This is a genomic window from Fulvimonas yonginensis, assembly GCF_037137055.1.
GTDB lineage: Bacteria > Pseudomonadota > Gammaproteobacteria > Xanthomonadales > Rhodanobacteraceae > Frateuria_A > Frateuria_A yonginensis.
On the sequence record NZ_JBBBNY010000011.1, the window covers coordinates 56,741 to 110,511 of the forward strand.

A 53,771-nucleotide genomic window follows, 5' to 3' on the forward strand; every position below is an offset into this window, starting at 1 on the left:
CCCACCGAGCCCCAGCCCGCGGCCGCCACCGAAGCGGAAACCCCCACCGCGGTCGACCTCGACATTCCTGCTGCGCTCGCCTTTTTGCCAGTCCATGCGGGACCCGGAACCTGCGCCGAAGCGCGACCGGCGCAGCATAGGCACTGCGCCGTCTCGCCGGCGTGCAGGTTGCCGCTACAGTAGAGGCCCGCTCACTGCCGCCGCCCCCCATGAGAGAACAGTTGCCCGCCCTGGTCACCCTGCTCGCCGTCCTGCTGATGTTCGGCACCGCCTTCGCGGTGGGCCGCGCGCGCGGACGCTACGGCATCGCTGCCCCGGCGACCGCCGGCCACCCGGCCTTCGAACGCGCCTTCCGTGTGCAGATGAACACGCTGGAGTCGGTAGCGCTGTTCCTGCCCACGTTGTGGCTGGCCGCCCATTACGGCTTCGGCTACTGGGCCGGCATCGCCGGACTGGTCTGGCTGGCCGGCCGCAGCTGGTACGCGCTGGCCTACCTCAGGGAGGCGGCCCGCCGCGGGGGTGGTTTCGCGCTGGGCATGCTGGGTTGGGCGGCGACCCTGGTGATGGCGGCGACGGGCGTCATCCGCGCGTTGCTGGCCGGCTGAACCGCGGGATTGCGCGCCACCGGCCGCACGGCTAGCGTGTGGCGTCGGGCTGCGCGTCCGCCCCCTCCACGCAGGCCCGCACCAGCCCCATGTCCCACCGTCCATTGCATCCCTCGTTGCACGACGCGCGCCTGCCGCACCTGGGCAGCGCCATCGGCATGATCGTGCTGTACTTCGCGCTGCAGTTCCTCGCCAGCGGGCTGGTGGGGCTGGGACTGGGCTTCGCCGTCGGCATGTCCGGCCAGCACGCCGGCCTGCCGGCGCGGGTCAAGGCGGTGCTGGCGCAGCCGGATACCAACGCACTGATGGTGATCCTGACCCTACTGCTGGCCGCGAGCGTCACCATCGCGCTGGTCCGCCGGCTGTGGCCGGCGGCGTGGTCGCACGGCGCGCCGCCGGGGCTCGGCCTGACCCGTCCCGGCCATCCGCTGTTCTACCTGGCGGCGGTGCTGGTCGGCCTGATCCTGCCGGTCGCCGGCGGCTGGCTGACCCAATGGATCGCGAACGGCCACGAGGTCACCCAGGACGTCAAGCAGATCGGCGGCGCCGCCTCGCTCGCGTTGCGCCTGCCGCTGGTGCTGGTGGTGGTGAGCCTGGGGCCGCTGGTGGAGGAACTGCTGTTCCGCGGCGCCCTGCTGTCGGCACTGCTGCGGCGCGTGGGGACGGTATGGGCGGTGGCGATCAGCTCGCTGCTGTTCGCCTGCGTCCACCTGCCCGATCTCGGCTTCCTGTGGTACGCGGTGCCCAACCTGGCCTTGCTTGCCGTGGCGCTGGCCTGGCTGCGGCTGGGCTCGGGCTCGCTGTGGCCGGCCGTGGTGGCCCACGGCGTGAACAACCTGCTGGCGGTGGTGGCCTGGTTCGTCGCGGTCAAGCCGGGCTGAGCGGATCGAGACCGAACTCGCGCAGCAGGCGCGCGGTCTCGAACAGCGGCAAGCCCATCACGCCGGAGTAGCTGCCGTCCAGGTGTTCCACCCAGGCTGCGCCGCGCCCCTGGATCGCGTAGGCGCCGGCCTTGCCGAACGGCTCGCCGCTGGCGACGTAGCGGGCGATGGCCTCTTCCTCCAGCCGTGCGAAGCGCACCCGCGACACGCACAGCGCGTGGCGCTCCTGTGTTGCGGATAACGCCCACACGGCCGAGATCACCCGGTGCGTGCGGCCGGAGAGCCGCCGCAGCATGGCCCCCGCCTGGCCGGCATCGGCGGGCTTGCCGAATACCTCGTCGTCCAGCACCACCTCGGTGTCCGAACCCAGCACCACGGCGCCGTCCCGCTCCCGCAGGGTCGCCAGGCCGGCGCGCGCCTTGTCGTGCGCCACGCGGCTGACGTAGCGCTCGGGCGACTCGTCGGCCGCGCGCTGCTCGGGCACATCCACCTCGAGGACGGCATGGTCGACGCCCAGCTGAAGCAACAGTTCACGGCGACGCGGCGATCGGGAGGCGAGATAGAGCATGGTGGAGGCATGGCGTGGCAAGGGCGACCCCATTGTCGCGGCCGTGACGCCCTAGGCAAACCATCCGTCGAAGCGTTGTACGGGTGCGGCAGGCTCCGCACAATCGGTGGCCAGGCGCCAACGCCGGCCCCGCCACCGGACCTTCGCGTGAGAGTTCAGAACTGGACCCCCAGGATCTATCCGCCCCTGCTCCTCGGCCATCTGGGGGTGCTGCTGTGGGTCGGCGAGCGCCGCATCCTCGCCTGCAGCTACGCCTTCGTGCTGGCCATACTGGGATTCACCGTGCTGCTCTGCTGGCGCCGGCTGCGCCTGAGCGTGCGCCACAACCGTCCCTTGTGGGGCCTGCTGCTGCTCTCGCTGGCCGCGCAGTGTGCGGCCTTCGGCCTGCTGCTCGACGACGCGCTGCGCCACCCGCAGGGCACGCTGGTGGCCTTCGACACGACCTTCTACTTCTGTCTGAGCGAGTTGGCTCTCCTCATCGCGGCTGCCTACAGTCCGCTCACGCGGGTGCGCCGCTGGACCACGGGTCTGGACAGCGTGCTCGCGTGTGCGATCGTCGCCCTGTTCTACGCCCTGCTGCGCCAATTGCTCGGTGGCGGCGCCACCGAGGCGACCGCACGCACCTTGATGTGGATGTTCGACGGCATCGCCCTGTTCGTGGCGCTGTTCGCCACGCTTCGCTTCGTGGCGGTCCAGCGCGCGGACGAGCGGCGCTTCTACTTCGTGCTGATGGCCTACGCCTGGGCCGAAGCGCTGCTGCCGGCGATCCACAACCGCTTCATCCTGTCGAGCGAGTCCTACCTGCCGGAACTGCTGCTGGGCCTGCCCTTCGTTCTGCTGGGATTGCTGCTCAGCCGTCGCCGCAAGGTCTGGCTGCGCCGTTACCGGCCTGGCCGGCGCACGCGTCGCATCACAGCCAGCCTGCGACCGCTGGTGCTCAGCCTGGCCTTGTGCCTGCTCAGCTTCGCCGAGCTGGGGCAGGACCGGCCGTTGGCGATCGCCGCGTTGATCCTGGCGGTGGTCACCTACGGTACGCGCACGACGGTGCTGCTGGCCTACCACCTGGCGGTGGAGGAAGAGCTGCGCAGGCTCCGGCGCGACCTGCACCACCGCAGCATCCACGACGAACTGACCGGCCTGCTGAACCGTACCGGCTTCCGCCAGGTGCTCAGGCGCACGGGGCAGGAGGCGGTGCGCACGCGCCGCGGCTTCGGCGTGGCGGTCGTGGACGTGGACAACTTCAAGGCGTTCAACGACACCTACGGGCACCTCGCCGGCGACGACTGCCTCTCGCTGGTGGCCCATGCCCTGCGTTCGGAGGCCGCCAGGCGGGCGGGGGTGGTGGCCGCACGCTACGGCGGCGAGGAGTTCGTGCTGCTGATGAGTGGCGCCGCCGCGGATGACGCCGAGGCATGGACGCAGCAGTTGCGCGAACACGTGCAGTCGCTGCAGATCCGCCATCTCAACGCACCGCTGGGCGTGGTCACCGTCAGCGCCGGACTCGCGCTGATGCCGGCCGGCGCCGCGCTGGCGAGCGAAAAGCTGCTGCGCGCGGCGGACGATGCGCTGTACGAAGCCAAGCGTGCCGGCCGCAACCAGGTCCGCGTGGCCGCGGTCCACGTGCTGCCGGCCAGGCTCACAGCATGAGGGTGTATTCGCAGAACTCGAGGTCGCGCTGCCAGCCCAGCGATTCGTAGAGCGCCTGCGCGGGCGCGTTGTCCAGCGCAGTGGAGAGCGAGAGGCTCGCCGCTCCCAATGCCCGTGCTTGCGCCGCCGCCTCGTGCAGCAGCGCCGCGGCGACCCCCTGGCGGCGCGCCGCCGCGGCCACGAACAGGTCGTTCAGCAGATAGGTACGCACCATCCGCACCGAGGAGAACAACGGGTAGAGCTGGGTGAAACCCAGCCCCGCGCCCTGCCCGTCGTGCGCCAGCAGGATCAGCGATTCGTGGTGGGCGAAGCGCGCCCTAAGGAAGTTCCGCGCCCCGTCCGGATCGGAGGGCTTGCCGTAGAACTGCCGGTACCCGTCGAACAGCGGCACCAGCGCGTCGAGGTCGTGGACCGTGGCCTGGCGGACCTGATGTGACATACGGGAGACACCGGCGTCGGGGAGGAGCGCCCAACGTAACGATCCGCCATGCATCCGCACAAGCGCCTTCTTTCCCGGCATCCGCGCCGCGTTGCTGATGAGAATAATTCTCGTTAAACTCCACGCGGCCTCGTGCCTGTCCGTCACACACAAGGAATGCCCATGCGTCTGCGCTCGAAGGCGGCGCTCCTCGCGCTCGCCCTGCTCCCCTTCGCTCCCGTCCACGCCGGCGAATCGCCGTTCGGCTGGATCTATACCGCCGACCTGCACCCGCAGGGCCGCTCGGAATTCGAGCACAAATCATGGCTGCAGCAGAGCCAGTCGCGTGGCGATTACAGCTACCTGCAGAACGCGGAGGAGTTCGAGTACGGCGTGACCGACCGCTTCCAGCTTTCCGGCTACTTCAACTGGAGCTACGTGAACGCCTACCGCAACGGCGTCGACGGCCGCACCGGCGGGCCGGGCGTGGACCTGGGCCCGCAGGCGGACCCGCTGGCGCACTATCGCAGGACGCGCTTCGACGCGGTGTCGGTGGAGGCGATCTACCAGGTGATGAACCCGCTGGTCGACCCGATCGGCCTGGCGCTCTACGTGGAGCCGGAGTGGGGACCGCACGAGCGCGCGCTGGAGTGGCGCCTCATCGTGCAGAAGAACCTGCTCGACGACCGCTTCGTGCTGGCCGCCAACCTGATGGGCGAGACCGAACACGAAAAGTACTACGGCGAAGTCGAACGCGCTTCCATGCTCGATTTCAGCGCCGGCTTCTCCTGGCGGTTCACCGACAACTGGAGCGTGGGCCTGGAAACCCGCAACCACCAGGAGTTCGAAGGCTACCGCTACGACTCGCGCGAACATTCGGCCTGGTTCCTCGGCCCCAACCTGCACTATGCCGCGCAGCGCTGGTGGCTCACCGCGGCCTGGCGGCACCAGTTGCCGATGGTGAAGGCGTTCAACGAGGAGCAGCGCGAAGTGGTGATCGGCGACCGCATCTACGGCGACGAGCACGCGCGCAACGAGTTCATGGTCAAGCTCGGTGTCCCGTTCTGAGGAAGAAGCACGCATGAAGTGGAGCGCACTCGTCCCGCCGCTGGCCGCGCTGGTCGCCGCCCCCGCCTACGCCGCCGACTACCTGACGGTCGCGCAGGTGCAGCAGGAGTTCTTCCCCGGCCAGGCGCTGGCCAAGGTGCCGCTGACGGTGGATGACGCACTGGCCGATGCCCTGCTCGACCGTTCCGGCGTGCACGAGCGGTTCGATCCCGGCCAGGTCTGGCGCGCCCCGCAGGGCGGCTTCCTGGTGGTCGACCACGTGGTGGGCAAGCACGAGACGATCGGCTTCGCGGTGGCGCTGGACGCCGGGGGCAAGGTCAAGGGCGTGGAGATCCTCAGCTACCACGAGACCTACGGCTACGAAGTGCGGGATGCGAGCTGGCGGCGGCAGTTCGTGGGCAAGACCGCGCACGATCCGGTCAAGCTCGGCGCCGACATCCGCAACATCAGCGGTGCCACGCTCTCGTGCAAGCACGTCACCCAGGGCGTCAGACGCGTGCTGGCCCTGTACGACCTGGTGCTGGCCAAGCTGTGATCCGTCGCGCGCGCCCGTTGCTCGGCACGTTCGTGGAGATCCGGGCGCGCGCGGACCAGGCGGTGCTGACGCACGCCTTCGAGGCCGTGGCACAGGCGCACGCATTGATGAGCTATCAGGACACGGCGAGCGAACTGTCGCGGCTGAACTCGGAGGCCTGGCGGCGCCCCGTGCCGGTGCATCCCTGGACCTGGCGCGTGCTGGCCGCCGCGCGCTGGCTGCACGTGCACAGCGCGGGGGCCTTCGATTGCACCGTGCCCGATGGGCCCGATGCAGGCATGGACGCGGTGGAACTGCTGCCAGGACGCACGGTGCGCTTCCGCCGCCGTGTGCGCCTGGACCTCAGCGGCATCGCCAAGGGCTTCGCCGTCGACCGCGCTATCGACCGGTTGCGCCGCGCCGGCAGCCAGGGCCTGGTCAACGCCGGCGGCGACCTGCGCGTGTTCGGTCCCTCCGCGGAGCCCATCCTCGTGCGTGACCCGGACCAGCCACAGCGCCTGCGTCCGCTCGGCACCCTGGCGGACGGCGCGCTCGCGACCAGCGCGCCCTACTTCAGCGAACAGGACGGCCGCTGGGCGGTGCGCGATCCGCGCGACGGCGGCAGCCCGAGCCGCTACCGCAGCGTCAGCGTGCTCGCGCCGACCTGCCTGCGCGCCGACGCCCTGACCAAGGTGGTCTGGGTGCGTGGTGCGGAAGCGGCCGGCCCCCTGCTGGCGCGCCTGCGCGCCGAGGCGATCGTGCTGTGAGAGCCCATCATCCGCGCCCTTCCCATGCCGGCTCGGGGATCCGCCTGCACCCGGTGCATTACCGGCTGTTGCTCGCCGTACTGCTGCTGGTGGGGCTCACCGGCATCGTCTGGGGCATCCTCTGGGACGTGCTGGAGCGCGAGCCGGACGAGCTGCTGCACTGGCTGACCCGGCTGCACGGCGCGGGCGCCTTCCTCGCCCTGCTGGGGCTGGGATCGCTGCTGGCGCAGCACGTGCGCTTCGGCTGGAACGCGCGCCGCAACCGCATCAGCGGCACCGTACTGGGCGCCTTCGCGGCCGCGATCGTACTGACCGGCTACGCGCTCTATTACGCCGGCGAGGACCTGCGCGCGTGGTCGGTGTGGATCCACCTGGTACTGGGCACGCTGGCCTTCATCGCATTGCCGCTGCACATCCGGCTGGGGCGGCGCACGCGGCAACGCCGTGGCGTACCGCGGCATCCACAGGCCTAGGATTTTTCCTTTCGGACCCGCCTGTCGGCCGTTGCGGGCTTGGCTCCCTTTCGCTCGGGGAGAGGGTTGGATGAAGGATGGCGCTCCCGGGGCCCTTGTTCCTTTCGCTCCGCTCGGGGTGGCTCGTGGGGCGTGTCGCTCTAGTGCGGCCTTGCCGCGACCGGGCTCGCCTGAGCGCGCAAATGCCACGCAAGAACGACGCGCCCCGCAAGCAGGCCTCCAGCGAAGCACAAAGAAGCGAGCACAAAGAAAAGAGCATCCCGAGCAAGCCCGCTGCTACCAGGCGCGGCGGCGAGAGGGGCCGGGCGAGCCCGGCCGTCCAACCGCCTCAACGGTGCGAGCACCCGCCACTCACCCAACGCCCGTCCCGGCGGGACGAGGGAGTCAGGATCGCGTAGAGGTGCCCCGTCGCCAATAAATACCTGAAGGAAAGCGCACCGCCACGCGTGACAGACAAGGCACGCCTAAAAAAACCGCCGGACCGGGCCGGCGGTTCGATCGAAGCCTCCCGTCACGACGCTCAACCGCGCGCGTCGAGCGCCTTGTTCCACTCCTTCACGCGCTCGGCCTGGGCCGCCAGCAGCGCGTCGACGTCGCCTTCCAGCGTGATCTTCTCGATGGTGTCGCCCTGGCGCACCGCGTTGACCACCTTCTGGTCGTCGCCGCTGACCACCTCGCCGAACACGCTGTGCTTGCCGTCCAGCCACGGCGTCGGGCCGTGGGTGATGAAGAACTGGCTGCCGTTGGTACGCGGACCGGCGTTGGCCATCGACAGCACGCCCGGCTTGTCGTGGCGCAGCGAGGGGTGGAACTCGTCCTCGAACTTGTAGCCCGGGCCGCCGGTGCCGGTACCCAGCGGGCAGCCGCCCTGGATCATGAAGTCGTTGATCACGCGGTGGAACGACAGCCCGTCGTAGTAGCCGCGGCGTGCCAGGTTGACGAAGCTGGCCACGGTCACCGGCGCCTTGTCCTCGTGCAAGCGCAGGTGGATCGGGCCGCGGTTGGTTTCGATGGTGGCCTGGATGGTCATGGGAGATCCTTGGGATGACGGGCGGAAGGCCGGCAAGGATAACGCAGCCGGCGGCCCCGCCCGTGAACCGCCGGCTCAGTGCCCCGCAGGCGCCTGCACGCTGCGCGAGGTCGCCGGCTGGGGCGCGCGCGCGCCCTGCAGCAACTGGTACAGCTTGAGGTACACCGCGTTGGTCCAGCCGAAGCCGATCACGTTGGTGGTGTAGCCGGCGGTGACTTTGACGTCGGCGTTGCCGAGCACCATGTTGTACTTCTCGCGGATGGTGCCGTCGTGGGCGAAGCCGGTCTCGACGGTGGCCATGAACTTGCGCGCCAGGCGGCGCGCATCGTCGTGGAAGCCGTACTCGTCCAGGCCGGAGATCGCCAGCCAGTGGGTCGGCGCCCAGCCGAACGGCTCGTCCCACTGCGCGCCGCTGCTGCGATCGTCCATCGCCAGGCCGCCCTTGCGCTCGAACACTGCCAGCTTGCCGGCCAGCGCCCTGGCCTGGTCCTTCGAGGCCAGGCCCGCCCACAGCGGCCAGTAGGTGGTGACGTACGGCTGGCTGGATGGCTTGCCCTGGGTGAAGTCGTAGTCCATGTACATGCCACGCTCGGGGCGCCACAGGTACTTGTCCATCGCCGCCTTGCGCCGCGCCGCGGCATCGGCCCACTGCTGCGCCTCGGCCACCTTGCCCAGCTGCAGGGCCAGGTCGTGCAGGTCGCGCTCGTAGCGGTACAGCAGGCTGTTCAGGCCGACGCCGGCGTAGTGGTGCGTGGTGCCGCCGTAGGGGCCGAAGTGGAAGTTGGTGTCGAAGCCGGACTCGCGCATGGCGCGGTCGCCCAGGTAGTAGTCGGCCTTGAGCCGGTAGCCTTGCGACCAGGCGCCCGCGCAGACGCTGGACGCCTTCACGTCGCAACTGGTGGTCTTGAGCTGCGCGGCCTCGGCGGCGTCCGGATGCTCGGACGCCTTCACCAGGTAGCCCGGGTCTTCGTCCGGATGGGCCAGCACCCAGTCGATCACGCCGCGGTAGTAGGCGCTGCCGTGCATCTCCGGCACCGGCCCGGAGCCGAGGTCGAAGTAGCGGGCCAGGCCGGTGTCGCCGGCGCGATGCTCGGGCCGCGTCCAGATCCGGTAGTTGGCCACCGCCAGCGGATAGGCATGGACCAGCCAGGCGTGACGCTCGGCTTCGTCCTTGAAGGCGCCGGGCGCGGCCAGCACGTCGGCGATCATGCGGCTCAGGAACGGCGGCTGCGAGCGGGTCAGGTAGTAGGTGCGGTTGGCGTTGAGCACGCCGCCGTAGTGCTCGACCTCGAACAGCGCGTTGTCGGTCATGTCGCGCGCCAGGTCCACGTGGCCGTCGGCGAGCAGGCCCAACTGGATGAAGTAGCTGTCCCAGCCGTACATCTCGTTGAACTGGCCGCCCGGCACGACGTAGGGCCTGGGCAGGTAGAGCAGGCCCTCGGCGGGCAAGGTGGAGGGCATCAGCTCGCCCAGCCGCGTGATGCGCGAGGGCAGCGTGCGCACCTCGACCCTGCAGCGCCTGGCCACGGCGTCGATGCCGGCCGGCCTGGACAGATCGGCCGGCAGGTAGAGCACGGGTCGGCCCGTCATCTTGGGGTCGTGCAGCGCCGAGCAGTCGTCCAGCGAGCGGGTCAGCGTGCCCCAGGCCTTGTGGATGTAGGTGCGCGTCTTGGCCGGGTCGGGCGTGGCCGCGTTCGCCGTCGCGCTGGCCAGGACCAGTGCGGCGGCGCCGAGGAGGGAAACGATCCGCGGGGAGGTCTTCATCGATGGGCTTCCTCTTGCGATGGGGCGAGGTGGCGCTCGAAGAACGCCACGATGGTGCGATAGGCCTGCTGCGATTCCGGCGGTTCGGGGTCGGAGAAGAACGAGTGCCACATGCCTTCCCAGACGTGCAACTCGGCCTCGACGCCGGCCTGGGCCAGCAGCGCCTGGCTGCGCAGGACCGAGCTCATCGCCATGTCGCGCGTGCCGGTGATCAGCAGCGTCGGCGGGAACCTGGCGAGCAGCGCCGGCGAGCGCCCGGGCTGCACCATCGGGTCGTCCACGTCGATCCCGTGGAAGTACGGCAGTTGCCTCAGCTCGAGCGGATGCTGCGGCACGCCCTGCCCGTTGAGCAGCGGCCCGACGTAGGCCGAGTCGCCGTCGATGGTGACCAGCGAGCCGCAGAACGTGCCGATCGCACCGGGGACCGGCAGCTTGTGCGCGATGAAACGCGCCACCGCCTCGCCGGTGAGGATGCCGCCGGCGGAGCAGCCGTAGATGCCGATCCGTTCCGGCGCGTAGCGCTCGAGCAGCTTGCGGTAGACCGCCTCGACGTCCTCGCTCGCCGCGGGGAAGCGGTGCTCGGGGCCTTGCCGGTAATCGAGCGTGATCACCTCGATCCGGCCCAGGCTGGCGATCGGGATGGCCTCGACCAGCCCACCGCTGCCGGCACCCCACAGGAAGGCGCCGCCGTGCAGGTTGATCAGCACGCGGCCGCGATTGGCCGCGCTCACGCCCTGCGCCGGCAGCACCACGTCGGCACCCACGCCGGCGATCGTCTCGTGGCGAATGGTCACCGGGTAGCGCTTGCGCATGCGCGCGGCGCGGTCGCTGTTGAGACGGTCGTAGAACGCCCGGCTGCGTTCGATCGGCGCCTCCAGCGGCGGCGCCTGGGCGCCCGCGGCGAGCATCTTCGGGAAGAACGCGCGCGCCTGCGGCGAGGCGAACGACGAGTAGGGAATGGCCACCCCGGCGGCGGTCACCGTGCCATCCGGCCTCACCCCCGCGGCCTGCTCCGCCTGCGCGGCGGATGCGAGCAGGGCCGCGGCAAGCAGCGCCAGCACCGCGCGCGTCATGGCGCGTCCTCCGCCGGCCGGCGCGAGAGCACGACCTTGCCGTCACGGTCGCGGCTGACGGTGATGTCGTAGCGCTTGCCGCGCAGGGCGACGCGGGTCAGCGTGAACGATTGCCACGTCGGCGGCAGCACCGGCGCATAGGCCTGCACCAGGCCCTGCGGCTGCAGGCGCAGGCCGGTGAAGCCGTAGACCAGCGTCTGCAGTAGGCCACCGGCGGCGGTGAGGAAGTCGCCGGTGTTGTTGTTCGGGGTTTCGGTGCGCACGTTGAACGGCGGCTGCAGCACCCCGGCGTCGCGGTTGCGCTGGAACCAGGCGTCGGCCTCTGCCGCGTCGCCCAGGGTGGCCGCGTAGATCGCCATCGGCGCCAGCCCCATGCTGTTGGGGTCGCGGTGCGACTGGGCGATCGGCGCCATCGCGTAGTCGTAGTCGCGTCGCCGCACGCCGGGGTCCATCGACAGGTCCAGCGAGGGATAGGCCAGCAGCGGCAGCGAGCTGCCGCCCCAGGAATCGATGTCGTGCGGCACCGAGGGGTCGAAATCCAGGTGGTGCCCGGCGCCCGCATCGAAGGGGATGTACAGCTTGCCGGCCACCTCGGACCACCGGGGGTCGGCGCGCTCGCCCAGCACCGCGGCTGCCTGCGTCGCCAGTTGCAGCGCCTTGCGCGCGGAGACGTTGGTGAAGGTGTCGTTGGGCACGTCGTTGTAGTCCTCGTCGACCGAGGTGACGTGCAGGATCTCGTAGCGTCCGCGCTCGGGCACCCAGGTGGCGCGGCTGGCCCAGAAGTCGGCCACGGCGCGGATCACCGGCCAGCCCCGCGTGCGCAGCCATGCCTTGTCGCCGCTGGCCAGCCAGTACTGCCACTGCGCGATGGCGACGTCTGCATTGACATGGATCTCGCGCTCGCCCAGCACGTAGGCGAAGTGTGGCGTCTGCTCGGTGCCGTGTTCGGGGTCCGACTCCCACGGGTACATTGCGCCGGGCAGGCCGCGCGCGCGGGCCCGCGCCTCGGCCGCCGGCAGCGTGCGGCTGCGGAAATCGACCAGCGAGCGCGCCCGCTCCGGATGCAGCAGCAGCAAGGCCGGGAACAGCCAGGTGTCGTTGTCCCAGAACACGTGTCCGGCATACCCGGGTGTCAGGCCGCAGGCGCCGCTCGGCCAGGCGGTGCCCGGGGTGACGTTGGACAGCAGGTAGTAGAGGTCCGAGTGGACGATCCGCTGCATCTGCGGGTCGCCGACGATGCGGATGTCGGAGCGCCACAGCGCATGCCAGGCGGCCACGTGCGCCTCATGCAGGCGCGCGAAGCCGTCCCCGCGCGCCGCCTTCGCCAGCGCCAGGTCGGCCCTGGCATCGCCGCCCCAGCCCTCGCGCGACAATGCCACGAACTTGCCGAAGGTGTAGCTGTGGCCCTTGCGCACCCTCGCCTTCAGCTCCAGCGAGAGCCGCCAGGGGCTGCGGTAGACACGCACGTCGCCGGGATCGAAACCGGCCGGCAGCGAGACCGCCACCGCCTCGGCCATCGCCGGGCCCCGTTCGGCGCGGCCGTCGAGCCACAGGGTGAGCTCGCGCGCATCGCCGCCGGCGTCCAGCACGCGGGTGTCGCCGTGGTACCACAGCGGCGCGCGGTCCGGCGTGGCGGGCGGGATCGCCTTCAGCTCGAGGTTGTTCGCCGCCACCGCCTCCTGCATCTGCTCGCCGGTGAGCCTGGCCAGCTCGAAGCGCGGCTGGTGCGGCGCCCACAGCACCAGCGGGAAGGACAGTTCCACCTCGCCGTCGAACTGCGGCGTGATCGTCAGCCGGGTGGCCGCCAGGTGCGGCGAGGCCTGGCTGACGAAGGCGGTGACCTCGATGCCCGTCGCGCGGCCATGGTCGTCGTAGCGGTAGCGCGTGGTGAGGGTGCCGTCGTGCAGGTTCAGTACCTGCCGGTAGTCCTGGAACACGCGCGGGTCGAGCGCCACCTGGTTGAGCCAGAAGTGGCCGGCCGCCGAGTGGCCGGTGCTGTAGTCGATCCCGCTCCAGCCGGGCACCGCGGCCGGGCGCGCGATGTCGCCCTGCGCGTAGTCCATGAAGGCGACCATGTAGCCGAGGTTGTCCTCGGTGCCGCGCGGCGCGCTCAGCGTGGCGATGTAGCCGTTGCCGAGCTGGGTGGGGAAGTAGCTGGCGAAGTCCCGGTCGGTCGCCGTGAGAAGGAACGAGGGGTCGGTGGCGGGGACGGCCGACGGCGCCGCCCAGGCCTGCGCCCAGGCCGCGGCGCCCAGCGCCGCCCAGGCGGCGAGCCGCCACCAGCGGCGGCGCCCCAGGCCGTTCATGGGACGGCCTTCCGCTCGAGTTGTGCCTTGCCGTCGGCGCCGCGCCTGACGGTGATGTCGTAGCGCTCGCCGCGGAAATGCACGCCCTTCAGGGTCAGCGCGTTCCAGCCCGGCGGCAGCACCGGCGCGTACGCCTCGCTCAGGCCCTTGTCATCGATGCGCAGGCCGGTGAGGCCGTACACCAGGCTCTGCACGAAACCGGCCGAGGTGGCGAGGATGTAGCCGGCGTTGTTGGCGACGGTTTCCGTGCGCACGTTGAACGGCGGCTTGAGGAAGCCGACCAGGTTGCGCTCGACCCAGGCGCCGGCGGCCTTCGCGTCGCCGAGCTCGGCGGCGCCCACGGCCATCATCACCATCATCATCTCGTTCGGATCGTCGCCGTGGCGCTTGAGCTCCTGCAGCTGGAAGTCGAAGTCGTTGCGGCGCACCTCGTGCGACATCGGCAGGTCCAGGTTGGGATACATCAGCCAGACCAGCGAGGAACCCATCCAGGTGATCTTGTCGTGCGGCACCGACTTGTCGAAGTCCAGGTGCCGCTGCTCGGCCTCGTCGAAGGGGATGTACATCTTGGCGGCGATCTCGCTCCAGCGCGGGTCGGCCTTGGCGCCGACCAGGCCCGCGGCCTTGACCGCGATCTGCAGCGCCTTGCGCGCCGCGGCGTTGGTGAACGAGTCGTTCGGCACGTCGTTGTAGGCCTCGTCGGGCGAGGTGACGTGGTGGATCTCGTAGCGGTCGTGCGCCTTGTCGTAGGTGACCCGGCTGGTCCAGAAGGTGGCGATGCCCTCCAGCACCGGCCAGGCATGGGTCTTCAGCCACGCGCGGTCGCCGGTGGCGAGGTAGTACTGCCACTGCGCGATGGCGATGTCGGCGTTGACGTGCACCTCGCGGTAGACCTCGTAGGCGAAGTGCGGCGTGACGTCCACGCCGGTCTGCGGGTCGGCCTCCCACGGATACATGGTGCCTTCCACGCCGTACTGGCGGGCGCGCGCCCGGGCGGGGCCGGTGGTGCGGGCGCGGAACATCACGATCGGCCTGGCCCGTTCCGGATGCAGCAGCAGCAGCGCCGGAAACACCCAGGAGTCGCTGTCCCAGAACGCATGTCCGGCGTAGTTGGGCGTCAGCGCGCAGGCGCCCATCGGCCAGGCGGTGCCGACGGTGCTGTTGGACAGCAGGTAGTAGAGGTCCGAGTGCACCGCCTTCTGCACGGCCGGGTCGCCGTCCACCACGATGTCCGAGCGCCACAGCGCATGCCAGGCCGCCTGGTGGTCGGCCAGCAGGCGCTCGAAGCCGGTGCCGCGCGCGCCGGTGGCGAGGGCGAGCACGTCCTGGTCGTCGCCCCAGCCCTCGCGCGACAGCGCCAGGTACTTGGTGAACACGTAGCGCCGGCCCTTGTGCAGGGTGGCGGTGATCTCCAGCGACAGCTTGGTCGGGGTCTGCTCGAGCCTCACCGCATCGGGCTGCAGGCCCTCGGGCAAGCCGATCGCAGCCGCCTCGGCCATCGCCAGGCCGTGCTGCGCCCTGCCCTGCAGGTGCAGCGTCAGCGCCTTGGCGTCGCCGCCGCTGGACAGCACGCGGGTGTAGCCCGGATACCACACCGGCGCACGGTCGGGCGTGGGTACCGGCTTGTTGTCCAGGTTCTGCCCGCTGGCGATCACCGCGGCGATCATCTCCTCCCCGCCCATGCTGGCGATCGGGAAACGCGGCTGGTGCTCGGACCACAGGCGCAGCGGGAAGCTCAGTTGCACGGGGCCGTCGAACTGCGGCGTGATCGCGATGCGGGTGGCGGCCAGGTGCGGCGCGGCCTGGCTGACGAAGCTGGTCACCTCGACGTCGCTGGCCTTGTTGGCGTAGGCGAAGCGGTAGCGGGTGGTGAGCGTGGCGCCATGCATGTCCAGCGTCTGCGCGTAGTCCTGGAAGATGCCCGCGTCCAGCCGGGTGCGGTTGAGCCAGCCGCCGCCCGGGTTGTAGTCGATCTCGCTCCAGCCCGGGATCATCGCAGGACGCGAGATGTCCCCCGGCTTGTAGTCCATGAAGGCGACCATGTAGGCCGGCGCCGGCTCGGTACCGCGCGGCGAGGTCATGGTCGAGAAGTAGCCGTTGGCTAGGTAGCTCGGAAAGTAGCGGCCGAAGTCGCTGGCCTTGGCGGTGAAGAGGAAGCTGGGGTCGGTGGCGGCGTGGAGGGGACCGGCCGCGACCAGCAGCAGAAAGGCAAGCAGACGACCTGGCTTCATCGCGCCTCCGTCGAAGATCGAAAAAAGCGCCTGCGCCCGCCACGGAGGGCGGACGCAGGCGATCCGGGGTCGATCAGAACAGGTACTTGACCTGGAAGTTGACCTCGCGGCCCTCCAGCGGGCGGGCCAGGATCACGCCGTTGGTGCCGGCGGCCGAACCGAAGATGCGCGAGTTGCTTTCGGTCAGGCCCAGCTCGTTGGTCACGTTGGTGCCCTGCAGGCGCAGCTGCCAGTGCTGCTGCACGTTGGCCACGATGCCGAAGTCCCAGGTGTGGTAGCTGCCCAGCTGCTGCAGGCCGGAGATGTCCTGCGTGTGCGCACCCACGTGGGTGAAGGTCACGAAGGCGAGCACGTCACCCCAGCCGAACGGCATGCGGTAGCTGGGCGTGAACATGTAGCGTACCTTCGGCTGGCGCTGCAGCTGCACGCCGTTGATGAACGCGCAGCCGTTGCCGGCGACCGGGTTGGTGTACGGCAGGCAGGAACGGTTGTGCGAGTAATGGCCGTCCAGGTAGTTGCCGATCAGCTGGAACTTCAGGTTCTCGATCGGGCTCCAGGCGGTGTTGAGGTTCACGCCCTTGGAGTCGGAGCCGTAGGTGCTCTGCGGGCCGTTCGGCACGCCGGCTGCGTCCGTCGGCTGGTACAGCAGACCGATGAACTGGCGGTGGTAGACGCTGATGTCCGCGTAGAACTGCTGGCTCTGGTACTTGAAGCCGCCTTCGAAGTTCTGGATCTTCTGCACCGGCGCGGTGTTGCCCGTGGTGTTGCCGCGGATGCCGTTGTCGAAGTCCGGGAAGTGCGCACCGCGGTTGGCGCGGAAGTACACGCTCATGTTGTCGGCGAGCTCGTAGTTCACGCCGAGGGTCCACGACGGGTGGGTCTTGTCGTAGCGGGTGTGCGCGAAGGTGCCGTTGCACACCGGAACGCTGTTGTTGTAGAGCGTGTTGGGATTGCCGTCCAGGTCGACGTTGGTGAGGTTGCACACGTCGTTGGTCGCGTTCTGGTTCTCCACGCGGCCGGACAGGTCGATCAGCCACTTGCCGATGCGCCAGATGTCGGACAGGTAGAACGCCTTGTTGTTGGCGTTGCCGTGCTCGGTGATGTTGTAGCCGCCGTAGTCGAGGAAGCCCTGGTTGTCGGTCAGGTAGTTGACGCCGTTGGGGCCCACGTAGGTGACCGTGATCGGCCGCGCGTTGGGCGTGTTGGTCATCAGCATCTGGTTGCCCAGCGCCCACTCGTCGTCCATCTCGTAATGCGCCAGGTACAGGCCGGCGGTGAGGGTGTTGCCCTCGAAGATCTCCTTGCTCAGGCGGAAGTCGTTGTTGATGTTCTTGAGGTTCTTGTGGATGAACCACCAGCCCTGGTGGATCACGCTCTGGTTCGGGTCCACCGCGCCGCCGCCCACGTAGGTGGCGGTGGCGGTGCCGGGCACCAGGTTGAACGCGCCGATCGCGCTCTCGTCGGTGTAGAGCATGTCGTTCAGGCTGCCCGGGTTGGTGCCGGAGAACAGCGCGTTGGTGTCGACGTCGCCGCCGTCGATCAGGAACTTGTTCGACAGGTTCCAGCCGTTGCCCAGGTCGTAGTCGAAGTTGCCGCCGAAGAAGCCGAACTTCGCGCCGCGGCCGTTGGCCAGGTTGGCGTCGCGGCCGCCGCCCGGATAGCCGGGCAGGAACACGTGCTGGATGTACTTGCTGTTGTAGGTGTCGGTCAGCGGATCGAAGCCGGGATAGGCGTGGAAGTCGTCCGTGCCGGTCTGGATCAGCGGGATCGGCGTGATGAACTGGTTGCGGTCGTTGAGGTAGCGCGCGTACAGCGTCATCGTGCCGTTGTCGCTGTCGTGGGTCAGCGTGCCGGTGAGCTGGCCGCCCTTGTCCGCCGCGAACTGCGGATCGCGCACGCCCTGCGAGTCGCGGTAGAAGCCGCCCACGCTGCCGTACCAGTCCTTCGCGACCGGGAAGCCGAAGAAGCCGTCGACGCGCTTGAGGTTCTCGTTGCCGTAGGTGACGCCGATGCTGCCGGACGGCACTTCGGTGCCCTGCTTGAGGATGAAGTTGGCGGTCGCGCCGATCTGGCCGTCGCCGAACACCACCGAGGGGCCACCCTGCACGATTTCGGTGCGGTCGACGGTGTCGTCCAGACGGAAGATCGAGGTGGTTTCGAAGAACGAGAGGGTCGGCATGCCGTACAGGGGCGAACCCATCAGCTGCGTGCTGAAGTACGGCGCGTCGCCGCCGCCCGGGAAGCCGGCGATCTCGATGTTGGCGCCGGTCTGGCCGCCGGTGGACTCGGGCCAAAGGCCGGGCGCGATCTTCAGCAGATCGGCCGTGCTCTTGGGGTTGGCCATGCGGATCTGCTCCGCGTCGGCCGTGGTCACCGTGTAGCTGGTGTCGATCTTGCGCAGGCCGCCGGTGGCGGTGTTGCCGGTGACCACCACCTGCTGGAGGTTCTTCACGCCGGCGGGGCCGGGTTTGGTCTGCGCCCTGCTGTTGGCTTGCGGCGCGGTGTCCTGCGCCTGGTCGTCGGTGTTCTGCGCCAGCGCGAGGCCGGGCATCAGGCAGGCGGCAATCGCCGCGGATAAGGCCAGTCGCACATGCTTGTTCATCAGCTTCGCTCCCCGCATCAGGTTCGTATCGGATGTACGACGGCGTGAGCTGCCGACGGCAGCTTCGCCGTTTCGCTGTTGTGTGCCCTACTTCACCCTTGCACCTGCGGCATGTCGCCACAGGCCGGCACATACTTGCCTTGGTGTGACAGCGCTGTCAATTTGCCGTGCAACATCACCCGCGGCACGGCCGGACCGGCCTCCGTTCAGGCCGCCGCCGGGCCGGTGGATTCGCGCAATTGCAGCGAGAAGGGCGCCTGCACCATCGCCCCCGCCCCGCGCCGGCGAAGGCTGTCCAGCAGCTGCAGGGCGGCGATGCGCCCCATCTCGCGGCTGGGCTGGTGGATGGTGGTCAGCGTGGGCCAGATCTGGCGCGCGATCGGGGTGTCGTCGAAGCCGCAGACCGAGACGTCGCGCGGCACCGCCAGGCCGTGCTCGCCGGCGGCCCAGATCACGCCCGCCGCCATGTCGTCGTTGGCGGCGAACACGGCGGTGGGCCCCTGCCCGCGCGGCAGCGAGAACAGTCGCCGTGCCGCGGCCACCCCCGCGCCGAAGGAGAAGTCGCCCTCCACCTCCAGCCCGGGATCGCGCGGCAGGCCCGCGTCGTCGAGCGCCCGGCGGTAGCCGCTCAACCGCCACTGGCTGGCGCCGTGGGCCGGGTGGCCGATCACGTGCGCGATCCGCCGGTGGCCGAGCGCGACCAAGTGCGCCACGATGCGCCGCGCCGCCTCGGGCTCGTCGATGAACACGCCGATGCGGCCGTCGCGCTCGATCGGCGAGACGCAGGCATACGGCACCCGTCGCTCGCGCAGGCGCTGCAGCAGCCCGGCGTGGTCGGTGATCGGCGGCGTCAGCACCATGCCGTCGGGGTGGTGGTGCAGGATCAGCCGGTCGACCCGCTCGACGAAGTCGTCCGACTGCACCTGCAGCGGCCGCACCATCATGCTGTAGTGGTGCAGGTCGCAGGCCTCCAGTACGCCGGCCTGGATCTCCGCCAGGTAGTTGGACGAAGGGTTGTCGTACAGCGTCGCGATCAGGAAGGAGCGGTTGCTGGCCAGGCTGCGCGCCGGCAGGTGCGGGCGATAATCCATCGCCGCCATCGCGGCGAGCACCTTCTCGCGCGTGGGACCACGCACGTTGGCCTCGTCATTGAGCACGCGCGAGACGGTCTTGGGCGAGACCCCCGCGGCACGAGCCACATCTTCCAGGCGTACCCGCATGGCGCGTCCTGCAGTCGACAGCTGGGCGGCCGACTATGCGTGCTGCGCCGTCCACGCACAAGCGGTCGCGGATGCTCAGGGCAGGCCGAGCGCGGCGCGGGTGAGCGCGTGCGCACCGCGCGGGCGGCCCTCCGGCGCGGCCACCGCGGCGGGCCACGGCGCGTCGCAGTAGAGATGGTCCCACAGCCGGTCCAGCGCGGCGTAACCGTAGGGCAGCAGCGGCAGGTGGCGTTCGCCGAAGCCCGGCAGCGGCAGGAAGGCGTCGAAGTGCTGCGCGTGCGGCACCTTCCAGTACAGCGGGCGGCGCCCCGCGGCGCGCAGCCAGGCGATATAGGGTTCGGAGGTGAAGGCGGTCGGCAACAGGCCGTCGTCAGCGCCGTGCACCACCCACAGCGGCAGGTCGGCACGCGGCAGGCGCGCGGCGGTGGCGTCGATGCCGGCGTGCAGGGCGCGGGCGTCGGCGTCGCTGCCCTCCCACAGTGCGCGCAGGCACAGCTCGCCGGCGAGCGTCGGATCGGCGCCGGCGCCGGTGCCGCCGTACAGGCCGACGCCGTTGCCTGGGGGGATGCCGGCGCTGTCCGACCACCAGGCGGCGCGCACGGCGGCGTCCGCCAGCGCGGGCCGGCCGTCCTGGCCGGTCGCGGCGTAGCGAAAGCCGCAGGGCATGTCGCGCGTGCCGCGACGCAGATAGGCGGAGGCGTAGCCGGCGGCGACCGCACGCCACAGGTCGAACGCGGTGGAGGTGGCGGCCACCTGCATCGCGGCGTCGCTCCAGCCGGCGGCGCGCAGCCGCGCGTAGGCTTCCTCCGCCTGGGCCCGGGGCGTGCTGCCCGCGAGCAGGCCGCGCGCGTGCAGGCTGGCGCAGCGCTGCGGCCAATGCGTGGCCGTTGGCGCGCGGGCGAACGGCACCGCGTCGAAACGTTCCGCACTCAGGGCGCAGGGCAGCCAGATCGCCGCCTCGGTGACGTAGTCGTACAGCTGGCGCCCCTGCCCCGCCAGCTGCACGTTCGGTTCCAGCGCGACCACGCCGTCGAGCAGGCCCTCCTCGTCGAGCCCGGCCGCCTGCAGCACAGCGCCGCCGCCGTTGGACAGCCCGGTGGCGATGATGCGCGTGTTCTGCGGCGTGAACGGCGCCTGGTCGGGGTAGGCGCGATCGAGCATCGCCAGGCCGAAGCGCGCGGCCTGCAGCACGTGCCGGCCCCAGTCCGCTTCCGGATCGTCGCCCGAGTGCATGTGCTTGACTGCGATGCCCGCGTCGGGCGGCAACGGCGGCGGGGTGAATTCGAGTGGCGCCTCGCCGCGTCGCGCGCGGCGGCCGTCCAGCGCTACGCCGCTGTCGTCGGCGTAATCGAAGAAGCCGCTGCCGGCGCCCTTGTCGGTGTAGGCCACCGCGCAGCCCCTGGGCAGGCCCCAGGCGCCGGCCAGCGCGATCGCGCCGTAGATGCCGCGGGAGCCGGAGGAGGCGGTGACCACCAGACAGCGCCGGGCGCGATCGAAGCCGTCCGGCGCCTGCAGGAGCACCCGGTGCGGCTGGTGCGCGCCGGCAATCCACGCGAATGCCTGGTACTCGCGCCCCGGCACTGCGGGCACGCCGCCGTAGACCTGGCCGTAGCCGCCCAGCGGACCGAGGTCGGCGATGCCCTTCCAGCTCGACTGGATCGCGCGGCGACGCAGCTCGTCGGCGGTCGGGTGGGCGGGATCGGCGAACGGCACCGGGGCACCGGCCAACCCGGCCAGGCCCAGGCCCGCGCTCAGCAGGTCGTCGGCGCCACGGTGCTCGGTGACGCGCACCTCGCCCGGAACGAAATCGAGGGAAGGCATGGCAGGCTCCACGGCCGCGCCGGCGCATCCGGCGAGGGCCGGCACCAGCCACGGGATCAGGCGCTTGAGGAAGGCGTTCATTCCCTCACCTTAGCAAGCAGGCGCCTGCCCGCCATCGTACGAAGGTCCAGCCCTGCCCTTCGCGCGACCTGCCGTCGGGAGCACCGCACGTGAACTCGACGCGACGACACGCGCCCGCTACTTTTGCCCGCATGCCCTCGCTGCTGATCGCCGACGACCACCCGCTGTTCCGCACCGCCCTGCGCCAGGCTGCGACCGCCTGCGTGCCCGACGCGCAGGTGCGCGAGGCGGCGGATTTCGCCGGCGTGCTGGGCACCCTGGAGGCGGCGGACACCGATCTGGTGCTGCTCGACCTGCACATGCCCGGCAGCCAGGGGCTTTCCGGCCTGGCCGCGCTGCGCGGGCAGCACCCTGGCGTGGCGGTGCTGGTGATCTCGGCGCACGACGAGCCGCGCACGGTGCGCCGCGTGCTCGACCACGGCGCCGCCGGCTTCATCCCCAAGAGCGCCAGTCCGGCGCAGATCAGCGAGGCGATCCGCAGCGTGCTCGACTGCGGCACCTGGCTGCCCCCGGAACTCGCCGCGGCGGTGGCCGCCCTGACGCCGGACCCGCAGGACGCCGACCTGGCCGGCCGCCTGGCCCGGCTCACCGAGCAGCAGTACCGCGTGCTCGCGCTGATCGGTGAAGGCCTGCTCAACAAGCAGATCGCCGATCGGCTGGCGATCCAGGAGCGCACCGTCAAGGCGCACGTCACCGCGATCTTCGAGAAGCTCGGCGTGCGCAACCGCACGCAGGCCGGGTTGCTGCTGCGTTCGCTGGACCTGGGCGAGCCGGCGCGCTCGCTCTAGCGCCGTCGTCCTCGGGGACCGGGCGCGCCAACCGGCCGCGACGCCGGCGCCGGTCGTTCAGAGCATCCCCAGGTGCAGGCCGCCGTCGCACTCGATCACGGTGCCGGTCGTGAAGCCGTTGCCGACCAGGAACGCGATCGCCTGCGCGACCTCGTCCGGCCGCCCCACCCGGCCGACCGGCAGCACCGCTGCCTGCCGGCGGAACACCGCTTCCTTCACCTGCGGATCGAGGCCGTCCCACCAGGGCGTATCGACCACGCCCGGCGAGACCGCGTTGACCCGGATCGGGGCCAGCTCGCGCGCCAGCACCGGCACCATCGCCTCGATCGCGGCATTGATCGCGGCCAGGCCGGCGGTGCCGGGGTTGGCGACGCGCGCGGAAATCGCCGTGACGAAGGTGATGCTGCCGCCGGGACGCAGCGCCGGCAAAGCCGCCTGCGCCGCCTCCACGTGCGGCCAGAACTTGGCCGCGAAGCCGCGTCGCAGCGCGGCGATGTCCAGCTCGCGGAACATGCCGGCACCCTCACCGCCGCTCAGCGCGATCACCAGGTGATCGAATGGCCCGAGCCGCGCGAAGAAGGCGTCGAGCTGCGCGCGGTCCGCCGCGTCGAACGCTACACCCCGCACGTCGCCTCGCAACGGCGCCAGCGCCTGGGCCAGCTTCGCCGGATCGCGGCCCGTGGCCACCACGGCATGTCCGGCCCCGGCCAGCATGCGCACGCTGGCCAGCCCCAAGCCGGACGAACCGCCCAGCACCACCACCCTGTTGCCCGCTTCGTTCATGACCCGATTCCTGCATGTGCCGCTGTGCGGCGATGCGCGGCATCGTGCATGCTGGGTCTCCATCACTCAAATCGTTTCTCGCCATGTCCATCATCATTGAGCGTGATCTTCGCCGGCTCGACCTCAACCTGCTGCTGGTCTTCCATGTCCTGATGCAGGAACGGCACGTCACCCGCGCCGCAGCGCGGCTGTTCCTCGGCCAGCCGGCGGTGAGCGGCGCGCTCAAGCGGCTGCGCGAGGCGTTCGGCGATCCGCTGTTCGTGCGCGGCCGCGCCGGCATGGAACCCACACCGCGTGCGCTCGCGCTGGCGGGGCGGATCGAGGCCCTGCTGCAGGGCGTGCAGGAAGCGCTGGCGGCCGGCCAGCCGTTCGAGCCGGTGGCATCCGAGCGGGTCTTCCGCATCGGCGTCAGCGAGGCCGTGGGTGCGGCCCTTTTCCCCGGGCTGATGCAACGCCTTGCACACACCGCACCGGGCGTACGCCTGGTCACCCTGGACACGGACCGCCATCGCGCCGCGGCCATGCTGGAACGCAACGAGATCGAACTGGCGCTGGGCGTATTCGACGATGGCCCACGCTGGCTGCGTCGGCAGGCGTTGTTCGAGTGGCGCTTTGTGTGCCTGTACAACCCGCGCCTGATCAAGCCGCGGCGCCCGAAGCTGAGCCTGCGCGAATACCTGCGCCACCCACACCTGCTCACCTCGTTCAAAGGCGAGCTCGAAGGCTTCATCGACGAAGCGCTGGCCGCGCGCGGCCACCGCCGCCGCGTGATCTTCGCCAATCCGCATTTCGCCACGCACCCGCTCATCGTGCGCCAGGTGCCCGCGCTGGTCACCACGCCCGATTACGTCGCGCGGCTGTGGCGCCGGGACCTGGGTCTGGCCATCAGCCCGCTGCCGTTCCCCACGCCCTCGCACCAGGTCAGCGCGTTGTTGAAGGCCTCCGGCGACGCCGACGCCGGCCTGCGTTGGCTGCTCGACACGATCGTTGCCGCCTGAGGCCGGGCCGCTGCCTCATGCGCGCACGGCCGCCGTCACCCGCTGCAGCAACTGGCGCAGCGCGAGCGGCTTGAGCGGCTTGTAGAGCACGCCGATGCCGGCATCGAGCAGGCGCTGGCGCAGCTCGCCGTCGCGGTCCGCGGTGAGCATCACCGTGGGCACCTGCGGGTGGCGCCCGCTCAGTTCCCGCCACACGTCCCAGCCGGTGCGGCCGGCATCCAGGTGGTAGTCGAGGATGTGCAGGTCCGGCTGCCACGGCACCGCGAGCGCCTGCGCCACGTCGCGGGCCGCGTGCACCTGCCAGCCCCAGCTGCCGAGCAGCGCACTCAGCGCGGCCAGGGCGGCCGGCTCGTTGTCGAGCACCAGCGCGCGGCCCACCGGCAGCGCCATGGGTGCGGCCGCGGCGGCCGCAGGCGCCCGGCGCGGGGCCTGCGCCAGCGGCACGCGCAGGTCGAACACGCTGCCGCGGCCGGGCCACGAGCGCAGGCCGAGCGGGTGTCCGAGCAGGCCGGCCATCCGCTGCGCGATCGCCAGGCCCAACCCGAGCCCCTGCCCGCCCGCGGCGCGGCCACGGTGGAACTCCTGGAAGATCGTGGCGCGCTCGTCCGGCGCGATGCCCGGCCCGGTGTCCCATACCTCCACGCGCAGCTGCGCGCCGTCACGGCGCACGCCCAGCAGCACGCGCCCGCGCTCGGCGTAACGCAGCGCGTTGGAGAGGAAGTTCTGCAGCACGCGGCGCAACAGCTGCGGGTCCGAGTGCGCCCAGGCGCGGGTGCCGACCACGTCCAGCCGGATGCCCCGGTCCTGCGCGATCGCGCCGAACTCGGCCGCCAGCGGATCGAGCACCTCGGCCAGTGCGAAGGCGCGCGGCCTCGGCTGCAGGCGGCCGCCCTCCAGCCGCGCGATGTCCAGCAGGCCGGCGAGCAGGCCCTCGGTGGCGGCCAGGGCGCCGTTGAGGTTGCCGGCGGTGGCCGGGTCGGCACCCTGTTCGGTCAGCGTGTGCGCGAACAGCTGCGCCGCGTGCAGCGGCTGCATCAGGTCGTGGGTGACGGCGGCAAGGAAACGGCTCTTCGCCTCGTTGGCGCGCTGTGCCTCGGCGCTCGCCGCGGCAAGCGCGCGGGTGCGTTCCTCCACGCGCAGTTCCAGCGTCTCGTTGGCCTTCTTCAGCGCCGCCTCCGCCTGGCGGAACGCGGTGACGTCGGTGAAGGTGGCGACGAAGCCGCCGCCGGGCATGGGATTGCCGCGGATCTCCACGATGGTGCCGTCCGGGAAGCGCCGCTCGGACAGGTGCCGCGTGCCGGCGCGCATGTGGACGAGCCGGCGCTGCACGCGCGTCTCCACGTCGCCCTCGCCGATCAGCCCTTCGCCGATCACGAAGCGGGTGAGGTCGGCGACCGGGCGGCCGACCTGCAGCAGCCCCTCCGGGTACTGGAACAGCTGCGCGTAGCGGCGGTTCCAGGCCACCACGCGCAGCTCCGCGTCCACCACGCAGATGCCCTGGCTCATGTTCTCCAGCGCCGCCTCGAGCACGCGCTGGTTGAAGCGCAGGTCCAGGGTCGCCTCGCCGACGATGGCCGCCACCGTATCCAGCTGCGCACGGCCCTCGCGGTGCACCACCTCCAGCAGCAGCCGCGCGGAGGCCGCACCGATCACTGCGGCCAGCTCGTGTTCGACGGAATCGACGCGCACGTGGCCGGCCGCACCCTGCGCCGGCGCGGCGGCGAACAGGTGCGCCACACGCTCGGGCGGCAGGAAGCGCTCGGCGAGCGCGCGCAGCTCGGCCACCCCGACGTCACCCACGCCGGTGGCGTGCGCGGCCTGGCCGTAGCGCGACTGCGCCACCAGCCACATCGACGCCACGTTCGCCGCCAGGCTCGTGGTCACCGCGCGCCCGAGCTGGCTCCAGTCGCCCAGCCCCAGCAGCTGTCCGGGCGACAGCCAGGCGACGCCGAACGGACCGTGCAGCAGGCCTGCGGGAAGCGACGGCCACAGCGTGGGCAGCACCACGTAGAGCCAGACCAGCGTGCCGCAGGCCAGGCCCGCGGCGACCGCGCGCGACCCCAGCTGCGGCCGGTACACCGCGGCGAGCAGCGCCGGCGCCAGCCCGGCCAGGGCGGAAAACGAAATCGCGCCGATATCGGCCAGCGCCTCGTGGCTGGCCAGCACGCGGCTGTAACCCCAGGCCAGCAGGATCAACACGACGATCGCCAGGCGGCGCTGGTTGATCACTTCGCCGCGCAGGTCGCCGCGCTCGTCGCGGCCCCAGCCGGCGCGCACCCGCAGCGGGGCGATGAAATGGTTGACCACCATCAGGCTCAGCGCCAGCGTGGCCACCACCACCATGCTGGTGGCCGCGCTCAGGCCGCCGAGGAACGCCACCAGCGCCAGGCCGTGCTGCTCGCGGGCCAGCGGCAAGGCCAGCACGTAGAGATCGGAGGGCACGCCGCTGGGTCCCAGCCAGGCGTCGCCCAATCGTGCCAGCGGCAGGATCGGCAGCGCGATCAGCGCCATGTACAGCGGGAACAGCCAGCGCGCGGTGCGCAGGTGATCGCCGTCGCGGCACTCCACCACCCCGGCATGGAACTGGTGCGGCAGGGTGAACATCGCCAGCGCGCCGAGCAGGATCAGCGCCGGGAAGCCGCTGCTCTCGTGCGGCACGGCCGGCGCAGGCGGCAGGCCGGCCGGCAGCGGCGCGAACAGCAGCGAGCCCAGCGCCAGCATGGCGCAGAGCTTGAACAGCGACTCGAACGCCATCGCCAGCACCAGCCCGCGGTTGTGCGCGGTGGTCGAGGCGCGGCGGGTGCCGAACAGCATGGCGAACAGCGCCATCAGCAGCGCGATGTAGAGCGCGCTGTCCTGCCAGGGTTCCGATTCGGCCAGCTGGCCGTGGCTGAGCAGCATGTAGCTCATCGCCACCGCCTTCAGCTGCAGGGCGATGTAGGGAACGATGCCGATCACCACCACCAGCGTGACCAGCGCCGCCAGTCCCGAGTGCCGTCCGAGTCGCACCGCGATCAGGTCGGCCAGCGAGCCTGCGTTGTACTCGCGCGCCAGTTCCACCAGCCGGCGCAGCACGCCGACCGCCAGCAGGTACATCAGGATCGCCCCGACGAAGGTGGGCGGCAGCCACCAGCCCGAGCGGCTGGCCTGGGTCACCGTGCCGTAGAAGGTCCACGAGGTGCAGTGGATCGCCAGCGACAGCGCGTAGACGATCGCCCAGCGCTTCTCGAACAGCCGCGGACGGCGCTCGCCGAGCAGCGCGACGCCGAACAGCAGGCCCAGCCAGCAGGCGGCGGCGAGGGCGATCAGGGTGGGGCCGGGCATCAAGTTACGCCGCGCGATGTGCGCCCTCTCCCCGACGGGCAGAGGGCGCCGAGCAGATCATCGGCCTGATGGAAGACCCAACGCGCGCACGGCATCGACCAGCCAGCGCACCTGCACGCCCTGGCGCGTGTCGTAGTCGGCTCCGGAGTATCCCCACCAGTCCCAGCATGCCTGCGGATTCAAGGGCGCGAAGCTCGCGCGCGTCTGAGGGTACAGCACCGCCACGTCGTAGGCGTCGGCCCAGCGGTTGAAGCCGGCATCGCGCACGAAGGCCTCGCCGACCGCGTCGACGTTCTGCTTGCAACCGTGCAGTGCGACCAGCAGCCCGCAGGGCTTGCCGGCGGCGCAGGATGGCGGCAGGTACAGGTAGCCTTCGCCGGCGAGGAAAGCGTCCTTGCCGTCGCGGCGCAGCGCGTCCTGGTCGAAGGTGCGCAGTGCGCCGCGCGGCGTGGACACGGGATGCGCCGGCTTGCCGAACAGTTCCGCGAAGATGGCGCCCGCCGCGTCGAAGCCGCAGTGGCCCAGGAACGGCGCCACCGACTTGCCGCAGTCCTCGCCCGCCTGCGCCACCGGCAGGTTGTGCGCGAAGGCGCGCTGGCCGTCGTCGCGCACCCGCATGCCCTTCAGGCGCGGGTCACTGTCGCGCAGCTTTTCATAGAAGCGCGCGCCGGCCTCGGCCACGGCGGGCGCGACCAGTGCGTCGTCCTTGCCGTGCAGCAGGTAGACGCGCGCCCCGGCGAGGCCGGCCAGCGGGCCGATGCTTCCGGCGGCCGACAGCTTGCGGGCACGGGCGACCAGCGCATCGATGTCCGGCGCCGGCACGCCCTTCATGCAGCTGCCCAGCGCCGTGGCGAGTTGCCCGCCGGCGCAGCCGTACGGGCCGCCCGCGACGATGGCCGCGCCGTGGAAGATCTCCGGGTAGGCGATCTGCGCCTGCGTCGCCATGTAGGCGCCCGAGGAAAGCCCCGCCACCCCGACCCGCGCGGGGTCGAGCTTCAGCCTGGGGAGCGGCGGGGCGTCGCCGGCGTGGGCGAGGCTCGCGAGGAGGACGGCGAGCAGGCCGAGGGTCTTGCGCATGGAGCTCTCCGGACGTTGTCCTGCGGGAACGCATCGCGTGCGATCCGGGGACGGTCGCGCGCGGTGCGGATGATGCCTGAGGGCGGCCTGCAGCCCGGGAGGCACCAGGGACGGGGAGTGGCCCCCGGCCCTCCCGGCCGCTCGCCGCTCAGAACTGGTACTTCACGCTCAGCGTGACCATCCGCGGCGCACCGTAGAAGCCCGTGTAGATGCCCAGCGCACCCACGTTGTAGCCGGTGGTGCGGTAGGACTTGTTGGCCAGATTGGTGCCCTGCAGGCTGAGCGACCAGGGCTGGTCGATCTGCCAGATCACGCCGGCGTTCCACAGGCCGTAGGCCGGCTGCGCGATCAGCGGCGAGAGCGTGGTCTCCGGATACACCATCGACTGGTAGGTGTAGTTCACCCGCGCGGTGATGCTGCCGCCGTCGGACAGCGGCGTGGTGTTCTCCAGCGACAGCCCGCCGGACCACTTGGGTGCATTGGTGAACTTCTGCCGGTCGGCGATGTTGACGCCGCCGCTCATGTACTCGGTGTACTTGGTGTGCAGCCAGGCCACGTTGCCGCTGAAGGTCCAGTTCTCCGACGGTTTCCAGGCGAACTCCTCCTCCAGGCCGTCGATGTGGCCCTTGCCGGCGTTGGTGAAGTCACCGAAGAAGCCCTGGCTGCCGTTGGGCAGCGTGTAGGAGCTGAACACCGACAACTGAATGTCCGAGTACACGTTGTGGAAGGCCGCCGTGTTCATCATCAGGCGGTCGTCGAAGAAGGTCATCTTGCTGCCCACTTCGTAGGACTGCACCTTCTCGTCCTCGATCGGGCGGCACGAGCTGGGGATCGCCACGCAGTTGGCGCGGATGTTGTAGCCGCCCGAATGGAAGCCCTCGGAGTAGCTGGCGTACAGCTTCACCTGCTCGCTCACGCTCCAGTCCAGCGAGACTTTGGGCGAGACGTTGTCGGTGGCGTGCGAGCCGCTGAAGTCGGCCAGCGTGGCGATCGGGGTGGTGAAGGTGTCGTCCGAGTAGCCGTAGTTCTGGATCAGCGCGGTCTTGGTCTCGTGGGTATAGCGCAGGCCGACGTCCAGGCTCCAGTCGGGACTGATGTCCCAGGTGAAGTCGCCGTAGCCGGCCCAGCTCTTGGTGCCCATGCTGCCGCCGGTGCCGCCGTACTGGGTCAGGCCCAGCGTGGAATACGGCGGCGAGCCCAGGAAGATGTTGTGGATGTGGCCGTTGGCGCTGCCGTCGAAGTAGTACACGCCGAACACGCCGTGCAGGCTGCCGCCGGCGTCGTAGTTGGCCTGCAATTCCTGGCTGAACTGGTGGTCGGTGTAGACCGCGTTCACGTCCGCGATCTTTTCAGGCAGCGTGTCGAAGTCGATGTTGGTGTCGGTGGAGGAGCCGCGCACGGCGGTGACCGACTTCAACGACCAGTCGGCACTCGCCATCCAGTTCATCGTCAGCGCCGAGCCGTAGAGCTTGGTGTGGTTGAGCTGCGGGAAACCGCTGCGCGTGTCGAAGTCGCTGGCCAGCGGCTGGTAGGCCGGATCGAGCTTGTTCACCGTGAGCATCTTGGCGCCACGCGGGTTGGAGTTGTCGCGCACGCCGTCCACCGACAGCTGCATGCTGAACGTGTTGGACGGGAAGAAGCCCACCGTCGCGCGCGCGGCATTGGTGTTCTTGTTGCCGTTGCGGCTGCCGGTGAGGACGTTCTTGCCGAAGCCGTCGTTGTGGCCGCTGGCGTAGGCGATGCGCCCGCGCCACACCTGGTCGGCGCTGGCGCCGCCCAGGCTGGCCTTGACGTCCTTCTCGCCGTGCGTGCCGGCGGTCACTTCCACCGAGCCTTCGCTCTTCACCGGCAGCGGGGCGGAGACGTACTTGATCGCGCCACCGATGGTGTTCTTGCCGTACAGCGTGCCCTGCGGGCCGCGCAGCACCTCGATCCGGCTGACGTCGAACACGTCCAGCACCGCGCCCTGCGGGCGGGCGAGGTAGACGTCGTCGAGGTAGATGCCTACGCCCGGATCGAAGCCCCAGGTCGGGTCGGCCTGGCCGACGCCGCGGATGTACGCCGTAAGCGTGGTGTTGGAGCCGCGCGCGGCATAGATCTGCAGCGACGGCACCTTGCCCTGCAGGTCGGCCAGGTTCTGCACGTTCTGCTTTTCCAGCGACTGCGCGGTGAAGGCGGTCACCGCGATCGGCACGTCCTGCAGGGTCTCCTCGCGCTTGCGCGCGGTCACCGTCACCTTTTCCAGCTGCTTGGCGTTGGCCGGCGTGGCGGCGTTCTGCCCCGGCGTGTCGGCCGACGACTGCGCCAGCGCGGGCAGGGCGAAGGCCATACCGAACACCAGGCCGATGGCCAGACTCAGATGCGTGCGTTGCATGACTCCCCCTTCCCTTTGACGCAACCGGCGAGGGTTGCCCGTGGACGCAGCCATCGACGATGGATGCTCGTGATGAGGCGATCCTAGGCACGGGCCGGCATCGCGGCACTTGTACCTTCGTACAGTGCCCGCGCGCCGGCGCGCTGCCGATACTCGTCCGGCATCCATGGCGCGGGACGCGTCGCAGGGGATACGACGTCAATGGCATTCCTGATCGTTCTGGCCGCGCTGGCCTTCCTGATGGTGGCGGCCTACCGCGGCTACAGCGTGATCCTGTGCGCCCCCCTGGCCGCCCTGGGCGCGGTGCTGCTCACCGACCCCGCGCTGGTGGCGCCGATGTTCACCGGCCTGTTCATGGACAAGATGGTCGGCTTCCTCAAGCTCTACTTCCCGGTGTTCATGCTTGGCGCGGTGTTCGGCAAGCTGACCGAACTGTCGGGCTTCTCCAAGGCGATCGTCGCGGCGACCATCGGGCTGGTCGGGCGCAGCCGCGCGATCCTCTCGATCGTGCTGGTCTGCGCATTGCTGACCTACGGCGGCGTGTCGCTGTTCGTGGTGGTGTTCGCGGTGTACCCGTTCGCGGCGGAGCTGTTCCGCGCCAGCGGCATTCCCAAGCGGCTGATCCCCGGCACCATCGCGCTGGGCGCGTTCACCTTCACCATGGACTCGCTGCCGGGTACGCCGCAGATCCAGAACATCATCCCGACGCCGTTCTTCGGCACCACCGCGTGGGCGGCGCCGTGGCTGGGCACGCTGGGCTCGGTGTTCATCCTCGCCGTGGGCCTGGCCTACCTGGAGTCGCGCCGGCGCAAGGCCGCCGCCGTGGGCGAAGGCTACGGCACCGACCTGCTCAACGAGCCGGCGCCGTTCGAGCACGGCACGCTCGCCCACCCGCTGGTCGCGCTGCTGCCGCTGGTGCTGGTGGGGGTGGCCAACAAGCTGCTCACCGACACGATTCCGCATGCCTACGGCGCGACCGCCTCGTTCGTGCCCAGCGTGGTGGGCCCGGCCCAGCCGGTGGTGCAGGAGGTGTCCAAGCTCGCGGCGATCTGGGCGGTCGAGGGGGCCCTGCTTGCGGGCATCCTGTGCGTGCTCGCCTTCGCCTGGCGCCCGGTCGTGCGGCGCTTCGCCGAGGGCAGCAAGGCAGCCGTGGGCGGCGCCCTGCTGGCCTCGATGAACACCGCCTCCGAGTACGGCTTCGGCGCGGTGATCGCCGCCCTGCCCGGCTTCAAGCGGGTGGCCGACGCGCTGCATGCGATCCCGCACCCGCTGGTCAACGAGGCGGTGACGGTGACCGCGCTGGCCGGTATCACCGGCTCGGCCTCGGGCGGCATGGGCATCGCGCTGGCGGCGATGGCGCACACCTTCGTCGCCAACGCGCAGGCGGCCGGGATCCCGATGGAAGTGCTGCACCGGGTGGCCGCGATGGCCTCCGGCGGCATGGACACCCTGCCCCACAACGGCGCGGTGATCACCCTGCTGGCGGTGACCGGATTGACCCACCGCCAGTCCTACCGCGACATCTTCGCGATCACCGTGATCAAGACGCTGGCCGTGTTCGTGGTGATCGCCGCATACGCGCTGACTGGGCTGGTCTGACACCGGACGCCCGGCCCCACGGCCGCCGCGGCAGGAGCGAGCCTGCTCGCGATGCCGTTCCATCAAGGCACGGCAAAGCCGGGAGCATCGCGAGCAGCCTCGCTCCCACGGCGCGGAGGTCAAGTGGGGCGTACTCGTCGTGTCGGCGCCACCAGCGGTACGGCTCCCCCTGCGGCAAGCCGGGAGGCGAGTCTTCCCAGCGTTCCTGGCGGCCGCAGGGCGTGAGGTCCAGCAGGTTGAAGTCCAGGCGCAGGCGGTCGACGCGGCGGGCGCGGGTGAAATCGCTGCGGTAGACCGTCCCGCCTTCATGCAGGAACACGCTGAGGGCGAAGCCGCCGCCCAGGCCGCAGGCCTGGCTGAACGCGTCCCCAGCGCCGCGTACCAGGGCGCCCGCCAGCCCATGCGCTCGCGGTAGGCGGCCAGCCGCGCGTAGGGCGCCGGGGTGACCAGCGCCAGGCTGGTGTCGCGCGCGTGCAGGTGCTACCTCGCCCGGCGGCATGAAGTGGCAGACCACCAGTTGCCGGCGGCCCTCGAACAGATCGACGAGGCCGGCCCCGCCGGCGGCCCCCTCGAAGCGGTATGTGCCTTCGAAGCGCACTATCGGCAGGCGCCGGCGCTCGGCTGCCAGCGCGTCGAGCGCGCGGGTGGCGGCTTTCTCCCTGGCGCGGAGCTGCTCGAGCGCCGCTTGCCAGGCTTCGGTGGGGCCACGGGTGGCATGCCGTTCATCGCCGTTCCTCGCTGTGCGTGGCCCGGGCCCGGGCCGTTACCGGTCCGACGGCCGGGGGAGGCGGCTTTCGGCACGTCCGGCCGCTGGCGACGCCGTTCAGACGGGACACGGGCAAGTTGCCGCCCGACCCCGTATAATCCCGGGGTTAACCCCTCCGAAACTTACGTGGCGGCTTATCGAGCGCCGCCCGGACCTGTGTCATGTCCATCGAAAATCTGCGCAACATCGCCATCGTCGCCCACGTCGACCACGGCAAGACCACCCTCGTCGACCAGCTCCTGAAGCAGTCCGGCACCCTGTCCGAACGCACGGTGCTGGCCGAGCGCGTGATGGACTCCAACGACCAGGAAAAGGAGCGCGGCATCACCATCCTGGCCAAGAACACCGCGATCACCTGGCGCGGCAACCGCATCAACATCGTCGACACCCCGGGCCACGCCGACTTCGGCGGCGAGGTCGAGCGCGTGCTGTCGATGGTCGACTCGGTGCTGCTGCTGGTCGATGCGATGGACGGCCCGATGCCGCAGACGCGCTTCGTCACCCAGAAGGCCTTCGCGATGGGCTTCAAGCCGATCGTGGTGGTGAACAAGATCGACCGCCCCGGCGCGCGCCCCGACTGGGTCGTCGAGCAGGTGTGGGACCTGTTCGACCGCCTGGGCGCCACCGAGGAGCAGATGGATTTCCCGATCGTCTACGCTTCGGCGCTTAACGGCTACGCCAGCCTCGATCCCGAAGCCCGCGAGGGTGACATGGTCCCGCTGTACGAGGCGATCATGAAGCACGCGCCCAAGCCGGAGGTCGATCCGGACGGCGCGTTCCAGATGCGCATCAGCCAGCTCGACTACAACAGCTTCGTCGGCGTGATCGGCATCGGCCGCATCCAGCGCGGCACGCTGAAGAAGGGCATGCCGGTGACCGTGATCGACCGCGAGGGCAAGAAGCGCTCGGGCAAGGTCGGCCAGGTGCTGGGCTTCCTGGGCCTGGAGCGCATCGAGCAGGAGACCGCCGAGGCCGGCGACATCGTGGCCATCTCGGGGATCCCGGAGCTCACCATCTCCGACACCGTCACCTCGCCCGACAAGCCCGAGGCGCTGCCCGCGCTGACCGTGGACGAACCGACCATCTCGATGACCTTCCAGGTCAACAACTCGCCGTTCGCCGGCAACAAGGAGATGTCCGGCGGCAAGTTCCTCACCAGCCGCCAGATCCGCGACCGCCTGGACCGCGAGAAGGTGCACAACGTGGCGCTGCGCGTGGAGGATGGCTCGGACGCGGACAAGTTCCTGGTCTCCGGCCGCGGCGAGCTGCACCTGTCGGTGCTGATCGAGAACATGCGCCGCGAGGGCTACGAGCTGGCCGTCTCGCGTCCCGAGGTGATCATCAAGGAAATCGACGGCCAGCTGATGGAGCCGTTCGAGCAGCTGGTGGTCGACGTGGAGGAAGCCCACCAGGGCGCGGTGATGGAGCGCCTTGGCACGCGCAAGGGCCAGCTCAAGAACATGGAGCCGGACGGCAAGGGCCGCGTGCGCCTGGAGTACATCATTCCGGCGCGCGGCCTGATCGGCTTCCAGAACCAGTTCAAGACCCTGACCCAGGGCTCGGGCCTGCTGTTCCACGTGTTCGACCACTATGGCCCGAAGGAAGAAGGCCAGATCGCACAGCGCCCGAATGGCGTCATGATCTCCAACGGCACCGGCCCGACCCCGGCCTACGCGCTCAACATGCTGCAGGAGCGCGGCCGCCTGCTGGTCGGCGACGGCGACCAGGTGTACGAGGGCCAGCTGGTGGGCATCCATGCCAAGGACAACGACCTCACCGTCAACGCCCTGCGCGCCAAGCAGCTGACCAACATGCGTGCCGCCGGCAAGGACGACGGCATCCAGCTGACCCCGCCGATCCGCATGTCGCTGGAGCAGGCACTGGACTTCATCGACGACGACGAACTGGTCGAGGTGACGCCCAAGGCGATCCGCCTGCGCAAGAAGCACCTGACCGAGAACGATCGCAAGAAGGCCTCGCGCGCCGCGTGATTGCTTTCGGTCCGGACCGCGACGAAGCCGCCGCAAGGCGGCTTTTTCGTGCCCCTGCACGCAGCGACCACGGCGGTAGCGGCAAGGTGGTCCGGTCTGGTGCCGGGGGCGCCAGCCCATCGAGGGGATCGTCATGGAGATTGCGAGCAGCCGACCCGTGTCCTTCACCCAGGTCGGCAATGAACTGGACGGCCTGAAGAACGAAGTCGAGAGCATGGCGCTGGTGCTGCGGGCCCTGATCGAATCGCACCCGGCACCGGCCGAGCTGGTCAAGCGCTGGCGCGCGCTCAGTCGGGAACCGATCGAGCAGACCCGCCCGCGTGGCTGCCACCCGGGCGTGCTGACCCGGCAGGAACGCCTGTACCAGACCCTGCAGCGCTGGTCGCACGCCATCCACAGCGCGGAAGTGTCCTGACGTTCACACGCCGATCGCGGCGCGCACCTTGCGTTCCAGCTCGTTGTTGCGGAAGGGCTTCTGCACCACCCGCTCCTCGCCCACGTCGGCCAGCGCCGATTGGTCGGCATAGCCGGTGACGAACAGGATCGGCAGCTCCGGCCGACGCTGCCGGGCCTGCCGGGCCACCTCCGCGCCGTTCATGCCGGGCATCGCGAAATCGGCGACCAGCAGGTCCACTTTCGGCAGCCGGTCGAGCAGGTCCAACGCCGCCCCGCCCGAGCCGGCCTCCATCACCTCGAAGCCCAGCTGGCGCAGGCGCGCGGCGGTGACGTCGCGCACCGCGTTGTCGTCATCGACCAGCAGCGCCAGCCGGCGTTGTGGATAGGGAGACCCGGTCGAACGTGCGTCCCGCTCCGCCTGGCCCTGCCTGGCGTCCACCCGCGCGCGCGGCAGGTACACGCGTACCGTGGTACCCCGCCCCGGCGCGCTTTCGATGCGCACGCCACCGCCGGACTGCTGCACGAAACCCAGCACCTGGGCGAGGCCGAGGCCGGAGCCCTTGCCGACTTCCTTGGTGGTGAAGAACGGCTCGAAGGCCCGCGCACGCACGCTCTCCTCCATGCCCAAGCCGGTGTCGATCACCGAGATCACGACGTAGTCTCCGGGCCTCGGCTCGCCCGGCTGCTGCGGCTCCTCGTGCAGGGCCTGGTTGGCCGTCTCGATGGTCAGGCTGCCGCCGCTGGGCATCGCGTCGCGCGCGTTGATGGCGAGGTTGAGGATCACCAGCTCGATCTGCGTCGGGTCGACCAGCGCGCTCCACAGCCCCGGCTGCAGGCGGGTGGCGAGGGCGATCCTGCCGCCCATGGTGCTGCGGAGCAGTTCGCTCATGCCCTCCACCGTCTCGTTGAGGTCCAGCACCTTCGGTTCCAGCCGCTGGCGGCGCGAGAAGGCCAGCAGCTGCGAGGTGAGCGTGGCGCCGCGTAGCGCTGCCTGGCGGATCAGTTCCAGCCGGCGGGTCACCTTCGGATCGTCGGTGCCGTGCTCGAGCAGGTCCAGGTTGCCCAGCACGATGGTGAGCAGGTTGTTGAAATCGTGCGCCACGCCCGATGTCAGCTGGCCGACCGCCTCCAGCCGCTGCATCTGCCGCAGGGTCGCCTCGACCCGTTCGCGACTCTCGATCTGCTGGCGCAACTGGCGGTTGGCCGCCTCCAGTTCGCCGGCGGCGAGCTTCTGGTCGGTGATGTCGCGGCCCACGGCATAGAACTGGTCGCCCTCGGGCACCGCTGTCCACGCCACCCAGCGCCAGTTGCCGTCGGCGCGCCGCAGACGCCCCTCGAAGCGCTGCACGCGCGCGCCGTGCCGCATCGCGCCGATGGCCTCCAGCACCACGCGCCGCTCCTCCATGTGCACCAGCTCGACCAGGAAGCGCCCGTGCAGCGCCTCGGCGTCGTAGCCGAGCAACTGGGTCCAGGCCGGATTGGTCACCTTGAGCCGGCCGTCCAGGGCGGCGACGGCGAACAGTTCCTGGCTGAGCTCGAAGATCCGTTCGCGCTCGCGACGGCTGCGCTCGATGTCCTGCTGCAAGGCCCGGTTGCGGTATTCGAGCGCTTCCTGCTGGCGATGCGCCTCGGTGACGTCCTGGCTCACGCCGATCATGCGCGCCGCGCTCCCGTCGTTGCCGCCGATGGTGGTGCCCTGTGCGCGTATCCAGCGCACCGCGCCGTCGCGCAGGATGCGGAATTCGAGGTCCACTCCACGCCGTTCCGCGGCGGCCCCGCGTCCCGCCGTTTCGATGCGCGCGCGATCCTCCGGATGCATCGCTTCGCACCACGCGCGCCACGGATCGGGGGTCCCCGCGTCCAGTCCGAGCAGGGCATACATTTCGGGCGACCAGGCCAACGCGTCGGTTGCCAGGTCCCACTCCCACACGCCGATCCCGGCGATCTGCTGCGCCAGCTTCAGCCGCGCCTCGCTGGCGCGCAGCGATTCTTCCGCGAGGTGCCGGTCGGTGACGTCCACCAGCACGCCGACCGCCCGCACCGCTTGGCCCTGGTCCAGGTGGATCTCCGCGCGCAGCTGCAGACAGCACGCCCGGCCATCACGGCGGTTGTAGTGGAACTCGGTCTCGATGAAGCGCCCGCCCTGCGCCGCGGCTTGCTGGATCAGGCCGCGCACCCGCGCACGCTCGGCCGGCGGGTAGCCGGCACGGATCTCCTCCACAGTGGGCGAGGCATCCTCGGGAAAGCCGAGCAACCGGTTGAGTTCGGGCGAGCCGACCAGGGTGTCGTTGCGCAGGTCCGCCTCCCACACCGCCATGCGTCCGGCATCGATCGCCAGACGCAGCCGCGCCTCGCTGGCCTGCAGTGCCTCGCGCAGCTGCTGCTCCTCGGTGATGTCGCGCAGCGTGCCGACGTAACGCACGGCGCGCTCGCACCCGTCCACCGTCGCGAACAGCGCCTCGCCGTGCGCGCGTACCCAGCGCACCTGGCCATCGGGACGAATCACGCGGTACTCGTAGGGCTGGCGCTCGCGGATCGCAGGATCGAGCGCGCGCTGCAGCATGGCGTGCGTGCGGGGCCGGTCATCGGGATGTTCCAGCGCCTGGAGCTGCTCCAGCCGCAACGGTTGGTCGCCCGGCGGCAGGCCGCAGATCTCCCGTGCACGCGGGGAATAGACGACGGTGTCGCGCAGCAGATCCCAGTCCCAGATACCCAGCCGTGCCGCGCGCGTCGCCAGTTCCAGCCGCGCCTCGCTTCCAAAAGGCAGCACGGCCGCAGCCGACATCGACGGCGGTTCCGGGGGATGCTCCATGGCGACCTCTTCTGCCTCGGGCCGGGGTGGACTTTAACGCGGGCGATGTATGGCAAACGCCTATGGTTGCCGCCCGCACGTGGCTAACCGGTCTCATCGACGAGCGATACCTGCGCGGTCGCCTCCTCGATCGCGCGGTGCAACTCGTGCTTGGTGAACGGCTTGCCCAGCCGGACCACGCCGGGCACGGGACCTTCGGGCAGTTGCGCGTAACCGGATGCGAGCACGATCGGCAGGCCGGGCTTGCGTTCGCGCAGGATGGTCGCCAGCCGCGTGCCGGTCATGCCAGGCATCGCCTGGTCGGTGATCACCAGCCCGATCTCGCCGTGCCGTTCCAGGCAGGCCAGCGCCTCCTCGCCCGACTTGGCGTCGTGCACCACGTAACCGATGTCCTCGGCCATCGCCACCGCGCTGGCGAGCACCAGTTCGTCATCGTCCACCACCAGCAGGGTGAGCGGCCGGCTGGCACGCGGTTCGGCCTCGACCTGCGGGGCCTCCTGCTCCGGCGCCACGCTCGCCGCCGGCGCGACCGGCAGCCAGATCTCCACCGTGGTGCCCTTGCCCACCCGGCTGTGCAGCAGCAGGCGCCCGCCAGACTGCTCGGCGAGCCCGAAGGCCATCGACAGGCCCAGGCCGGTGCCCTTGCCGACGCCCTTGGTGGTGAAGAACGGCTCGGTGGCCCGCTTGATGGTTTCCTCGTCCATGCCGTGGCCCTCGTCGGCCACCCACAGGCAGACGTACTCGCCCGGCGTCAGCGAGGTTGGATGATCGGCGGCCACCCGCTCGCCGCGCGCGCCGATCTCCAGCCGCCCACCGTGCGGCATGGCGTCACGCCCGTTCACCGCCAGATTGAGCAAAGCCAGCTCCAGCTGGTTCGGGTCGATCAGCACGGGCGGCAGTTCGAGCGGAAAGTTGGTCCCGATCTGGATCTGCGGCCCGAGCGAGCGGCGCAGCAGGTCGGCCATGCCGTGCACCAGCAACGGCACGTTGACCGGGCGCGGGTGCAGCTCCTGCCGGCGGGCGAAGGCGAGCATGCGCTGGGTGAGCGAGGCGCCACGCTGTGCGCCGGCCACCGCATTGTCGAGCAGCGCCTGCGGCCGCGGCGCGTCCGGCAGCCATTTGCGCAGCAGCTCCAGGTTGCCCATCACCGCCATCAGCAGGTTGTTGAAGTCGTGCGCGACGCCCCCGGTGAGCTGGCCGATCGCCTCGGACTTCTGCGACTGGAACAGCGCCTCGCGCGCGAGCGCCAGCTCCTCTTCCGCCCGTTTCCTTTCGGTCACGTCGCGGGTGATCTTGGCGAACCCGACGACCTTGCCGTCGGCATCCGTCAGCCGGTCGATCACCACGTGGGCCCAGAACAGCGAGCCATCCTTGCGCTTGCGCCAGCCCTCCCCCTCGTATACGCCCTGCTTGAGTGCGATCTCGAGGTTGCGTGCCGGCCGGCCCATGCTGGCATCCTCGTCCGCATAGAAGTGGCCGAAGTGCTTGCCGAGCACCTCGTCCTCCCGGTACCCCTTGATGCGCTCGGCGCCGGCGTTCCAGCTGGCCACGTGGCCCTCCGGGTCGAGCAGGTAGATGGCGTAGTCGCGCACGCCCTGCACGAGCAGGCGGAACTGCTGTTCGTCGCTGCCGAGCGTGTCATCGGCCTGACGGGGAAGCTCGCGGACGATGTACGCATAGCCGGTCAAGGCGCCCGCTTCGTCACGCATCGCTTCCATGATCGCCCGGGTCCACACCCGCCGGTCGTGCTTGGCCAGACGCCAACCCGTCTTTTCGGTGCGCCCCTCCCTGGCCGCATCCTTCAAGACCCGCGCAGGCAACCCGGCGGCATGGCTCTCGGGCGTGAACAGCATCCCGACGGGCTGGCCGATGGCCTCGCTCGCGGTATAGCCGAAGATGCGCTCGGCTCCGTGGTTCCAGCTGGCGATCCGGCCATCCGGATCGAGAAACACCATGGCCAGCGCTCCCAGCGCCTGGACCATCCGGCCGAGGGTGCTTTCCCCGTCAATCGCCATGTCTACCTCTTCAGAAACTGGCCGGCCCTCATGCGGCGGGCGAACATTGCATTATCCAGCCTGGCTCCATGTGCGCCGTGAAAGAATCAAACCGCAGCCTGCGCGCGCTCCAGTGCCGCCACGTGGCGTTCCAGCCGCGGCCCCAGGTAGCAATGCGAGCCGCAAGGGAGGAGGCCGGCCTGCGCGAACTGGCGAAGATACCAAGCGGGCGGGCGCGAGTAGAACCCCTCGCGGTCACCGACGACATCGTCGCGGCTGGTGAACACCTCGAGGAACGCCACGCCCTCGAGCATCTCGCCGATGCCGGCCAGGCCGGCGCGGATCTCCGCCGGCGCGAGGTAGTGCAGTACGTCGGTGCACACGATCAGATCGAAGCGGCAGTCGAAACGCAACTGCTCGAGTTGCCCGAAGCGGGCCAGACCGATGTTGCGGCTGCGCCCGTAGCGCGACACCACGTAGGGGCTGGCATCCAGTCCGCGGTAGTCCACCCCGGGCCGCAACGCACGCAGCGGCGCCCGCCACGGCGCCTCGCCGCAACCCACGTCGAGCACGTTGCGCAGCGGCCGCCCCAGGTAGTACTCCGCCAGTGCCGCCGCCAGCGTCACCTTGCGCTTCAGTTCCGCCGACGAGGCCACGGCATGGCGCGGGTCGCGGTACCACTTGTCGAAGTAGGCTCGGTCGTAGGTCTTGGGCATGACAGGCGTCCGGAAAAGAGCCGATGGTACGGCCTGGACAATCACCCGGCGCACACGCCGCCCGCCCCAGCATTTTTGCCAACCGCCCGCTGGAGCCTGCCATGCCCATGATCCGCCTGCGCCTGATCGGCAATCGTGACGCCGCCGACACGATCATTTCCGTCCTGCACGGCATCGACGGCATCGAGCACGTCGAGGAAATCGAGGACTTCATGCTCGGCATGCGCGACGACTCCAGCTCCGCCCAACTGGTGGACGACAGCGAAGGCAAGGTGTTCATGGTCGAGGTAGAGGCCCCCGACGACATGCGCGCCGAGGCCGTGCGGGCGGTCGCCGAGACCGAGGCCCGCCGCCTCGACGCGGGCCTGGAGATCGTCGACGGCGAGGACTTCTGAGCCGAAGCGCCGATCAGCCGCCGCGCACCAGCAGGTGGCGCGCGACCTGGCCGTGCATGCGGCCCAGTCCGCGCGCCAGGTGCAGCGTCGCGAACAGCAGCAGCACGCCCAGGGCGCACAGGACGATCGCGTCGCCCCAGCCGGGCACGTGCCCGCCGAAGCCCCAATCGACGATCACGCGATGGCCGTCGAACAGGCGCGCCAGGTCGCCCTCGTTCAACGCCCACGCGACCGGCGCGCCGATGAAGCCCACCGACACGCTCACCAGCACCACCGCGAGGGTGAAGTAGACGATGCCCAGCGGCAGCATCAGCAGCATGTAGAGCAGCGTGGTCCAGGTACGCGGGTCGGTGAACATGCCGCCGATGCGCTTGAGCAGCGTGGCGTCCTGCGCCGGATACGGCGGACGGCGGGGCATGCGCGCACCGAGCATCGCCTCGACGATGCGCCCTTCGACCAGCGACAGCACCCGCACCGACCCGAAGAACAGCACGATGAACGGAAGCCCGACGATCAGCACCGACAGGCCCGCCGAGAGCGACACGCCGGCCACCGCCCAGGTGAAGTAGAAGATGCCGGTGGCGAGCGCAAGGACCATGTAGAACAGCGCGCCGTAGGTGCGCGGGTCGGCCGCCACGCCGAAGAACCGCCCCGCCAGCGAGCGGCGCTTCGGCGGCGGCGGCGGGCGCAGCGCACGCTGGATGCGGATCTCCTGGTCGCGGTACAGCTCCGCGACCTCCTCCGGCGCACCGTAGCTGCCCACCACCTTGGCCAGCATCTCCGCCTCGCTGCGGCCGGGCTGTTCGGCGAGCTCCGCGCGCAGGTGCTCTTCGGCGTCGTAGAGCGCATCCTGTACCAGGGCCGGGTCGGCCCCGCGCAGCGCGGCCCGCAGCTGGGCCAGGTATTCGTTGATCGTGCGTGGTGCGTTCATCACACCTCTCCTTGAAGGACCTTGTCGACGGAATCGCGCGTGGCGTTCCAGGCCGCGACCCAGTCGCGCAACACGTCGCGGCCGGGGCGGGTGATGCGGTAGTAGCGGCGCGGCGGGCCGCTCACCGAGGGCTCCACCTCGCTGGCCAGCAGGCCGGCGGCTTCCAGGTTGCGCAGCACCGGGTAGAGCGCGCTCTGCTTGCCGGCGAGCACGCCCTCGCCCAGCTCCTCCAAGCGCTTGGCGATCTGGTAGCCGTACAGCGGCTGGCGCGACTGGCCGAGCACGGCCAGCAGCACCAGCGACACGGTGCCGGCGGAAAGCTCCTTCTGGAACTTCTTCAGATGGCCGACGCGCTCGTCCACACCCTTGCCTGCACTGCTGCTTGAGTCGAGGTGGAGCTTATTGCGAAGTTCGCACTAGTACATGGGCCTGAAGTCATGTGGCCTGCGCCGCCGGTCAGCGCGCCGCTTGCCGGGGGCTGCCCAGCAGCGCCGCGATCCGCTCGGGGGCCATCGGACGGCCGTAGAACCAGCCCTGTGCGAAGTCGCACCCGGCACGGGCGAGGAAATCGGCCTGGGCCTCGTGCTCCACGCCTTCGGCCACCACGCCCAGGTGCAGCGCGTGCGCCATCGCGACGATCGCCGCCACCACTTCGCGCGCGCTTTTCTCGTCGGGGACGCCGGCCAGGAAGCTCTTGTCGATCTTGATCAGCCCGGCCGGCAGATGACGCAGGTAGGCCAGCGAGGAGTAGCCGGTGCCGAAGTCGTCGATGGCGATGCCAACCCCGCTCGCACGCAGGGCCTCCAGCGCAATGGCGATCTCCGGTTCGCTACTGACCAGGGCGCCTTCGGTGATCTCCAGTTCGAGCAGGTCCGGCGCAACGTCCACCTCGGCCAGCACCTGCCGCACCATCGCGACCAGCCCGGGACTGCCCAGCTGGCGCGGCGACAGGTTGACGGCCATGCGCAACGGCGGCACGCCTTCGGCCATCCAGCGGGACAGCTGGCGGCACGCGCCGCGCAGCACCCACTCGCCGAGCGCGTCGATCAGGCCCAGCTCCTCGGCGTAACCGATGAATTCCGAGGGCGGCACCAGCCGGCCGCCCTGGCGCCAGCGCACCAGCGCCTCGACGCCGGCCACGCGGCGGGTCCTGAGGCAATACTGCGGCTGGTACACGAGCTCGAATTCGTCGGCCTGCAGCGCCCTGCGGATGGCCGCGCCGATCGTCACGAAGCGGCTCGCCTGCGCACTCAAACTCGCGCGGTAGAAGCTGATGCCGTTGCGGCCGTTCTGCTTGGCGCGGGCCATGGCGGCATCCGCGTTCTTCAGCAGGGCCACGCCGTTGGTACCGTCATGCGGGTACAGGCTGATCCCGACACTGGCGCTGACGAACACTTCCTGGCCGGCCAGCGCGTGGCTGCGGGCGATCTCGTGGCGGGCCTGCTCGGCGACCGCGGTGACCTGGCCCAGCTCGGCCGAGCGCAGGATCAGCACGAAATCATCGCCGCTCAGCCTGGCGACCGTGTCGACCGGGCGTGGCAGCGCCCGCAGCCGTTCGGCGATCTCCTGCAGCAGCTTGTCGCCCACCGGATGGCCGAAGCTGTCGTTGATGCGCTTGAAGTTGTCCACGTCGACCAGCAGCAGGGCCAGCGCCGCCTCGCCCTGCGCGATGGCGTGATCGACACGATCCAGCAGCAGCTGCCGGTTCGGCAGGCGGGTCAGCGGGTCGTACCGGGCGAGGAACTCGAGATCGCGCGTGCGCCGCTTGACCGCGCGCCGCAGCGAATAGACCCAGGCCAGCAACGCGATGCCCACCACCGCCAGCACCGACGCCACCGCCTTGAACACGCCCGTGTACCCGGCCAGGTCGACGCCCTGCCCCATCCACCTGTCGCGCAGCCGGGCCCGTTCCTCGGCGGTGATCCGCGCCATGCCCCTTTCCACCAGCGCGAGCGTCTGGCGGTCGCCCCTGCGCACACCCCGGTGGAAGCTGTCGGTGTAGAAGTCGAAGGCCTTCACGAACGCATCGTGGGCGTGCATGCGATAGAGGTAGTACTCCGCGGGGTACTCGTCCATGCAGAAGATGCGGATCTCGCCGGCGAGCGCCGCCGCGATGAGGTCGTGGTACCCGGTGTACAACCGCTGCGTATCGATGCCGGCGCGGTGGAGCCGCTCGACGCAGGCGTCGCCCCGCTGCACGCCCACCACGAAGCCCTTCAGTCCCGACGGATCGGCGATGCCGGTGAGGTCGCGGTCGGCGTAGATGCCCACGCGCACCTTCGCGAAGGCGGGCGTGAAGTCGTACTGCGCCTCCCGCCCGGGCGTGCGGAAGATCATCTCGATGACGTCCGCCTGCCCTTGTTGCAGGCGCCGTTGCGCGTCAGCCCAGTTGGTCGCGCTCAACTCGACCGGGATGCCGGTCTTTCGTTCCCACAGTTTCCACTCGTCGACCACGTAGCCTTGCGGCTTGCCGTCGGGCCCGATGAACAGATAGGGCGGGTAGTTGTTGTCGCCCACGACCCGCAACGGCCGCGCCTGGCCCGCCCAGGGCAGCACCAGGGCAAGCGCGCACAGCACATGCACGAGCGTCTTGGCCAAACTCTCCTCCCCGTCGGGCAGGTTGCGGACCGCAACCGTGCGCCCGATGCCATGCTGGAGCACCGCGGCGGTGTATGCCGTAAAACCCGTGCGACCGGCCTCGTCACGAGCGCGTACGAGGCCCGCCGAGACGTACCCGACGCTCCGGGCCGGCGATCACGCCCATGGCCACGTCGTCGGGGCGCGTCGCGACGGGGCGGCAGACAAGGGCGTGGCCCGCCAAATAAAAGGCGCCCGGAATCCGGGCGCCGAGGGGTGCCTTCAGAGCCGGGGCTAGGGGGCGTGGAACCGAAGGCCTGCACACGTTAACGACCGGGTCACCCGGAAACCGTGATCGACATCCTGTTTTCACGAAGTCTTCACGCCGTACCGGGTGGCCCCGCAGGGTCGACGGCCACGTCGCCCAGTGCCCGCACGAACCAGCGGATGGAGGGCGCGCCGATGTAATGCGCCCAGCGGTCGATGTCCGCGACCAGCGCCGCCTCGTCGCCGCCGAAGGAGCGCAGATACGCCGGCACGCTGCCGAAGCGCCGGCCGCGCTCGGCCAGATCGCGCGCGTTGCGCAGCGTGGCCAGGATCTTTTTCGGGTTGCGGATCATGCCCTCGGCCTCGAGCAGCGCGGCGAGCCGCGCGTCCGGCCAGGTGGCCACCCTGGCGAGGTCGAAGCCGGCGAAGGCACGGCGGATCGCCGGCCAGCGCGCGCGCACGACGGCCGGCCGGAAGCGGGCCTGGAACACCGCGGCGGCGAGCAGTTCGAACACCGCGTCGTCGCCCGCCGCCGGGACCTCGCCCAGCGGGTTCCAGCCGTCCACGATCCAGGGCGTCGCCATGCACCGCTCCGGACCTGGGCGGGAGCCGCGCTCCGCCCAGGTCGCGCACCGCTCAGGCGGCCAGCGAGGCGTTGTCGATCACGAAACGGTACTTCACGTCGCTGCGCTGCATGCGGTCGTAGGCCTCGTCGATCTGCTGCACGGGAATCATCTCGATGTCGGCGACGATGCCGCGCTCGGCGCAGAAGTCGAGCATCTCCTGTGTCTCGGCGATGCCGCCGATCAGCGAACCGGCGATCGAGCGGCGCCCGAAGATCAGCTGCGCCACGTTCGGGCTCGGATGCGCGTGCTCGGGCACGCCGACCAGGCACAGCGTACCGTCGCGCTTGAGCAGGCGGGTGTAGGCATCGAGGTCGTGGCTGGCGGCGACCGTGTCCAGGATCAGGTCGAAGCTGCCGCCGTGGCGGGCCATCCCGTCGGCGTCCTTCGAGATCACCACCTCGTCGGCGCCCAGCGCGAGCGCATCTCGCCGCTTGCTCTCGGAGGTGGTGAACGCGACGGTGTGCGCGCCCATCGCATGGGCGAGCTTGATGCCCATGTGGCCAAGCCCGCCGATGCCGACGATGCCCACTTTCCTGCCCGGGCCGGCGCCCCAGTGACGCAGCGGCGAATACGTGGTGATGCCCGCGCACAGCAATGGCGCCACGGCGGCCAGTTGCTCCTGCGGGTGGCGGATCTTCAGCACGAAGCGGTCGTTCACCACGATCCGCTGCGAGTAGCCGCCCAGCGTGTGGCCCGGCGCCTCCGGCGTCTTGCCGTTGTAGGTGCCGGTGAAGCCGTTCTCGCAGAACTGCTCCAGGCCTTCGCCGCAGGAGGCACAGTGCTGGCAACTGCCGACCAGGCAGCCGACGCCCACCGTGTCACCCACCTTGAACCCGGTGACTTCGCTGCCGACGGCGCTGACGTGACCGACGATCTCGTGGCCGGGCACGCAGGGGTAGAGGGTGCCGGCCCATTCGGAGCGGACCGTGTGCAGGTCGGAGTGGCACACGCCGCAGTAGGCGATCTCGATCTGCACGTCGTGCGGGCCGGGCTGGCGGCGCTCGATGTCAAGGGCTTGCAGCGGCTTGTCGCCGGCAACGGCGCCATAGGCTTTGGTTTTCATGCGGGACTCCTGCGTGGGAAGGATCGGGCCGCACGGCGATCGGCGGGAAGCCGAACCGTGCCATCCGCGCAAGTCTGCCTGTCCGCGGCCCTCGGGTCAGCCACCGACGCCGCGTGCGCCTGTCCGCGTCGCTGTGGATCGGCGCCGTCCTTCGTGGATCGACGATCTCCCGCCCCGCCGAGACCGCCTCGGCATCGGCGCGCGGTGGCGCCGAGTCCCCCAAGGCTGTCTTGACAACGCGCAATATTTCGATAATATTGGAATTATGGAAACAAAAGCCGCCTTGCTGGCCTTGAGCGCACTTGGTCACGAGTCGCGCCTGGCGGCCTTTCGCGAACTCGTGCAGGCCGGACCCGAAGGCCTCGCCGTCGGCGAGCTGCGCGAGCGCCTGGGCCTGCCACCCGCCACCCTCACCGCGCACCTGAACGTGCTGCGTGCGGCCGGGCTGGTGCAGGACGCACGCGAAGGGCGGGTGATCCGCGTTCGCGCCGGCTACACGCAGATGGACGCGCTGCTCGCCTACCTCACCGAAAACTGCTGCGCCGGATCCGCCACGTGCGGACCGGCTGCGACCTGCCCGCCACGCCGCAAGGGAGCCCCGAGATGAACCGATTCCACGTGCACCTCAACGTCGCCGACCTGGCGACGAGCATCCGCTTCTACACCGCGCTGTTCGCGTCCGAACCGACCGTCCGCAAGGACGACTACGCCAAGTGGATGCTCGAGGACCCCCGCGTCAACTTCGCCATCTCCAGCACCGGCCGCGCGCCCGGCGTCGACCACCTGGGCATCCAGGCCGACAGCGCCGAGGCGCTTGCCGCACTGGGCCACCGGCTGGATGCGGCCGGCGGCGGGCTCGTGCCCGAGCAGGCCACCGTGTGCTGCTACGCGCGCTCGGACAAGCTGTGGACCGAAGACCCGCAGGGCACCCGCTGGGAGACCTTCCACACGCTGGGCGAGGCCACCACCTATTACGCCGGCGAGGCACCCTGCGCCACCGACGGCGCCACCTGCAGCCCCGACCTGCGTGCAGCCAAGCCCAAGGTGGACAAGGGCACGGGCTGCTGCGTCCCGGCTTCGGGCTGCTGCTGAGGGCCGGCCATGGAACTGCGCCACGCCACGGCCGCCGAACAGGCTCCGATCCATGCGCTGCTCGCCCGCTGCGCCCTGCCCACCGGGGACCTCGCCGAGGCCCGGGTGGATTTCGTCGTGGCCGTCGAGGGCGACCGGCTGGTCGGTGCGGTCGGCCTGCAGCAGTTCGGCGACACCGGCCTGCTGCGCTCGCTGGCGGTGGAGGAAAGCGCCCGCGGCGCCGGTATCGGCGCGCGGCTGGTGCGCGCGCTCGAAGCGCTGGCGCGCGAGCGCGGCCTGCGGCAGCTGGTGCTGCTGACCCAGACCGCGGAGGCGTTCTTCGCCGGCCGCGGCTACGCGCCCATCGACAGGCAGACGGTACCCGCCCGGGTGCAGGCGAGCGCGGAATTCCGCTCGCTCTGCCCGGCCTCGGCCACCTGCATGACCCGTACGCTGGAAGACGCCGCATGAGGAAGAAGCGCGTCCTGTTCGTCTGCGTGGAGAACGCCAACCGCAGCCAGATGGCCGAGGCCTTCGCCCGCATCCACGGCCGCGACACGGTGGAGCCGCTGAGCGCCGGATCGGCGCCCTCGGGCGGGATCAACCCGCGCGCCGTGCGCTTCATGGCCGAGCTGGGCTACGACCTCGCCGCCCACCGCTCCAAGTCCCTCGCCGAGATCGAGGGCACGTTCGACGCGGTGGTCACCATGGGCTGTGGCGACAGCTGCCCGTGGCTGCCGGCACGGCGGCGCGAGGACTGGAACCTGCCCGATCCGAGGGACATGGACGACGCCGGCTACCGTGCCGTGCGCGACGCGATCTCCGCGCGCGTGCGCACCCTGCTGGACACGCTCTGATGCCGCTGTCGCGCAAGCTGCTCGCCGAGTTCATCGGCACCGCCCTGCTGCTGGCGGCGGTCGTGGGTTCGGGCATCATGGGTGCGGCCCTGTCGCCGCAGAACACCGCGGTGGCGCTGCTCGCCAACGCGGCCGCGACCGCCGCGGCGCTGTACGTGCTGATCGCGCTGTTCGGCCCGCTCTCGGGTGCCCACTTCAATCCGGCGGTGACGCTCGTCGCCTGCCTGCGGCGCGAGTTGACGGCCCGCCACGCGCTCGCCTACGCAGTGGTCCAGATCGCCGCCGCCGTCTCCGGCGTGTTGCTGGCGCACGCGATGTTCGACCTGCCGCTGATCCAGTCCGGCACGCACGTGCGCACCGGCCCGGCCCAGTGGCTGAGCGAGGCCGTGGCGGCCTTCGGCCTGCTGCTGACCATCCTGCTCGGCACCCGCCAGCGCCCGGCCGCGGTGCCGGTGCTGGTCGCCGGCTACATCTTCGCCGCCTACTGGTTCACCGCCAGCACCTCGTTCGCCAACCCCGCGGTGACGCTGGCGCGTTCGCTGACGCAGAGTTTCGCCGGCATCCGCCCGGCCGACGTCAGCGGCTTCGTGCTCGCGCAGCTGGCAGGCGCGCTCGCCGCCGCGCCGGTGGCTGCCGTTCTCGCGGAGGCGCCGGAGCCGGCGCGGGCCTCCTAGCGGCCAGGGCATGTGGCTGCGTGCAGGGCTGCCGAGACGATAAGCTTCCTCTCTCATCCATGCCTGCAGGGGATCCGCGCATGCGCCGTCCGTTCCTCCTACTCATGCTCGCCGGACTGCTGTCGTTGCCCGCGCTGGCCGCCGAGACGCACGACACGCCCACGCCGAAGGAGCTGCTGGCGCAGTCCCGGCCGCAGGAGTGGCGCCGGCCGGACCCGGCCAACCTGCTCGACATGAAGCTGCCCGGTGGCCACGTGCTGATCGAGCTGGCGCCCGACTTCACCCCGCTGCACGCGGCCAACATCCGCACCCTGGTGCGCGAGCACTACTTCGACGGGCTCGCCATCGTGCGCGTGCAGGACAACTTCGTCACGCAGTGGGACGATCCGGCCGCGGACGACGAGGACAAGGCGCACATCAAGCCGCTCGGCGGTGCCAAGAAGACCCTGCCACCGGAGTACACCCGCGCGATCGATCCCAGGCTCGAGTGGACGCCGCTGCCCGACGGCGACGTGTATGCGCCGGAGGTGGGGTTTTCCGAGGGCTTTCCGGTCGCCCGCGACCCGGCCACCGGCCGCGAGTGGATCACCCATTGCTACGGCACCGTCGGCGTGGCGCGCGACGTCGACCCGCACAGCGGCAACGGCAGCGCGCTCTACGCCATCATCGGCCAGGCCCCGCGCGGGCTGGATCGCAACCTCGCGGTGGCCGGGCGCGTGATCGACGGCATGGAGTTGCTCTCGGCGCTGCCGCGCGGTCCGGCGCCGATGGGCTTCTACACCGACAAGGCGCAGCGCGTGCGGATCGAGTCGGTGCGCCTGGCCGCGGACTTGCCGCCGGCCGAGCGCCCGAGGATCGAGGTGCTGCGCACCGACAGCGCCACCTTCGCCAAGCTGGTCGAGGCCAAGCGCAACCGCCACGATGCCTTCTACACGGTGCCGGCGGGCAAGATCGACCTGTGCAGCATCGGCGTCCCCTCGCGCAAGGAATGACGCAAAAGCCCCTCGCGCAGGGTAATGATGCCAACAGTCCCTCTGCGGAGGATCGGGTGAGCGCGTGGCATGGACGGCGCGCTCCGCCCGCACCCTCACCCGCCTGCTGGCACCTCTTCGGAGGGACAGGATTCGGCCGGGTTGACCGGGCGCGGCGTCGACGGCGCTGCCTCGTGTAGGAGCGAGCTTGCTCGCGATGCCCTTCGCCGGTGTGCGCCCACGCTCGCGCAACGGGTCGTCGGGATGGTGCAGCCTCGGCCCTCTCCTTGCGGAAAGGGATTGGAGTGAGGGTTCGGCATCGCCGCGCGCCTGGCTCCGCCCGCCCCCCTGCCGGGCCCTCTCCTGGTGGCGGAGGGATCGGCTCGGGTGGCCCGAGGGGCGCTTCGACCGCGCCGGCGTCCGTTGCACCTACAATGCGCTCCTCCCACGCGCGACCTCCCCATGCACGCCACCAGCAAGGCCCGTCTGCAGATCCACTTCTGCGTGCTGTTGTGGGGTTTCACCGCCATCCTCGGCAAGCTGATCACGCTGCCGGCGGCGGCACTGGTGTGGTGGCGCATGCTGCTGGTGACGGTGGCGTTGCTGGCGACGCCGCGCGTCTGGCGCGGGCTGCGCGCGATGCCTGCGCGACTGCGCTGGGCGTATGCGGGGATCGGCGTGCTGGTGTCGCTGCACTGGCTCACTTTCTATGCGGCGATCAAGCTCTCCAACGCGTCGGTCGGGGCGACCTGCATCGCGCTGGGGCCGGTGTTCCTGGCCTTCGTGGAGCCGTGGATCGCGCGGCGGCGTTTCGACCCGCGCGAGCTGCTGCTGGGCGTGGCGGTGGTGCCCGGGGTGGCGCTGGTCGTCGGCGGGGTACCGACGGCGATGCGGCTGGGATTGGTCGTAGGCACCGCCTCGGCCCTGCTGGTGGCACTGTTCAGCGCCTGCAACAAGCGGCTGGTGGAACATGCCGACCCGCTCACCGTGACCTGCCTCGAACTGGGCACCGGAACGCTGTTCCTGGGCCTCCTGGCGCCCCTGCTGCCGCATGCGGGAAGCGCCTTCGCCCTGCCGGGCGCGCACGACGCCGTCCTGCTGGTGCTGCTGTCCTTCGGCTGCACGCTGCTGCCGTTCGCGCTCGCCTTGGTCGCGCTGCGCCACCTGAGTGCGTTCGGCACGCAGATGGTGACGAACCTCGAGCCGGTCTACGCGATCGTGCTGGCCGTGCTGTTGCTGGGCGAGCAGCGCGAGCTCGCCTGGCCGTTCTACCTGGGCGTGGCGGTGATCCTGGCGGCCGTGTTCGCACATCCCTGGCTGTGCCGCCGCACGCAGCCTGCGCAGCCGGAACTGCTCGGCGTCAGCGAATCGCACAACACCGCGGAGTGAGCCTCACCCGCCGTACGCGAACCGCGCGGCCTCAGTGGCCCGAGGACGATCCGCCGGCCGGCTCGGCGGTGGTGCCGCTGTTCAGATGGTTGCCGTTGCTGTGCTGGGCGTCCGGGGCATGCTCGGGGCTGGTCGCCGGGCCTCGCCCGTGGGCGGCCTGGCGGCTCTTCATCCGCGGGCTGCCGCTGTGCCCGACCTGCGAACCGCCGGTCGAACTGGCCGCCGGATGGGCGCTACGCATGCCGTTGGCCTGCGTGGCGGGCGGGTGGTCCATCGAGCCAATGGCGCCAGTCGCGGGAGGCGCCGTCTGCGCGAAGCCGTGGGCGCCCGCCAGGACAAGCCCCACGGCGGCCAGGCTGCTGGTCGTGATGTTCATGGGGCGTTCCTCTTCGACTCAGGCGCGAGGCGCGCCGTGGAGGGCACCATGCGCAGCGGCCGGTCGCCGGCCCGTGACCGCGGGACCGGCCGCGCGTGAAGGCGGACGCGGCCCGTCAGCCGCCGCTCGGAGTTCGTGGCCGCCTATACTGGCGGAATGAACTATCGCCACGCCTACCACGCCGGCAACTTCGCCGACGTCCTCAAGCACGTCGTGCTGTCCGCGCTGGTCGACGCGCTGAAAGCCAAGCCCTCGTCGTTCGCCGTGATCGACACGCACGCGGGCAGCGGTTGCTACGCGTTGGAGGGCAAGGAGGCCGAGAAGACCGGCGAGTGGCGCGAAGGCGTGGGCCGGCTCCTGTTTCCCGACGTGGGCCCGCACGCGAGTACCGGCGGGACGCTGCCGCCGCTGCTGCGGCACTGGCTGGACGGCCTGCTGGCCCTGCCCGGCAACGAGCACGGCCTGAAGCTGTACCCCGGTTCTCCGCTGCAGGCGGCCATGGCCATGCGCGAGACCGACAGTGCCCAGCTGTGCGAGCTGCATCCGGAGGAAGCGGCGCGCCTGCGCGAGGTATTCCGCCATGACAGGCGCGTGCACGTGCACCAGCGCGACGGCTACGAGGCACTCAAGGCGCTGCTGCCGCCGAAGGAGAAGCGCGGCCTGGTGCTGATCGATCCGCCCTACGAAACGCAGGAGGCCGAGTACGGGTTGATCGAGCAGGCGCTCAAGGGCGCGCTGGCGCGCTGGCCCACCGGCGTCTACGCCGTGTGGTATCCGATCAAGCTGCGCAGCCAGGTGCAGCCGTTCCTGCGCTGGCTCGGCCACTGCGGCGCCCGCCGCGTACTGCGTGCGGAGCTGCTGGTGCGTCCGGACGATTCGCCGCTGCGCCTCAACGGCTCGGGGATGGCCGTGCTCAACGCGCCGTGGAAGCTGGACCAGACGCTGCGCGAGCCGCTGCGTGCGCTCGCCCGGCTGCTGGCACAGGAGCGCCCGGCGGAGTGGCGGCTGGACTGGCTGGTCGAGGAAGAGGCCGCTGCGCCTTCACCGGCGCCGCTACCGCGTTCACGCGGCCGCCGCTAAGCTCGCTGCGATCGCGCGGCATCGGCCGGCGCGACGTTTTCGCCCAAGGTCAGGAGCCCGCCATGCGCATCCGCCTCCCCTTCCCATCCGTTCGTTTCCTCGCATCCACGGCGCTCCTGGCGCTCGCCGCCTGCGCCCCGGCGCCGATCTACAAGGCCTCCCCCGACGCGGTGGACGCGCCGCCATTCCAGGTCGCGCAATCGCCCGAGCAGTTCGCCCACCGCCAAGTGATCTGGGGCGGCCGCATCGTCGGCGTGACCAACCTCGCCGACCACAGCGAGGTGGAGATCCTCGCCTACCCGCTGGACCGCTCGCAGCGCCCCAAGGCCAACGACAGCGGCAGCGGCCGCTTCATCGCGGTGATGCCGGGCTACGTCGAGCCGCTGGACTACCCGGCCGGCGGCCTGATGACAGTCAGCGGCACGCTCAGCGGCAGCCGCGCGGGCAAGGTCGGCGAGGCCGGCTACGTGTTCCCGCTGGTGCAGGTCGACCAGTCGCACGTGTGGACGGCGGACGAGCTGAACAAAGGCAAGAACAACTTCCACTTCGGCGTCGGCGTGGGCGTGATCCGCTGACCCGGCTCGAGGTGGTAGGGAGCTTGCTTGCGACGCTTCCGGTGCGGATCGGACGTTGAAGAGCATCGCGAGCAAGCTCGCTCCCACGAAGCAACGGGCCGACGCGATGGGAGTGGCGTGTCGTTGCCCTAGACTAGCTGTGTAAACCCACCAGGTTGTTCATGGCAATGCGGGTGATAGGAGGCTGGTAGTCAACGCTGGCATGCGGACGGTGCCAGTTGTATTGATGCAG

At 70.5% G+C, this 53,771-nt stretch carries 47 protein-coding genes and 3 pseudogenes (1 of these 50 cut by a window edge); 22 read left to right on the forward strand and 28 right to left on the reverse strand.

Annotation, left to right across the window (positions count from 1 at the left end; translation table 11 throughout):
- On the reverse strand, positions 1-96 hold the beginning of the coding sequence (gene ypfJ / locus WAT24_RS13455) for a KPN_02809 family neutral zinc metallopeptidase (RefSeq protein WP_336808408.1). Its footprint begins 756 nt before the window's first position; 96 of the gene's 852 nt are visible here — the first part of the coding sequence; its start codon is at positions 94-96; its stop codon lies off the left edge, out of view.
- A gap of 113 nt (positions 97-209) precedes the next feature.
- On the opposite strand from ypfJ, the gene WAT24_RS13460 reads away from it, so the two are divergent.
- Together WAT24_RS13460 and WAT24_RS13465 are read left to right on the forward strand one after the other, a co-directional pair.
- Positions 210-605, forward strand: coding sequence for an MAPEG family protein (locus WAT24_RS13460; RefSeq protein WP_336808409.1), 396 nt, complete (start codon positions 210-212; stop codon positions 603-605).
- 89 nt (positions 606-694) lie between these two features.
- Positions 695-1,486, forward strand: coding sequence for a CPBP family intramembrane glutamic endopeptidase (locus WAT24_RS13465; protein ID WP_336808410.1), 792 nt, complete (start codon positions 695-697; stop codon positions 1,484-1,486).
- Here the strand turns inward: WAT24_RS13465 and WAT24_RS13470 are convergent.
- Positions 1,473-2,054, reverse strand: coding sequence for a Maf family protein (locus WAT24_RS13470; RefSeq protein WP_336808454.1), 582 nt, complete (start codon positions 2,052-2,054; stop codon positions 1,473-1,475). The genes WAT24_RS13465 and WAT24_RS13470 overlap by 14 nt on opposite strands.
- A gap of 147 nt (positions 2,055-2,201) precedes the next feature.
- Between WAT24_RS13470 and WAT24_RS13475 the strand changes: the two genes are divergently transcribed.
- Positions 2,202-3,701, forward strand: coding sequence for a GGDEF domain-containing protein (locus tag WAT24_RS13475; protein ID WP_336808411.1), 1,500 nt, complete (start codon positions 2,202-2,204; stop codon positions 3,699-3,701).
- On the opposite strand, the gene WAT24_RS13480 is transcribed toward WAT24_RS13475, so the two are convergent.
- Positions 3,691-4,140 carry a GNAT family N-acetyltransferase gene (locus WAT24_RS13480; protein ID WP_336808412.1) on the reverse strand — a complete coding sequence of 150 codons (450 nt, stop codon included), beginning with the start codon at positions 4,138-4,140 and terminating at the stop codon, positions 3,691-3,693. The two genes, WAT24_RS13475 and WAT24_RS13480, sit on opposite strands and share 11 nt — an antisense overlap.
- Positions 4,141-4,302: 162 nt before the next feature.
- Here WAT24_RS13480 and WAT24_RS13485 point away from each other — a divergent pair, with 162 nt between their 5' ends.
- The 4 genes from WAT24_RS13485 to WAT24_RS13500 are packed head-to-tail and all read left to right on the forward strand — an operon-like array spanning position 4,303 to position 6,941.
- The gene (locus tag WAT24_RS13485; RefSeq protein ID WP_336808413.1) at positions 4,303-5,187 is read left to right on the forward strand and encodes a DUF6662 family protein; all 885 of its coding nucleotides are present in this window, start codon (positions 4,303-4,305) and stop codon (positions 5,185-5,187) included.
- 13 nt (positions 5,188-5,200) lie between these two features.
- Complete coding sequence (locus WAT24_RS13490; protein WP_336808414.1) at positions 5,201-5,722, forward strand: FMN-binding protein; 522 nt, start codon at positions 5,201-5,203, stop codon at positions 5,720-5,722.
- Complete coding sequence (locus WAT24_RS13495; RefSeq protein WP_336808415.1) at positions 5,719-6,468, forward strand: FAD:protein FMN transferase; 750 nt, start codon at positions 5,719-5,721, stop codon at positions 6,466-6,468. Before WAT24_RS13490 ends, WAT24_RS13495 begins: the two co-directional genes overlap by 4 nt.
- Positions 6,465-6,941, forward strand: coding sequence for a hypothetical protein (locus tag WAT24_RS13500; protein ID WP_336808416.1), 477 nt, complete (start codon positions 6,465-6,467; stop codon positions 6,939-6,941). Before WAT24_RS13495 ends, WAT24_RS13500 begins: the two co-directional genes overlap by 4 nt.
- 520 nt (positions 6,942-7,461) lie before the next feature.
- Here WAT24_RS13500 and WAT24_RS13505 read toward each other — a convergent pair.
- The 8 genes from WAT24_RS13505 to WAT24_RS13540 form a co-directional block, all read right to left on the reverse strand.
- Positions 7,462-7,971 carry a peptidylprolyl isomerase gene (locus tag WAT24_RS13505; protein ID WP_336808417.1) on the reverse strand — a complete coding sequence of 170 codons (510 nt, stop codon included), beginning with the start codon at positions 7,969-7,971 and terminating at the stop codon, positions 7,462-7,464.
- Between the two features lie 75 nt (positions 7,972-8,046).
- Positions 8,047-9,735, reverse strand: a complete 1,689-nt coding sequence (locus WAT24_RS13510) for a trehalase family glycosidase (protein WP_336808418.1) — start codon at positions 9,733-9,735, stop codon at positions 8,047-8,049.
- The gene (locus WAT24_RS13515) at positions 9,732-10,808 is read right to left on the reverse strand and encodes an alpha/beta hydrolase (RefSeq protein ID WP_336808419.1); all 1,077 of its coding nucleotides are present in this window, start codon (positions 10,806-10,808) and stop codon (positions 9,732-9,734) included. Before WAT24_RS13515 ends, WAT24_RS13510 begins: the two co-directional genes overlap by 4 nt.
- Positions 10,805-13,114 (reverse strand): glycoside hydrolase family 65 protein, encoded by a 2,310-nt coding sequence (locus WAT24_RS13520; RefSeq protein WP_336808420.1) that lies wholly within the window; start codon positions 13,112-13,114, stop codon positions 10,805-10,807. Before WAT24_RS13520 ends, WAT24_RS13515 begins: the two co-directional genes overlap by 4 nt.
- A complete protein-coding gene (locus WAT24_RS13525) occupies positions 13,111-15,345 on the reverse strand; it encodes a glycosyl hydrolase family 95 catalytic domain-containing protein (protein ID WP_336808421.1) in 2,235 nt (744 codons plus the stop codon). The genes WAT24_RS13520 and WAT24_RS13525 overlap by 4 nt, the downstream gene beginning before the upstream one ends.
- Positions 15,346-15,418: 73 nt before the next feature.
- Positions 15,419-17,947 carry a TonB-dependent receptor gene (locus WAT24_RS13530; protein WP_336808422.1) on the reverse strand — a complete coding sequence of 843 codons (2,529 nt, stop codon included), beginning with the start codon at positions 17,945-17,947 and terminating at the stop codon, positions 15,419-15,421.
- A gap of 206 nt (positions 17,948-18,153) precedes the next feature.
- On the reverse strand, positions 18,154-19,167 hold the full coding sequence (locus tag WAT24_RS13535; RefSeq protein ID WP_336808424.1) for a LacI family DNA-binding transcriptional regulator: 1,014 nt from the start codon (positions 19,165-19,167) through the stop codon (positions 18,154-18,156).
- A 75-nt stretch (positions 19,168-19,242) separates the two neighbouring features.
- Positions 19,243-21,069 carry a 3-hydroxybutyrate oligomer hydrolase family protein gene (locus WAT24_RS13540; protein WP_336808425.1) on the reverse strand — a complete coding sequence of 609 codons (1,827 nt, stop codon included), beginning with the start codon at positions 21,067-21,069 and terminating at the stop codon, positions 19,243-19,245.
- A gap of 131 nt (positions 21,070-21,200) precedes the next feature.
- Between WAT24_RS13540 and WAT24_RS13545 the strand changes: the two genes are divergently transcribed.
- Positions 21,201-21,857: a response regulator transcription factor gene (locus tag WAT24_RS13545; protein ID WP_336808426.1), complete on the forward strand. Its 657-nt coding sequence runs from the start codon at positions 21,201-21,203 to the stop codon at positions 21,855-21,857.
- A gap of 57 nt (positions 21,858-21,914) precedes the next feature.
- Here WAT24_RS13545 and WAT24_RS13550 read toward each other — a convergent pair whose 3' ends face one another.
- A complete protein-coding gene (locus tag WAT24_RS13550) occupies positions 21,915-22,640 on the reverse strand; it encodes an SDR family oxidoreductase (RefSeq protein ID WP_336808427.1) in 726 nt (241 codons plus the stop codon).
- A gap of 83 nt (positions 22,641-22,723) precedes the next feature.
- On the opposite strand from WAT24_RS13550, the gene WAT24_RS13555 reads away from it, so the two are divergent.
- Positions 22,724-23,638, forward strand: a complete 915-nt coding sequence (locus WAT24_RS13555) for a LysR substrate-binding domain-containing protein (protein WP_336808428.1) — start codon at positions 22,724-22,726, stop codon at positions 23,636-23,638.
- 15 nt (positions 23,639-23,653) lie between these two features.
- Here the strand turns inward: WAT24_RS13555 and WAT24_RS13560 are convergent, their stop codons facing one another.
- The 3 genes from WAT24_RS13560 to WAT24_RS13570 form a co-directional block, all read right to left on the reverse strand.
- On the reverse strand, positions 23,654-26,962 hold the full coding sequence (locus tag WAT24_RS13560; RefSeq protein ID WP_336808429.1) for a hybrid sensor histidine kinase/response regulator: 3,309 nt from the start codon (positions 26,960-26,962) through the stop codon (positions 23,654-23,656).
- A 57-nt stretch (positions 26,963-27,019) separates the two neighbouring features.
- Entirely contained in the window at positions 27,020-28,039 is a 1,020-nt protein-coding gene (locus WAT24_RS13565; RefSeq protein ID WP_336808430.1) for an extracellular catalytic domain type 2 short-chain-length polyhydroxyalkanoate depolymerase, read from the reverse strand.
- 148 nt (positions 28,040-28,187) lie between these two features.
- Complete coding sequence (locus tag WAT24_RS13570; RefSeq protein WP_336808431.1) at positions 28,188-30,413, reverse strand: TonB-dependent receptor; 2,226 nt, start codon at positions 30,411-30,413, stop codon at positions 28,188-28,190.
- Between the two features lie 201 nt (positions 30,414-30,614).
- Here WAT24_RS13570 and WAT24_RS13575 point away from each other — a divergent pair, with 201 nt between their 5' ends.
- Entirely contained in the window at positions 30,615-32,012 is a 1,398-nt protein-coding gene (locus WAT24_RS13575) for a GntP family permease (RefSeq protein ID WP_336808432.1), read from the forward strand.
- On the opposite strand, the gene WAT24_RS16540 is transcribed toward WAT24_RS13575, so the two are convergent.
- The 3 genes and pseudogenes from WAT24_RS16540 to WAT24_RS16550 form a co-directional block, all read right to left on the reverse strand.
- Complete coding sequence (locus tag WAT24_RS16540; protein ID WP_425605308.1) at positions 31,954-32,331, reverse strand: DUF899 family protein; 378 nt, start codon at positions 32,329-32,331, stop codon at positions 31,954-31,956. The genes WAT24_RS13575 and WAT24_RS16540 overlap by 59 nt on opposite strands.
- Before the next feature lie 56 nt (positions 32,332-32,387).
- Positions 32,388-32,489: pseudogene (locus WAT24_RS16545) on the reverse strand (DUF899 family protein); the annotation flags it as partial.
- Positions 32,490-32,520: 31 nt separating this feature from the next.
- Positions 32,521-32,700 (reverse strand): annotated as a pseudogene (locus WAT24_RS16550) (DUF899 family protein); the annotation flags it as partial.
- 239 nt (positions 32,701-32,939) lie between these two features.
- Between WAT24_RS16550 and typA the strand changes: the two are divergent.
- Both typA and WAT24_RS13585 read left to right on the forward strand, forming a co-directional pair.
- Positions 32,940-34,769: a translational GTPase TypA gene (typA, locus tag WAT24_RS13580; RefSeq protein WP_336808433.1), complete on the forward strand. Its 1,830-nt coding sequence runs from the start codon at positions 32,940-32,942 to the stop codon at positions 34,767-34,769.
- A 157-nt stretch (positions 34,770-34,926) separates the two neighbouring features.
- Positions 34,927-35,184 (forward strand): hypothetical protein, encoded by a 258-nt coding sequence (locus tag WAT24_RS13585; RefSeq protein ID WP_336808434.1) that lies wholly within the window; start codon positions 34,927-34,929, stop codon positions 35,182-35,184.
- 3 nt (positions 35,185-35,187) lie between these two features.
- Here the strand turns inward: WAT24_RS13585 and WAT24_RS13590 are convergent, their stop codons facing one another.
- The 3 genes from WAT24_RS13590 to WAT24_RS13600 form a co-directional block, all read right to left on the reverse strand.
- A complete protein-coding gene (locus WAT24_RS13590) occupies positions 35,188-37,977 on the reverse strand; it encodes a PAS domain-containing hybrid sensor histidine kinase/response regulator (protein WP_336808435.1) in 2,790 nt (929 codons plus the stop codon).
- Between the two features lie 83 nt (positions 37,978-38,060).
- A complete protein-coding gene (locus WAT24_RS13595; protein WP_336808436.1) occupies positions 38,061-39,992 on the reverse strand; it encodes a hybrid sensor histidine kinase/response regulator in 1,932 nt (643 codons plus the stop codon).
- 86 nt (positions 39,993-40,078) lie between these two features.
- Positions 40,079-40,687, reverse strand: a complete 609-nt coding sequence (locus WAT24_RS13600; RefSeq protein WP_336808437.1) for a class I SAM-dependent DNA methyltransferase — start codon at positions 40,685-40,687, stop codon at positions 40,079-40,081.
- Positions 40,688-40,788: 101 nt separating this feature from the next.
- On the opposite strand from WAT24_RS13600, the gene WAT24_RS13605 reads away from it, so the two are divergent.
- A complete protein-coding gene (locus tag WAT24_RS13605) occupies positions 40,789-41,082 on the forward strand; it encodes a hypothetical protein (RefSeq protein ID WP_336808438.1) in 294 nt (97 codons plus the stop codon).
- Positions 41,083-41,095: 13 nt separating this feature from the next.
- On the opposite strand, the gene WAT24_RS13610 is transcribed toward WAT24_RS13605, so the two are convergent.
- The 5 genes from WAT24_RS13610 to WAT24_RS13630 all read right to left on the reverse strand — a co-directional run bounded on the left by WAT24_RS13610 (position 41,096) and on the right by WAT24_RS13630 (position 46,546).
- Entirely contained in the window at positions 41,096-42,013 is a 918-nt protein-coding gene (locus WAT24_RS13610) for a sensor domain-containing protein (protein WP_336808439.1), read from the reverse strand.
- A complete protein-coding gene (locus tag WAT24_RS13615) occupies positions 42,013-42,375 on the reverse strand; it encodes a PadR family transcriptional regulator (RefSeq protein ID WP_336808440.1) in 363 nt (120 codons plus the stop codon). The genes WAT24_RS13610 and WAT24_RS13615 overlap by 1 nt, the downstream gene beginning before the upstream one ends.
- A gap of 94 nt (positions 42,376-42,469) precedes the next feature.
- Positions 42,470-44,611, reverse strand: a complete 2,142-nt coding sequence (locus WAT24_RS13620; RefSeq protein WP_336808441.1) for an EAL domain-containing protein — start codon at positions 44,609-44,611, stop codon at positions 42,470-42,472.
- Between the two features lie 359 nt (positions 44,612-44,970).
- A complete protein-coding gene (locus tag WAT24_RS13625; protein ID WP_336808442.1) occupies positions 44,971-45,441 on the reverse strand; it encodes a DNA-3-methyladenine glycosylase I in 471 nt (156 codons plus the stop codon).
- Positions 45,442-45,493: 52 nt separating this feature from the next.
- On the reverse strand, positions 45,494-46,546 hold the full coding sequence (locus WAT24_RS13630) for an NAD(P)-dependent alcohol dehydrogenase (RefSeq protein WP_336808443.1): 1,053 nt from the start codon (positions 46,544-46,546) through the stop codon (positions 45,494-45,496).
- A gap of 265 nt (positions 46,547-46,811) precedes the next feature.
- On the opposite strand from WAT24_RS13630, the gene WAT24_RS13635 reads away from it, so the two are divergent.
- From WAT24_RS13635 to WAT24_RS13665, 7 genes are all read left to right on the forward strand, one after another.
- Positions 46,812-47,153: an ArsR/SmtB family transcription factor gene (locus WAT24_RS13635; protein WP_336808444.1), complete on the forward strand. Its 342-nt coding sequence runs from the start codon at positions 46,812-46,814 to the stop codon at positions 47,151-47,153.
- Positions 47,150-47,638, forward strand: coding sequence for an ArsI/CadI family heavy metal resistance metalloenzyme (locus WAT24_RS13640; protein WP_336808445.1), 489 nt, complete (start codon positions 47,150-47,152; stop codon positions 47,636-47,638). Before WAT24_RS13635 ends, WAT24_RS13640 begins: the two co-directional genes overlap by 4 nt.
- A gap of 9 nt (positions 47,639-47,647) precedes the next feature.
- A complete protein-coding gene (gene arsN2 / locus WAT24_RS13645; RefSeq protein ID WP_336808446.1) occupies positions 47,648-48,088 on the forward strand; it encodes an arsenic resistance N-acetyltransferase ArsN2 in 441 nt (146 codons plus the stop codon).
- On the forward strand, positions 48,085-48,474 hold the full coding sequence (locus WAT24_RS13650; protein ID WP_336808447.1) for an arsenate reductase ArsC: 390 nt from the start codon (positions 48,085-48,087) through the stop codon (positions 48,472-48,474). Before arsN2 ends, WAT24_RS13650 begins: the two co-directional genes overlap by 4 nt.
- On the forward strand, positions 48,474-49,148 hold the full coding sequence (locus WAT24_RS13655) for an aquaporin (protein WP_336808448.1): 675 nt from the start codon (positions 48,474-48,476) through the stop codon (positions 49,146-49,148). The genes WAT24_RS13650 and WAT24_RS13655 overlap by 1 nt, the downstream gene beginning before the upstream one ends.
- A gap of 80 nt (positions 49,149-49,228) precedes the next feature.
- The gene (locus WAT24_RS13660; protein ID WP_336808449.1) at positions 49,229-50,140 is read left to right on the forward strand and encodes a peptidylprolyl isomerase; all 912 of its coding nucleotides are present in this window, start codon (positions 49,229-49,231) and stop codon (positions 50,138-50,140) included.
- 441 nt (positions 50,141-50,581) lie between these two features.
- Positions 50,582-51,508 carry a DMT family transporter gene (locus WAT24_RS13665; RefSeq protein WP_336808450.1) on the forward strand — a complete coding sequence of 309 codons (927 nt, stop codon included), beginning with the start codon at positions 50,582-50,584 and terminating at the stop codon, positions 51,506-51,508.
- A gap of 31 nt (positions 51,509-51,539) precedes the next feature.
- On the opposite strand, the gene WAT24_RS13670 is transcribed toward WAT24_RS13665, so the two are convergent.
- Positions 51,540-51,884: a hypothetical protein gene (locus WAT24_RS13670; protein ID WP_336808451.1), complete on the reverse strand. Its 345-nt coding sequence runs from the start codon at positions 51,882-51,884 to the stop codon at positions 51,540-51,542.
- A gap of 156 nt (positions 51,885-52,040) precedes the next feature.
- On the opposite strand from WAT24_RS13670, the gene WAT24_RS13675 reads away from it, so the two are divergent.
- Positions 52,041-52,964 (forward strand): 23S rRNA (adenine(2030)-N(6))-methyltransferase RlmJ, encoded by a 924-nt coding sequence (locus WAT24_RS13675; RefSeq protein WP_336808452.1) that lies wholly within the window; start codon positions 52,041-52,043, stop codon positions 52,962-52,964.
- A gap of 62 nt (positions 52,965-53,026) precedes the next feature.
- Entirely contained in the window at positions 53,027-53,539 is a 513-nt protein-coding gene (locus tag WAT24_RS13680) for a Slp family lipoprotein (protein WP_336808453.1), read from the forward strand.
- Positions 53,540-53,672: 133 nt separating this feature from the next.
- Here the strand turns inward: WAT24_RS13680 and WAT24_RS13685 are convergent.
- A pseudogene (locus WAT24_RS13685) lies at positions 53,673-53,771 on the reverse strand (IS481 family transposase); the annotation flags it as partial.

Bases quoted from the DNA above. Each gene is read 5' to 3' on its own strand.
- WAT24_RS13525 (WP_336808421.1), bottom strand. From the start codon at position 15,345: ATGAAGCCAGGTCGTCTGCTTGCCTTTCTGCTGCTGGTCGCGGCCGGT.
- WAT24_RS13505 (WP_336808417.1), bottom strand. From the start codon at position 7,971: ATGACCATCCAGGCCACCATCGAAACCAACCGCGGCCCGATCCACCTG.
- WAT24_RS13660 (WP_336808449.1), top strand. From the start codon at position 49,229: ATGCGCCGTCCGTTCCTCCTACTCATGCTCGCCGGACTGCTGTCGTTG.
- WAT24_RS13550 (WP_336808427.1), bottom strand. From the start codon at position 22,640: ATGAACGAAGCGGGCAACAGGGTGGTGGTGCTGGGCGGTTCGTCCGGC.
- WAT24_RS13560 (WP_336808429.1), bottom strand. From the start codon at position 26,962: ATGCCCGGCCCCACCCTGATCGCCCTCGCCGCCGCCTGCTGGCTGGGC.
- WAT24_RS13630 (WP_336808443.1), bottom strand. From the start codon at position 46,546: ATGAAAACCAAAGCCTATGGCGCCGTTGCCGGCGACAAGCCGCTGCAA.
- WAT24_RS13590 (WP_336808435.1), bottom strand. From the start codon at position 37,977: ATGGAGCATCCCCCGGAACCGCCGTCGATGTCGGCTGCGGCCGTGCTG.
- typA (WP_336808433.1), top strand. From the start codon at position 32,940: ATGTCCATCGAAAATCTGCGCAACATCGCCATCGTCGCCCACGTCGAC.
- WAT24_RS13485 (WP_336808413.1), top strand. From the start codon at position 4,303: ATGCGTCTGCGCTCGAAGGCGGCGCTCCTCGCGCTCGCCCTGCTCCCC.
- WAT24_RS13520 (WP_336808420.1), bottom strand. From the start codon at position 13,114: ATGAACGGCCTGGGGCGCCGCCGCTGGTGGCGGCTCGCCGCCTGGGCG.
- WAT24_RS13595 (WP_336808436.1), bottom strand. From the start codon at position 39,992: ATGGCGATTGACGGGGAAAGCACCCTCGGCCGGATGGTCCAGGCGCTG.
- WAT24_RS13665 (WP_336808450.1), top strand. From the start codon at position 50,582: ATGCACGCCACCAGCAAGGCCCGTCTGCAGATCCACTTCTGCGTGCTG.
- WAT24_RS13510 (WP_336808418.1), bottom strand. From the start codon at position 9,735: ATGAAGACCTCCCCGCGGATCGTTTCCCTCCTCGGCGCCGCCGCACTG.
- WAT24_RS13460 (WP_336808409.1), top strand. From the start codon at position 210: ATGAGAGAACAGTTGCCCGCCCTGGTCACCCTGCTCGCCGTCCTGCTG.
- WAT24_RS13540 (WP_336808425.1), bottom strand. From the start codon at position 21,069: ATGAACGCCTTCCTCAAGCGCCTGATCCCGTGGCTGGTGCCGGCCCTC.
- WAT24_RS13670 (WP_336808451.1), bottom strand. From the start codon at position 51,884: ATGAACATCACGACCAGCAGCCTGGCCGCCGTGGGGCTTGTCCTGGCG.
- WAT24_RS13470 (WP_336808454.1), bottom strand. From the start codon at position 2,054: ATGCTCTATCTCGCCTCCCGATCGCCGCGTCGCCGTGAACTGTTGCTT.
- WAT24_RS13565 (WP_336808430.1), bottom strand. From the start codon at position 28,039: ATGCGCAAGACCCTCGGCCTGCTCGCCGTCCTCCTCGCGAGCCTCGCC.
- WAT24_RS13575 (WP_336808432.1), top strand. From the start codon at position 30,615: ATGGCATTCCTGATCGTTCTGGCCGCGCTGGCCTTCCTGATGGTGGCG.
- WAT24_RS13570 (WP_336808431.1), bottom strand. From the start codon at position 30,413: ATGCAACGCACGCATCTGAGTCTGGCCATCGGCCTGGTGTTCGGTATG.
- WAT24_RS13535 (WP_336808424.1), bottom strand. From the start codon at position 19,167: ATGCGGGTACGCCTGGAAGATGTGGCTCGTGCCGCGGGGGTCTCGCCC.
- WAT24_RS13625 (WP_336808442.1), bottom strand. From the start codon at position 45,441: ATGGCGACGCCCTGGATCGTGGACGGCTGGAACCCGCTGGGCGAGGTC.
- WAT24_RS13635 (WP_336808444.1), top strand. From the start codon at position 46,812: ATGGAAACAAAAGCCGCCTTGCTGGCCTTGAGCGCACTTGGTCACGAG.
- WAT24_RS13600 (WP_336808437.1), bottom strand. From the start codon at position 40,687: ATGCCCAAGACCTACGACCGAGCCTACTTCGACAAGTGGTACCGCGAC.
- WAT24_RS13640 (WP_336808445.1), top strand. From the start codon at position 47,150: ATGAACCGATTCCACGTGCACCTCAACGTCGCCGACCTGGCGACGAGC.
- WAT24_RS13530 (WP_336808422.1), bottom strand. From the start codon at position 17,947: ATGAACAAGCATGTGCGACTGGCCTTATCCGCGGCGATTGCCGCCTGC.
- WAT24_RS13465 (WP_336808410.1), top strand. From the start codon at position 695: ATGTCCCACCGTCCATTGCATCCCTCGTTGCACGACGCGCGCCTGCCG.
- WAT24_RS13490 (WP_336808414.1), top strand. From the start codon at position 5,201: ATGAAGTGGAGCGCACTCGTCCCGCCGCTGGCCGCGCTGGTCGCCGCC.
- arsN2 (WP_336808446.1), top strand. From the start codon at position 47,648: ATGGAACTGCGCCACGCCACGGCCGCCGAACAGGCTCCGATCCATGCG.
- WAT24_RS13610 (WP_336808439.1), bottom strand. From the start codon at position 42,013: ATGAACGCACCACGCACGATCAACGAATACCTGGCCCAGCTGCGGGCC.
- WAT24_RS13545 (WP_336808426.1), top strand. From the start codon at position 21,201: ATGCCCTCGCTGCTGATCGCCGACGACCACCCGCTGTTCCGCACCGCC.
- WAT24_RS13650 (WP_336808447.1), top strand. From the start codon at position 48,085: ATGAGGAAGAAGCGCGTCCTGTTCGTCTGCGTGGAGAACGCCAACCGC.
- WAT24_RS13680 (WP_336808453.1), top strand. From the start codon at position 53,027: ATGCGCATCCGCCTCCCCTTCCCATCCGTTCGTTTCCTCGCATCCACG.
- WAT24_RS13675 (WP_336808452.1), top strand. From the start codon at position 52,041: ATGAACTATCGCCACGCCTACCACGCCGGCAACTTCGCCGACGTCCTC.
- WAT24_RS13655 (WP_336808448.1), top strand. From the start codon at position 48,474: ATGCCGCTGTCGCGCAAGCTGCTCGCCGAGTTCATCGGCACCGCCCTG.
- WAT24_RS13605 (WP_336808438.1), top strand. From the start codon at position 40,789: ATGCCCATGATCCGCCTGCGCCTGATCGGCAATCGTGACGCCGCCGAC.
- WAT24_RS13480 (WP_336808412.1), bottom strand. From the start codon at position 4,140: ATGTCACATCAGGTCCGCCAGGCCACGGTCCACGACCTCGACGCGCTG.
- WAT24_RS13555 (WP_336808428.1), top strand. From the start codon at position 22,724: ATGTCCATCATCATTGAGCGTGATCTTCGCCGGCTCGACCTCAACCTG.
- WAT24_RS13515 (WP_336808419.1), bottom strand. From the start codon at position 10,808: ATGACGCGCGCGGTGCTGGCGCTGCTTGCCGCGGCCCTGCTCGCATCC.